Source organism: Pseudomonas sp. Pseusp3, from assembly GCF_047304225.1.
In the GTDB taxonomy this organism is placed as follows: Bacteria; Pseudomonadota; Gammaproteobacteria; order Pseudomonadales; family Pseudomonadaceae; genus Aquipseudomonas; species Aquipseudomonas fluorescens_CD.
In genome coordinates this window covers 1-57,671 of the sequence record NZ_JBGLYV010000014.1, presented here as the reverse complement: position 1 = coordinate 57,671, position 57,671 = coordinate 1, and the positions used below count along the sequence as shown (strand labels likewise).

Annotated in this window: 44 protein-coding genes and 2 pseudogenes (1 of these 46 running past the window's edge); 35 read left to right on the top strand and 11 right to left on the bottom strand. The window is 60.8% G+C overall.

Annotated features, from left to right (window positions below):
* Nucleotides 1-1,421, bottom strand: partial view of a bifunctional [glutamate--ammonia ligase]-adenylyl-L-tyrosine phosphorylase/[glutamate--ammonia-ligase] adenylyltransferase gene (gene glnE / locus ACCD00_RS07265; RefSeq protein WP_413423203.1) — the start only. The gene continues 1,519 nt to the left of window position 1, outside the view; the window shows 1,421 of its 2,940 coding nt (coding positions 1-1,421); it begins with the start codon at nt 1,419-1,421; its stop codon lies beyond the left edge, outside the window.
* Nucleotides 1,422-1,804: 383 nt separating this feature from the next.
* Between glnE and aceE the strand changes: the two genes are divergently transcribed.
* From aceE to msrA, 6 genes are all read left to right on the top strand, one after another.
* Complete coding sequence (aceE, locus tag ACCD00_RS07260) at nt 1,805-4,450, top strand: pyruvate dehydrogenase (acetyl-transferring), homodimeric type (RefSeq protein WP_413423201.1); 2,646 nt, start codon at nt 1,805-1,807, stop codon at nt 4,448-4,450.
* Between the two features lie 11 nt (nt 4,451-4,461).
* Entirely contained in the window at nt 4,462-6,414 is a 1,953-nt protein-coding gene (gene aceF, locus ACCD00_RS07255; protein ID WP_413423199.1) for a dihydrolipoyllysine-residue acetyltransferase, read from the top strand.
* 272 nt (nt 6,415-6,686) lie between these two features.
* Nucleotides 6,687-8,120, top strand: a complete 1,434-nt coding sequence (locus ACCD00_RS07250; RefSeq protein ID WP_413423197.1) for an alkaline phosphatase D family protein — start codon at nt 6,687-6,689, stop codon at nt 8,118-8,120.
* A gap of 77 nt (nt 8,121-8,197) precedes the next feature.
* Nucleotides 8,198-9,592 (top strand): alkaline phosphatase D family protein, encoded by a 1,395-nt coding sequence (locus ACCD00_RS07245; protein ID WP_413423195.1) that lies wholly within the window; start codon nt 8,198-8,200, stop codon nt 9,590-9,592.
* Nucleotides 9,593-9,812: 220 nt separating this feature from the next.
* Entirely contained in the window at nt 9,813-12,506 is a 2,694-nt protein-coding gene (locus ACCD00_RS07240; RefSeq protein ID WP_413423193.1) for a putative bifunctional diguanylate cyclase/phosphodiesterase, read from the top strand.
* Nucleotides 12,507-12,569: 63 nt separating this feature from the next.
* The gene (gene msrA / locus ACCD00_RS07235; protein WP_413423191.1) at nt 12,570-13,220 is read left to right on the top strand and encodes a peptide-methionine (S)-S-oxide reductase MsrA; all 651 of its coding nucleotides are present in this window, start codon (nt 12,570-12,572) and stop codon (nt 13,218-13,220) included.
* A 146-nt stretch (nt 13,221-13,366) separates the two neighbouring features.
* Here the strand turns inward: msrA and ACCD00_RS07230 are convergent, their stop codons facing one another.
* Nucleotides 13,367-14,206, bottom strand: a complete 840-nt coding sequence (locus ACCD00_RS07230; protein ID WP_015093178.1) for a 23S rRNA (adenine(2030)-N(6))-methyltransferase RlmJ — start codon at nt 14,204-14,206, stop codon at nt 13,367-13,369.
* Between the two features lie 177 nt (nt 14,207-14,383).
* Nucleotides 14,384-15,868, bottom strand: a complete 1,485-nt coding sequence (gene putP / locus ACCD00_RS07225) for a sodium/proline symporter PutP (RefSeq protein WP_413423189.1) — start codon at nt 15,866-15,868, stop codon at nt 14,384-14,386.
* Between the two features lie 462 nt (nt 15,869-16,330).
* Between putP and putA the strand changes: the two genes are divergently transcribed.
* Nucleotides 16,331-20,281, top strand: a complete 3,951-nt coding sequence (gene putA, locus ACCD00_RS07220; RefSeq protein ID WP_413423187.1) for a trifunctional transcriptional regulator/proline dehydrogenase/L-glutamate gamma-semialdehyde dehydrogenase — start codon at nt 16,331-16,333, stop codon at nt 20,279-20,281.
* Nucleotides 20,282-20,552: 271 nt separating this feature from the next.
* Nucleotides 20,553-22,355, top strand: coding sequence for an acyl-CoA dehydrogenase (locus ACCD00_RS07215; RefSeq protein ID WP_413423185.1), 1,803 nt, complete (start codon nt 20,553-20,555; stop codon nt 22,353-22,355).
* A gap of 139 nt (nt 22,356-22,494) precedes the next feature.
* Here ACCD00_RS07215 and ACCD00_RS07210 read toward each other — a convergent pair whose 3' ends face one another.
* From ACCD00_RS07210 to ACCD00_RS07195, 4 genes and pseudogenes are all read right to left on the bottom strand, one after another.
* Nucleotides 22,495-23,226 carry a methyl-accepting chemotaxis protein gene (locus ACCD00_RS07210; protein WP_413423255.1) on the bottom strand — a complete coding sequence of 244 codons (732 nt, stop codon included), beginning with the start codon at nt 23,224-23,226 and terminating at the stop codon, nt 22,495-22,497.
* A gap of 132 nt (nt 23,227-23,358) precedes the next feature.
* A pseudogene (locus ACCD00_RS07205) lies at nt 23,359-24,387 on the bottom strand (cache domain-containing protein); the annotation flags it as partial.
* A 145-nt stretch (nt 24,388-24,532) separates the two neighbouring features.
* Nucleotides 24,533-24,835: a cell division protein ZapA gene (locus ACCD00_RS07200; RefSeq protein ID WP_007981180.1), complete on the bottom strand. Its 303-nt coding sequence runs from the start codon at nt 24,833-24,835 to the stop codon at nt 24,533-24,535.
* Nucleotides 24,832-25,062: a hypothetical protein gene (locus tag ACCD00_RS07195; RefSeq protein ID WP_007971835.1), complete on the bottom strand. Its 231-nt coding sequence runs from the start codon at nt 25,060-25,062 to the stop codon at nt 24,832-24,834. The genes ACCD00_RS07200 and ACCD00_RS07195 overlap by 4 nt, the downstream gene beginning before the upstream one ends.
* Before the next feature lie 386 nt (nt 25,063-25,448).
* On the opposite strand from ACCD00_RS07195, the pseudogene ACCD00_RS07190 reads away from it, so the two are divergent.
* The 6 genes and pseudogenes from ACCD00_RS07190 to trxC all read left to right on the top strand — a co-directional run.
* A pseudogene (locus ACCD00_RS07190) lies at nt 25,449-26,219 on the top strand (MCP four helix bundle domain-containing protein); the annotation flags it as partial.
* The gene (locus tag ACCD00_RS07185) at nt 26,202-27,074 is read left to right on the top strand and encodes a methyl-accepting chemotaxis protein (RefSeq protein WP_413423253.1); all 873 of its coding nucleotides are present in this window, start codon (nt 26,202-26,204) and stop codon (nt 27,072-27,074) included. The pseudogene ACCD00_RS07190 and the gene ACCD00_RS07185, both read left to right, overlap by 18 nt.
* A 218-nt stretch (nt 27,075-27,292) precedes the next feature.
* Nucleotides 27,293-29,035 carry a potassium/proton antiporter gene (locus ACCD00_RS07180; RefSeq protein WP_413423183.1) on the top strand — a complete coding sequence of 581 codons (1,743 nt, stop codon included), beginning with the start codon at nt 27,293-27,295 and terminating at the stop codon, nt 29,033-29,035.
* Between the two features lie 34 nt (nt 29,036-29,069).
* Nucleotides 29,070-32,438 (top strand): mechanosensitive channel MscK, encoded by a 3,369-nt coding sequence (gene mscK, locus ACCD00_RS07175; protein WP_413423181.1) that lies wholly within the window; start codon nt 29,070-29,072, stop codon nt 32,436-32,438.
* Nucleotides 32,439-32,486: 48 nt separating this feature from the next.
* Nucleotides 32,487-33,950 carry a protein adenylyltransferase SelO gene (selO, locus tag ACCD00_RS07170; RefSeq protein ID WP_413423179.1) on the top strand — a complete coding sequence of 488 codons (1,464 nt, stop codon included), beginning with the start codon at nt 32,487-32,489 and terminating at the stop codon, nt 33,948-33,950.
* A gap of 73 nt (nt 33,951-34,023) precedes the next feature.
* Complete coding sequence (gene trxC, locus ACCD00_RS07165) at nt 34,024-34,458, top strand: thioredoxin TrxC (RefSeq protein WP_413423177.1); 435 nt, start codon at nt 34,024-34,026, stop codon at nt 34,456-34,458.
* Nucleotides 34,459-34,586: 128 nt separating this feature from the next.
* Here trxC and ACCD00_RS07160 read toward each other — a convergent pair whose 3' ends face one another.
* On the bottom strand, nt 34,587-35,357 hold the full coding sequence (locus ACCD00_RS07160) for a ParA family protein (protein WP_008016979.1): 771 nt from the start codon (nt 35,355-35,357) through the stop codon (nt 34,587-34,589).
* A gap of 356 nt (nt 35,358-35,713) precedes the next feature.
* Between ACCD00_RS07160 and ACCD00_RS07155 the strand changes: the two genes are divergently transcribed.
* From ACCD00_RS07155 to ACCD00_RS07060, 20 genes are read left to right on the top strand one after another with little or no spacing between them, the layout of a single operon-like run.
* A complete protein-coding gene (locus ACCD00_RS07155) occupies nt 35,714-36,439 on the top strand; it encodes a beta-ketoacyl synthase chain length factor (protein ID WP_413423175.1) in 726 nt (241 codons plus the stop codon).
* Nucleotides 36,415-37,227 carry a lysophospholipid acyltransferase family protein gene (locus ACCD00_RS07150; protein ID WP_413423173.1) on the top strand — a complete coding sequence of 271 codons (813 nt, stop codon included), beginning with the start codon at nt 36,415-36,417 and terminating at the stop codon, nt 37,225-37,227. Before ACCD00_RS07155 ends, ACCD00_RS07150 begins: the two co-directional genes overlap by 25 nt.
* A complete protein-coding gene (locus ACCD00_RS07145) occupies nt 37,205-37,480 on the top strand; it encodes a phosphopantetheine-binding protein (RefSeq protein ID WP_085717348.1) in 276 nt (91 codons plus the stop codon). The genes ACCD00_RS07150 and ACCD00_RS07145 overlap by 23 nt, the downstream gene beginning before the upstream one ends.
* Nucleotides 37,481-37,489: 9 nt before the next feature.
* Entirely contained in the window at nt 37,490-37,744 is a 255-nt protein-coding gene (locus ACCD00_RS07140; RefSeq protein WP_007992314.1) for an acyl carrier protein, read from the top strand.
* Complete coding sequence (locus ACCD00_RS07135; protein ID WP_413423171.1) at nt 37,741-38,286, top strand: hypothetical protein; 546 nt, start codon at nt 37,741-37,743, stop codon at nt 38,284-38,286. Before ACCD00_RS07140 ends, ACCD00_RS07135 begins: the two co-directional genes overlap by 4 nt.
* Nucleotides 38,283-39,962: an AMP-binding protein gene (locus ACCD00_RS07130; protein WP_413423169.1), complete on the top strand. Its 1,680-nt coding sequence runs from the start codon at nt 38,283-38,285 to the stop codon at nt 39,960-39,962. The genes ACCD00_RS07135 and ACCD00_RS07130 overlap by 4 nt, the downstream gene beginning before the upstream one ends.
* Nucleotides 39,955-40,689, top strand: coding sequence for a glycosyltransferase family 2 protein (locus ACCD00_RS07125; protein WP_413423167.1), 735 nt, complete (start codon nt 39,955-39,957; stop codon nt 40,687-40,689). Before ACCD00_RS07130 ends, ACCD00_RS07125 begins: the two co-directional genes overlap by 8 nt.
* Nucleotides 40,686-41,627, top strand: a complete 942-nt coding sequence (locus ACCD00_RS07120; RefSeq protein WP_413423165.1) for a glycosyl transferase — start codon at nt 40,686-40,688, stop codon at nt 41,625-41,627. Before ACCD00_RS07125 ends, ACCD00_RS07120 begins: the two co-directional genes overlap by 4 nt.
* The gene (locus ACCD00_RS07115; protein ID WP_413423163.1) at nt 41,608-43,152 is read left to right on the top strand and encodes an HAL/PAL/TAL family ammonia-lyase; all 1,545 of its coding nucleotides are present in this window, start codon (nt 41,608-41,610) and stop codon (nt 43,150-43,152) included. Before ACCD00_RS07120 ends, ACCD00_RS07115 begins: the two co-directional genes overlap by 20 nt.
* Nucleotides 43,145-43,570 carry an acyl-CoA thioesterase gene (locus ACCD00_RS07110; protein ID WP_413423161.1) on the top strand — a complete coding sequence of 142 codons (426 nt, stop codon included), beginning with the start codon at nt 43,145-43,147 and terminating at the stop codon, nt 43,568-43,570. The genes ACCD00_RS07115 and ACCD00_RS07110 overlap by 8 nt, the downstream gene beginning before the upstream one ends.
* Nucleotides 43,567-44,271 (top strand): outer membrane lipoprotein carrier protein LolA, encoded by a 705-nt coding sequence (locus ACCD00_RS07105; RefSeq protein ID WP_413423159.1) that lies wholly within the window; start codon nt 43,567-43,569, stop codon nt 44,269-44,271. The genes ACCD00_RS07110 and ACCD00_RS07105 overlap by 4 nt, the downstream gene beginning before the upstream one ends.
* Entirely contained in the window at nt 44,255-46,594 is a 2,340-nt protein-coding gene (locus ACCD00_RS07100; protein WP_413423157.1) for an MMPL family transporter, read from the top strand. Before ACCD00_RS07105 ends, ACCD00_RS07100 begins: the two co-directional genes overlap by 17 nt.
* A complete protein-coding gene (locus tag ACCD00_RS07095) occupies nt 46,594-47,751 on the top strand; it encodes a sodium:proton antiporter (protein WP_413423251.1) in 1,158 nt (385 codons plus the stop codon). The genes ACCD00_RS07100 and ACCD00_RS07095 overlap by 1 nt, the downstream gene beginning before the upstream one ends.
* Nucleotides 47,738-48,985 (top strand): NAD(P)/FAD-dependent oxidoreductase, encoded by a 1,248-nt coding sequence (locus ACCD00_RS07090; RefSeq protein WP_413423155.1) that lies wholly within the window; start codon nt 47,738-47,740, stop codon nt 48,983-48,985. Before ACCD00_RS07095 ends, ACCD00_RS07090 begins: the two co-directional genes overlap by 14 nt.
* Nucleotides 48,982-49,707 carry a class I SAM-dependent methyltransferase gene (locus ACCD00_RS07085; RefSeq protein WP_413423153.1) on the top strand — a complete coding sequence of 242 codons (726 nt, stop codon included), beginning with the start codon at nt 48,982-48,984 and terminating at the stop codon, nt 49,705-49,707. The genes ACCD00_RS07090 and ACCD00_RS07085 overlap by 4 nt, the downstream gene beginning before the upstream one ends.
* Nucleotides 49,707-50,324: a hypothetical protein gene (locus ACCD00_RS07080; RefSeq protein WP_413423151.1), complete on the top strand. Its 618-nt coding sequence runs from the start codon at nt 49,707-49,709 to the stop codon at nt 50,322-50,324. The genes ACCD00_RS07085 and ACCD00_RS07080 overlap by 1 nt, the downstream gene beginning before the upstream one ends.
* On the top strand, nt 50,321-51,517 hold the full coding sequence (locus tag ACCD00_RS07075; RefSeq protein WP_413423149.1) for a beta-ketoacyl-[acyl-carrier-protein] synthase family protein: 1,197 nt from the start codon (nt 50,321-50,323) through the stop codon (nt 51,515-51,517). Before ACCD00_RS07080 ends, ACCD00_RS07075 begins: the two co-directional genes overlap by 4 nt.
* Entirely contained in the window at nt 51,514-51,975 is a 462-nt protein-coding gene (locus ACCD00_RS07070) for a hotdog family protein (RefSeq protein ID WP_413423147.1), read from the top strand. Before ACCD00_RS07075 ends, ACCD00_RS07070 begins: the two co-directional genes overlap by 4 nt.
* A complete protein-coding gene (gene fabG, locus ACCD00_RS07065) occupies nt 51,972-52,700 on the top strand; it encodes a 3-oxoacyl-ACP reductase FabG (protein ID WP_413423145.1) in 729 nt (242 codons plus the stop codon). The genes ACCD00_RS07070 and fabG overlap by 4 nt, the downstream gene beginning before the upstream one ends.
* Nucleotides 52,700-53,926, top strand: coding sequence for a beta-ketoacyl-ACP synthase (locus ACCD00_RS07060; protein WP_413423143.1), 1,227 nt, complete (start codon nt 52,700-52,702; stop codon nt 53,924-53,926). Before fabG ends, ACCD00_RS07060 begins: the two co-directional genes overlap by 1 nt.
* Before the next feature lie 128 nt (nt 53,927-54,054).
* Here the strand turns inward: ACCD00_RS07060 and ACCD00_RS07055 are convergent, their stop codons facing one another.
* The 3 genes from ACCD00_RS07055 to ACCD00_RS07045 form a co-directional block, all read right to left on the bottom strand.
* The gene (locus ACCD00_RS07055; RefSeq protein ID WP_413423141.1) at nt 54,055-54,318 is read right to left on the bottom strand and encodes a DUF6124 family protein; all 264 of its coding nucleotides are present in this window, start codon (nt 54,316-54,318) and stop codon (nt 54,055-54,057) included.
* A 501-nt stretch (nt 54,319-54,819) separates the two neighbouring features.
* Nucleotides 54,820-55,263, bottom strand: coding sequence for a DUF2846 domain-containing protein (locus ACCD00_RS07050; RefSeq protein WP_413423139.1), 444 nt, complete (start codon nt 55,261-55,263; stop codon nt 54,820-54,822).
* 87 nt (nt 55,264-55,350) lie between these two features.
* The gene (locus ACCD00_RS07045; RefSeq protein WP_413423137.1) at nt 55,351-56,244 is read right to left on the bottom strand and encodes a LysR substrate-binding domain-containing protein; all 894 of its coding nucleotides are present in this window, start codon (nt 56,242-56,244) and stop codon (nt 55,351-55,353) included.
* A gap of 167 nt (nt 56,245-56,411) precedes the next feature.
* Here ACCD00_RS07045 and ACCD00_RS07040 point away from each other — a divergent pair, with 167 nt between their 5' ends.
* On the top strand, nt 56,412-57,638 hold the full coding sequence (locus tag ACCD00_RS07040) for an MFS transporter (RefSeq protein WP_413423249.1): 1,227 nt from the start codon (nt 56,412-56,414) through the stop codon (nt 57,636-57,638).
* The last annotated feature ends 33 nt before the right edge of the window (nt 57,639-57,671 follow it).

The following is a 57,671-nucleotide window of genomic DNA, read 5'->3' as shown; positions in this document are numbered from 1 at the left end:
AACCATTCACCGCCGACCACCACTTCGCTTTCGGCGCCCTGCTCTTCGTCGGGATCGGCGATCACCTGCCCGAAGTGCCAGGCCACGCGGCCGCGCCAATACATCAGTTGTTCGTGGAAAGCCGTCCAGTTGGCGAAACCCAGCATAAAGGCAATACGCGCCTGATCCTGCTCGCCATCGGGCAACATTTGCGTCTGGCGATCGGCAATCGCCTGAATCGCGTGTTCGGTGTAACGCAGGAACTCGTATCCTTCACGCAGCTCGCTGATCACGGCCGGCGGCAGGTAACCCTGGCCTTCCAGTGTGCTCAGCACCTTTAACAGCGGGCGCTGCTGCAAGCTCAAATCGCGGCCGCCGTGAATCAGCTGGAACGCCTGGGCAATGAACTCGACTTCACGAATGCCGCCGGAACCCAGCTTGATGTTGTCGGCCATGCCCTTGCGCCGCACTTCCTGCTGGATCAGCTGCTTCATGGTGCGCAGCGCTTCGATGGCCGAAAAGTCCAGGTAACGCCGGTAGACGAATGGCCGCAGCATCTCTTGCAGTTGCGCGCCGGCCACCTGGTCGCCGGCCACCACCCGCGACTTGATCATGGCGTAGCGTTCCCAGTCGCGCCCCTGGTCCTGGTAATACTGCTCCAGCGCATTGAAGCTCAGCACCAGCGCACCTGCCGAACCGTAGGGACGCAAGCGCATGTCGACGCGGAACACAAAACCGTCGACGGTCATCGGGTCCAGGGCCTTGATCAGCCGCTGACCCAGACGAATGAAGAACTCCTGGTTATCCAGCGGGCGTTTCACACCGACGGTTTCGCCGCCCTCGGGGTAGGCAAAAATCAGATCGATGTCCGACGACAGGTTCAGTTCCACCGCACCGAGCTTGCCCATGCCGAGAATGACCATCTGCTGCGGCTCGCCGCTGCGCCGGCCGGTCGGCACGCCGAACTGCTGGCAATGCCGCACGTACAACCATTGATAGGCCTGATCGATGCTGGCATCGGCCATGTCCGAGAGGTCACGACAGGTCTGGATCAAATCGGCCTGGCGGGTCAGGTCGCGCCAGATGATCCGCACCTGATGGCGCGCACGCTGACGGCGCAAGGCGCGGCCAAGCTGATCTTCGGTCTCGGCCACACTCACGGCGGTGGCAATCTGCGCGCACAACTCACCGGGAGCGACGCTGCGGTCCAGTTCGCCGGACTGCACCAGCTGCAGCAACATCAAAGGGTCACGAACACACTGTTCAATCACGAAATCGCTGGCGGCGGTGACGCGGGCAAATTGCGCCCAGCGCTCTGGCGTCCAGGCAGAAAGCCCGTGGTCATCACCCAAAGCGGCGACGGCAGCCCGGAACGACTGCTCGGCACGGGTGACAAACGGCAGGAGAATGGCGGGCAGTTCAGCAAACGAAGGGAGGCTCATGGTCTATCCTTGATCGGCGTACAACCGACTGCATGTAGTGGTTTTCGAAAACCCACTACCTGAGGGACTGTCGAACAAAAGTTAGAAATAGCTGAAATTTCTTTTATTTTGGCAGCCAGCATCAAGCTTTCACCTTTTGTAGTTGGAAAAAGACCAACCTTATCGATTATTCTCACAACGCAGCCGGGGGCCACGAGCCACTCATCTGTAGTTTTACTACTCGTATATACATTAGACGGGCTGAAATGCCGGAAGATTTGTAGTAAAACTACACGCCGCCGGAACAACCTGTCGGCAATCCAAGAATTCATAACGTCTGCCCACAAGGCCAGTCGCTAACTCAGGCAACCGATTCTGGTAGCCTTTCCGCCCTGGAGCAAGCCATGCAAGACCTCGATCCCGTCGAAACCCAGGAATGGCTGGACGCCCTGGAATCGGTTCTCGACAAAGAAGGCGAAGACCGTGCTCACTATCTGATGACCCGTATGGGTGAGCTCGCGACCCGCAGCGGTTCGCAGTTGCCTTACGCCATCACCACGCCTTACCGCAACACGATCCCCGTTACCCACGAAGCACGCATGCCTGGCGACCTGTTCATGGAACGCCGCATTCGCTCGCTGGTACGCTGGAACGCGATGGCCATGGTAATGCGTACGAACCTGAAAGACTCTGACCTCGGCGGTCACATCTCCAGCTTCGCTTCCAGTGCGACCCTGTATGACATCGGCTTCAACTACTTCTTCCAGGCCCCGACCGACGAACACGGCGGCGACCTGATCTACTTCCAGGGCCACACCTCGCCAGGCGTTTACGCCCGTGCATTCATGGAAGGCCGCATCACCGAAGACCAGATGAACAACTTCCGCCAGGAAGTTGACGGTCAGGGCCTGTCGTCCTACCCACACCCTTGGCTGATGCCTGACTTCTGGCAGTTCCCGACCGTATCCATGGGTCTGGGCCCGATCCAGGCGATCTACCAGGCACGTTTCATGAAGTACCTGGAACACCGTGGCTTCATCCAGCCAGGCAAACAGAAAGTCTGGTGCTTCCTGGGCGACGGCGAGTGCGACGAGCCGGAATCCCTGGGCGCCATCTCCCTGGCCGGCCGCGAGAAGCTCGACAACCTGATCTTCGTCATCAACTGCAACCTGCAGCGCCTCGACGGCCCGGTTCGCGGCAACGGCAAGATCATCCAGGAACTCGAAGGCGTGTTCCGCGGTGCTCAGTGGAACGTGACCAAAGTCATCTGGGGCCGTTTCTGGGACCCACTGCTGGCCAAGGACGTCGACGGCATCCTGCAACGCCGCATGGACGAAGTCATCGACGGCGAGTACCAGAACTACAAAGCCAAAGACGGCGCGTTCGTGCGTGAACACTTCTTCAACACGCCGGAACTCAAGGCGATGGTTGCCGATCTGTCCGACGACGAGATCTGGAAACTCAACCGTGGCGGCCACGACCCGTACAAGGTCTACGCGGCGTACCACGAAGCGGTCAACCACAAAGAACAACCGACCGTCATCCTGGCCAAGACCATCAAGGGTTATGGCACCGGTGCCGGCGAAGCGAAAAACACTGCGCACAACACCAAGAAAGTCGACGTCGACAGCCTGAAGTTGTTCCGCGATCGTTTCGACATCCCGGTCAAGGACGAAGAGCTGGAGAACCTGCCGTTCTTCAAACCGGAAGAAGGCAGCGCCGAAGCCCGTTACCTGGCCGAGCGCCGCAATGCGCTGGGCGGTTTCGTACCACAGCGTCGCGCTCAAAGCTTCAACATCCCGACCCCTCCACTGGACACCCTCAAGGCGATCCTCGACGGCTCGGGCGACCGTGAAATCTCCACCACCATGGCCTTCGTGCGGATCCTCGCGCAACTGGTCAAGGACAAGGAAATCGGCCCGCGCATCGTGCCGATCATCCCGGACGAAGCCCGTACCTTCGGTATGGAAGGCATGTTCCGTCAGTTGGGCATCTACTCCTCCGTCGGCCAGCTCTACGAGCCAGTCGATAAAGACCAGGTGATGTTCTACAAGGAAGACCAGAAGGGCCAGATCCTCGAAGAGGGCATCAACGAAGCGGGCGCCATGAGCTCCTTCATCGCTGCCGGTACTTCGTACTCCAGCCACAACCAGCCAATGCTGCCGTTCTACATCTTCTACTCGATGTTCGGCTTCCAGCGTATCGGCGACCTGGCCTGGGCCGCTGGCGACAGCCGCACCCGTGGCTTCCTGATCGGCGGTACCGCCGGCCGTACCACCCTGAACGGTGAAGGCCTGCAACACGAAGACGGTCACAGCCACCTGCTGGCCGCGACCATCCCGAACTGCCGCACCTACGATCCAACCTACGGCTACGAGCTGGCGGTGATCATTCAGGACGGCATGAAGAAGATGACCGAAGAGCAACAGGACGTCTTCTACTACATCACCGTGATGAACGAGTCGTACCAGCAGCCAGCCATGCCGGCCGGTGCCGAAGAAGGCATCAAGAAGGGCATGTACCTGCTCGAAGAAGACACCCGCGAAGCGGCGCACCACGTTCAGCTGATGGGCTCCGGCACCATCCTGCGTGAAGTCCGTGAAGCAGCGAAGATCCTGCGCGAAGAGTTCAACGTCGGCGCCGACGTGTGGAGCGTTACCAGCTTCAACGAACTGCGTCGCGACGGCCTGGCCGTTGAACGCACCAACCGTCTGCACCCGGGCCAGAAGCCTAAGCTGAGCTACGTCGAAGAGTGCCTGAACGGCCGTAAGGGTCCGGTCATCGCGTCTACCGACTACATGAAACTGTTCGCCGAGCAGATCCGTCAGTGGGTACCGTCCAAGGAATTCAAAGTCCTGGGCACCGACGGTTTCGGCCGCAGCGACAGCCGCAAGAAACTGCGTCATTTCTTCGAAGTCGACCGTCATTTCGTGGTGTTGGCAGCCCTGGAAGCACTGGCTGACCGTGGTGACATCGAACCTAAAGTGGTGGCCGAGGCCATCGCCAAGTTCGGTATCAACCCGGAAAAACGCAACCCACTGGACTGCTGAGGAGAGATTCTGTGAGCGAACTCATTCGCGTACCTGACATCGGCAGCGGTGAAGGTGAAGTAATTGAACTGTTTGTGAAGGTCGGCGACCGTATCGAAGCCGACCAGAGCATCCTGACACTGGAATCGGACAAGGCGAGCATGGAAGTGCCTGCGCCGAAGGCCGGTATCATCAAGAGCCTGAAAGTGAAGCTGGGCGATCGCCTGAAAGAAGGCGACGAACTGCTGGAGCTGGAAGTCGAAGGTGCCGCTGCTGCGGCCCCTGCGGCTGCTGCAAAAGCCGCAGAGAAACCGGCCGTTGCTCCAGCGCCGGCCGCTCCTGCTGCCGCGCCAGCTGCCGCCAGCGTTCAGAAAGTGCACGTGCCGGACATCGGTTCGTCGGGCAAGGCCCAGATCATCGAGATCCAGGTCAAGGTCGGCGACACCGTCGCGGCTGATCAGTCGCTGATCACCCTGGAATCCGACAAGGCCAGCATGGAAATCCCGTCGCCAGCCGCTGGCGTGGTCAAGGCCATCAGCGTCAAGCTCAACGACGAAGTCGGCACCGGCGACCTGATCCTGGACCTGGAAGTGGCGGGCGCTGCTGCGCCGGCTGCGGCTCCAGCCCAGGCTGCCGCTCCGGCAGCTGCACCTGCACCTGCACCTGCGGCAGCCCCGACTGCTCCAGTAGCCGACAGCATCCAGGACATCCACGTTCCGGACATCGGTTCGGCGGGCAAGGCCAAGATCATCGAAGTCCTGGTCAAGGCCGGCGACAGCGTTGTCGCCGACCAGTCGCTGATCACCCTGGAATCCGACAAGGCCAGCATGGAAATCCCGTCGCCGGCCGCTGGCGTGGTGGAAAGTGTTTCCATCAAGCTCGATGACGAAGTCGGTACCGGCGACCTGATCCTCAAGCTGAAAGTCAAAGGCGCCGCTCCTGCTGCACCTGTTGCTGCGACCGCACCTGCCGCTGCTGCTCCGAGCGCTCCGGCTCCAGCCGCTGCTGCACCTGCCGCGGCCGCACCTGTTGCTGCCCCGGTTGCTGCTCCCGCCAAGCCAGGCGCCAAGGTTCACGCCGGCCCTGCCGTGCGTCAACTGGCCCGCGAGTTCGGCGTCGAGCTGAGCGCTGTAGGTGCCAGCGGTCCGCACGGTCGCATCCTGAAGGAAGACGTGCAGGTCTACGTCAAAGCCATGATGCAGAAGGCCAAGGAAGCGCCGGCCGCTGCGGCTGGCGCAACCGGTGGCGCGGGCATTCCGCCGATTCCGGTCGTGGACTTCAGCCGTTTCGGTGAAATCGAAGAAGTGCCGATGACCCGCCTGATGCAGGTCGGCGCCGCCAACCTGCACCGTAGCTGGCTGAACGTGCCGCACGTGACGCAATTCGACTCGGCGGATATCACCGAACTCGAAGCGTTCCGTGTTGCCCAGAAAGCCGTTGCAGAGAAGGCCGGCGTCAAGCTGACCGTCCTGCCGTTGCTGCTCAAGTCCTGCGCGCACCTGCTCAAGGAACTGCCGGACTTCAACAGCTCGCTGGCACCAAGCGGCAAAGCGATCATCCGCAAGAAATACGTGAATATCGGCTTCGCCGTCGACACTCCGGAAGGCCTGCTGGTACCGGTCATCAAGAACGTCGACCAGAAGAGCCTGCTGCAACTGGCGGCCGAAGCGGCTTCCCTGGCTGAAAAAGCCCGGACCAAGAAGCTTTCGTCGGACGAGATGCAAGGCGCCTGCTTCACCATTTCCAGCCTCGGCCACATTGGCGGCACCGGCTTCACGCCGATCGTCAACGCGCCGGAAGTGGCGATTCTCGGTGTCTCCAAGGCAACCATCCAGCCAGTCTGGGACGGCAAAGCCTTCCAGCCGAAACTGATGCTGCCACTGTCGCTGTCCTACGATCACCGTGTGATCAACGGCGCCGCGGCTGCACGCTTCACCAAGCGCCTGAGCGATCTGCTGGGCGACATCCGCACCATGCTCCTGTAACACCGACCGGCCCTCCTTCACCGGAGGGCCGATCGCGTTCCACGTTTCCGAGCGCCACGCTCGTACCTCAACCCCGCCAATTTGGCGGGGCTTTTTTTGCCTGCACGAAACGCAGGCAATGTCCTACATGCCTGGTTTGATTACCCCACACAACCCATCCCCTTTTGCCCAGTATTTTCCCGCCAGCAAACACTTAGCCTTAATACCCAAAACTACGGCGGCAACTTTTAACGCCACTGGCTTTTCAGTTATTCATTCGAATGGATTCGAACATGCTAAAACTCTCTGTCGGCCCAATAGTTGGCCACACCACAACTGATCACGCGCGTATCTTTGTGCGCGGAGTAGCGCAAAAAGATGCCGCCGTATTTGCCGGCATCCGTTATCGGCAGTCCGGGGATACGCAATGGCTTAAACGTATCTTTACAAGACTGACAAACCTGCAAGACATGTCCGATGTCATTGTTCTCGATAACCTCGCGGCCGATACCGAATACGAGTATCAAGCCGGCTGGTTCAGCACCACGAGTGCCGGGCACACCGTGGAGTCGGTGCAAGAACTGCCGCTGCAATGGCCGCAGGAACTCTATCGCTTGCGCACCCGATCGGGCACAGTCGGCACGCCGCGAGCCTATTTCGTCGGCTCATGCCGTTACTTGCGGATGACCGCCGGTATCCCGTCGGCGCCACAACTGGGCGACCGGATATTCGCCTCGATCACACAATTGGCACTGCAAGCCAACCCGCCGGTCAGCGCGATGTTGATGACTGGCGATCAGATCTATGTCGACGATTTGAATTTTTTCGCACCCGACCGCGAATATCAGCAAATACTCGCAAAATACCGTGCGGCTTTCTCCCAACCGCATATTTCCAGGTTAATGGCCAACTTATCGACTTACATGATCCTCGACGATCACGAAATTGAAGATAACTGGCCGGAAAGAAAAACATCAGGCGATGATGTTCTGTATGAAAACGCCATCACTGCTTATGAGTTATATCAAGCCAGCCACAGCCCGGTATTTGAATTACTCGACGATGGCCGGGTCAGCCGGCATCCGAAGCACTATTGGTATCAGTTCACCGATGGCGATATCGAATGGTTCGTCACCGATAGCCGCTCCCAGCGTAGTCTGTCCGCCAATGATCGACGCATTCTTGATGTTGAACAGGAATATGCCTTGTGCCAATGGCTGATCCACAGCCCCGCCAGGGTCAAGATGGTGGTCACCAGTGTGATGTTCTTCCCTGACGCCAAACGCGACGGGGATGACGCCTGGGCCGGGTTTCCCGGACAACGGCTGCGGTTGCTGGAGACCATTCGTACACATCGCATCAGGAACGTCGTGTTCATTTCCGGTGATGTTCACGGTTCACTGACCAGTCGGTTGACCCACAGCGAAGACCCGGGCTTCGAAGTCCACACCATCGTCTCGTCACCGCTGTGCAACAGCAGAATGTTGCCCTATGCCACGGCCTCCACATTCGCCCTCGATCAACCCCTGGTCCGCACCGCCTCCGGCGACTATCGACATGAGCTGACCAGCATGGTGGTGAGTGAAGACAACTTTGCCCATATTGTGGTCGAGGCCGGACAGATTATGGTCACTTACCACGACCGCGACGGAGGGGCACTGCAAACCGTTGAGATTAAATTGGATAAAACTGACAAGAACACACAAAAAAACAACTCAGCGGCATGACGATAAATATGTATCGCACAGACTGGCTACACCCGCCCTAACCTGTCCAGGATAAAAACCAATGGATGGAAAACATTATGCAATTACAAAAGCCTACCGTAGGCCCTATTCTTGGACACGTCACGCCACACGAGGCGAGAATTTTTCTGCGAGGTGGAAATCAACTCGCGAAAGACAAGAGCGTCAGAATAGCTGCAATCCGCTTTCGGGAAAACAACAACACATTATGGAAAGTGCGCACCGAAACGATACTCAGAGACAGGGACAATACCGCTGTAATCCATCTGTCAGGGCTAAGCGCCGATACAATATATACCTTTCAGATGGGCTGGTGTAACGCAAGCAAAGAGTTTCTGGCCGATCCCGACCTTACCGATTCGTTCATCTGGCCTAAGAAAAAATTCAAACTCCAGACCCAGAATGGCAAAAATGATTCATCGCGCAGCTACCTCATAGGCTCATGCAGATACCTGAATTTTACTGGCGGCTTTCCTCTACATACGGCTAATAACTCCACTATCTTTAAAGCAATGGTCAGGCAAAAAATCAAAACCGACGCACTTGTAATGGTGGGCGATCAAATCTATGCCGACGATATGAACAGGGTAGTGCCAGATACGTCGCTTAATGATTTCCTAATTAAATACAGAGGTTCCTTCTCCGAAAAAAATATTCGAAAGCTCATGGCAAAAACGCCTACCTATATGATTTTGGATGACCACGAGATAGAAGATAACTGGCCTGCCAATAAATCTGACGCAGATCTCGCTCTTTTTAATAATGCAATGCACGCTTATGAGATATACCAGTCCAGCCATAGTCCTGCGCATACACTGTCAGCCGATGGAACCTTGGCCAAACGTCCCGATCATTATTGGTACAAGTTCTCCCATGGCGCCGTGGAATGGTTTGTTCTGGATACCCGCACGCAACGCAACCTGGCACCCGAGGATCGAAGGATACTCGATGTCGAGCAAGAAACGGCACTGCTCGAATGGTTGGCCTCCAGCGTGGCGAAAGTGAAATTTGTCGTCACCAGTGTCATGTTTTACCCGGACTTGAAAGAAGATGGTGGGGACTCGTGGAAATCTTTCACCGAGCAACGCAACCGAATTCTTGAAAGCATCCGTTTGAATAAAGTCAAAAATGTGTTTTTTATCGCTGGAGATGTTCATGCCTCGATGACAAGCAAGCTTACGCACTCGAAAGACCAAGACTTCGCTGTCCATACCATTGTCTCCTCGCCATTGAACTGTATTCCAATCTACGGCCCGCCAACCGCTGAGGCATTTATGCTGGACCAAACGCTCAGCACCATCGATGACGCAACGTTTGCGCACACCCTTAGCTGCACAAAAATAATCAGTACTGATAATTTTGCCCGCGTCACCGTCGACGAAAACAACGTCTCGGTGAGCTTCTTCAACAAAAAAGGGGCGCTCCTGGAAGCGGTCAATATTCCCTTGGCCTGACGCCGCCTCGGCCGTCAGCAGAACAGGCTTTTCACTGGCAAAATCGCAATTTTGCAATTCGGCCTGCAGAAATCGCCTGTTCTGCCGACATATTCTTATAGCACTTGGCCTTCATCTCTCTTGTCAGTCGGTGCCGCAATGATGCAACCTTGCCGCAGGCAACAGTAAAGAGGGCGAGAGCCCAGCGCGTTCAGCATATTCGAAGCGAGTTTCCCTCCATATGAAAAGCCAACCCGATGCCGCCAGCCGTATGGTGGCCGAGGTAGTGACGCAGTTGCCTGTGCCCTCGCGGCTCGGCATGCTGCGTTTCGAACGGCTTAATGAACCCAGCTGGGCGCTGCTGTTTCTCGATCCCAATTGCGAACGCCAGTTCGGCATGCCAGCCGTGGAGCTGTGCGCGCTGGTGGGCTCGCCCTACGCCAGCCTGATGGAGCCGGAAGCGCGTTATCAACTGCACGACGCGGTCCAGCAACAACTGACCGAAAGCACGCATTACCTGGTCCGCTACACCCTGCACACCGCCTCGGGCTCCCTGAATCTGCTGGAACTGGGCGAAGCCTACAAACAACACAATCGCCACCTGTTGCGCGGCTATCTGCTGGTCATTGACGGCCTGTTCGAGGATGACCCGCTGCAACCGGCCCTGGATCTGGAAACCCAGAACTCGCGCCTGCAAATCGCCCTGGAACTCAATCAGCGCGCCCAGCAGGAGCAACTGCTGCATCTGGACCGGGTGCGTGCCCAGCAGGACCTGATCCTGCTGCTCACCCGCCAACGCTACAGCAGCAACGACTCCTTGCGCGAAGCCGCCGAGCTGATCACCCGCAGCGCCTGCGACATTTACGAAATCGACTGCGCCAGCCTGTGGCACCTCGAAGGCTCGATGCTGGTGCCGATCTCGGCCTATCACCGCACGAGTCAGGAATACCTGCTGCCGCAGCCGATCGACGTCAGCGTTTTCCCCGATTACCTCGACGCCTTGCACACCGGTCGCGCCATCGACGCCCATAACGCCATGCGCGACCCGCGCACCCGGGAGATGGCCGAAAGCCTGCGCCCGTGCGACGTCAACGCAATGCTTGACGCCAGTATCCGCGTCGATGGCCAGGTGGTCGGCGTTTTGTGCCTGGAGCAAACCGGTGCGACCCGTGCCTGGCAGTCGGACGAAATCGCTTTTGCCGGCGAACTGGCGGACCAGTTTGCCCAGGTCATCAGCAACCACAACCGGCGCACCGCCACCAGCGCCCTGCACCTGTTTCAGCGTGCGGTCGAACAAAGTGCCAACGCCTTTTTGCTGGTGAATTGCGATGGCGTGGTGGAATACGTCAACCCGAGCTTCACCGCAATCACCCAGTACTCCACCGAAGAAGTGCACGGTCAGCGCCTGTCGGAACTGCCAGCCCTGGAGAACCTCAGCGAACTGCTGTTCGACGCACCTTCGGCGCTGGCCAAGAGCAACAGTTGGCAGGGCGAATTCAAGAGCCGGCGCAAAAACCTCGAACCCTACTGGGGCCAGTTGTCGATCTCCAAGGTTTACGGCGACAACCGCGAGCTGACCCATTACATCGGCATTTACGAAGACATCACCCAGACCAAACTGGCCCAGCAACGCATCGAGCGCCTGGCCTACACCGACAACCTGACCAATCTCGGCAATCGCCCGGCGTTCATCCGCAACCTCGACGAACGCTTCGCCCGGGACAGCGACGCACCGATCAGCCTGTTGCTGGTGGACATCGACAACTTCAAGCGGATCAACGACAGCCTCGGCCACCAGACCGGCGACAAACTGCTCATCAGCCTGGCCCGGCGCCTGCGCAACAGCTTGATCCCGAGCGGTAGCCTGGCACGCTTCGCCAGTAACGAATTCGCCGTGTTGCTGGACAACAGCGACCTCACGGAGGGTCAGCAAGTGGCCAACCAGTTGCTGGCGACCCTCGACAAACCGATGTTCGTCGACAACCAGTTGATCAGCGTCACCGGCTCCGTGGGCCTGGCCTGCGCGCCGCTGCATGGGCGCGACCCGCAAACCCTGATGCGCAACGCCGGGCTGGCCCTGCACAAGGCCAAGGCCAATGGCAAACACCAGGTGCAAGTGTTCACCGAAGCGCTGAACGCCGAGGCCAGCTACAAGCTGTTCGTCGAAAACAACCTGCGCCGCGCCCTGACCCAGAACGAACTCGATGTGTTCTACCAGCCCAAGCTGTGCCTGCGCAGCGGGCGCCTGCTGGGGATGGAAGCACTGCTGCGCTGGGATCATCCGGAAAAGGGCATGATCCGCCCGGATCAGTTCATCAGCGTCGCCGAAGAAACCGGGCTGATTATTCCGATCGGCAAATGGATCGCCCGCCAGGCCTGCCGCATGAGCAAGGCGCTGACCGCCGCCGGCCTGGGCAACCTTCAGGTGGCGATCAACCTGTCGCCCAAGCAGTTCTCGGATCCGGACCTGGTGGCCTCCATCGCCAGCATTCTCAAGGAAGAAGACCTGCCCGCTCATTTGCTGGAGCTGGAGCTGACCGAAGGCCTGCTGCTGGAAGCCACCGAAGACACCCACTTGCAGCTCGACCAGCTCAAGCGTCTGGGCATGACCTTGGCCATGGACGACTTCGGCACCGGCTACTCGTCGCTCAGTTACTTGAAAAAATTCCCCATCGACATCATTAAGATCGATCGAAGCTTCATCCACGAAATCCCGGACAACCAGGACGACATGGAAATCACCTCCGCAGTGATCGCCATGGCCCATAACCTGAAACTCAAGGTTGTGGCTGAGGGCATCGAAACTGCCGAGCAGTTGTCGTTCCTGCGCCGTCACCGCTGCGACGTCGGCCAGGGCTACCTGTTCGACCGTCCGATCCCGGGCAACGAGCTGATCGAAAAGCTCAAGCGCTACCCGCGTGGCCCAATCGCCTGACAGCGATCCAACTCTCGGGCAAACTGTTTGTCTGTCTAATTATCCTGACTGAGAGGACTGGTCATGGTTCTGCGCTCGGAAATTCTGGTGAACAAAAACGTGCTCCCTACTAAAGAACAAGCTCTGCCCGGCCGCGAAACCGCGATGACCCTGCCTGAAAAGCACTTTGTGTTTAAAGACACCCCCTTGCTCGGCCCGTTCTTCGAAGATGTCGACTTCGCGATCTTCGGCCTGGGCTGTTTCTGGGGGGCGGAACGCCGCTTCTGGCAGCGCGAAGGCGTGGTCAGCACGGTGGTGGGTTACGCCGGCGGCTTCACGCCGAACCCGACCTACGAAGAAGTCTGCTCCGGCCTGACCGGCCATGCCGAAGTGGTGCTGGTGGTGTACGACAAAGCGAAAGTCAGCTACCAGGAGCTGCTGGCGATGTTCTGGGAACTGCACAACCCGACTCAGGGCATGCGCCAGGGCAACGACATCGGCACCCAGTACCGCTCGGTGATCTACGCCACTTCGCCTGAACAACTGGAAGCCGCGCTCAAGAGCAAAGCAGCGTACCAGGCCGAACTGTCCAAGGCCGGCCTCGGTGAAATCAGCACCGAAATCGAACAGGCCCCGACCGTTTATTTTGCCGAGGCATATCACCAGCAGTATCTGGCCAAAAATCCGGAAGGGTATTGCGGGATCGGCGGCACAGGCGTGACCTGCCCGATCTGACAACTGACTGTAGGAGCGAGCTCGCTCGCGAAAAACCAAAGGACGCCGCTGGGCATCCGGCTTTACGCGTTAACGTTCACGACCTTCGCGAGCAAGCTCGCTCCTACACAGTGATGGCGTCCAATCGGACGCCATAGATGCACAAATCAACTCTCAGCAATCAACCAATCCATCCGCCACCCACCCTGGGTCTGCCCGAGCTTCTCGGACAACCACGGCAGCAGCTCACGCAACTCTTCCTCCAGCCCCCACGGCGGATTGGCAATCGCCAGGCCGGAACCGTTCAGGCTGTTCGGCGTATCCAACGGGTGCACCAACAACTCCACCCGCAACAACTTCGGCGCACCGGTGCCGGCCAGGTCCTGGTAGAAGCGACGCAGCGCGCGCTGATCCTTCACCGGGTACCAGATCGCCGCCACGGTCTGGCGCATCCGACCAATCGCTTCCTTCAACGACGCGGCACAACGCTGCATCTCATCGAGCTTCTCGAACGGCGGATCGATCAACATCACCGCACGCTTCTCCGGCACCGGCAGCAAGGCCCGCGACACATGCCAGCCCTCGCCCAAGTGAACCTTGACCCGACGATCACCGGCCATGTTGTCCTTGAGCAACACGCCGTCTTCCGGGTGCTTCTCGTTGAGCAACACACGGTCCTGAGGGCGGGTCAGACGCCGCGCCAGTTCCGGCGAGCCCGGGTAATAGCGCAACTGGCCGTCCGGGTTCATCTCGTGCAGCACCTGCATGTAATCAGCGGTCAGGATCGGCAGATCCGGCTGATCCCACAAACGCGCAATGCCTTCCAGGTACTCGCCGGTACGGCTGGCCTGGTCACCCTGAAGGTCATACAGACCGATGCCGGCGTGGGTGTCGAGATAGGCAAACGGCTGCTCCTTGCGCGACATCAGGGCGATGAGGCGGGTCAAGGTCAGGTGTTTGAACACATCGGCGTGATTGCCGGCATGGAAGGCGTGACGATAATTCATGGCTGCTCCTGCGAAGGCCGGGAAGTTTACCTTTTACCGGCCGGCAAGTCAGGGGTTGGTGGCTGAGCGGATGACCCTGGGGGAACACGGCAGTGAAAACGCAAAAAAATGGCCCGCGTCCAAGAGGAAGCGGGCCATTTTTTCAAGTCATCGGGTCAGCGCATGCGCTAATCCCGGCTACTTGTTCAAGCGATAATCAGCCTCAGCCGCAGCAAAACGCTGGAACATACCGGCAGTCGGCGAGCCCATCTTGCTGACGAGGTAGATCGCCAGGCTGGCGAAGATGAAACCAGGGATGATTTCGTACAGGCCCAGCAGTTCGAAGTGTTTCCACACGATCACAGTGATCGCGCCGACCAGGATGCCGGCCAGTGCGCCGTTGCGGGTCATGTCTTTCCAGATCACGGAGATCAGTACCACCGGACCGAATGCAGCACCGAAACCGGCCCAGGCGTAGCTGACCAGACCCAGTACGCGGTTTTCCGGGTTGGCGGCCAGCGCGATGGCGATCAGGGCAACCAGCAGCACCATGGCGCGACCGACCCAGACCAGTTCCAGTTGGGAAGCCGATTTACGCAGGAAGGTTTTGTAGAAGTCTTCGGTCAGTGCGCTCGAGCACACCAGCAGTTGGCAGCTCAGGGTGCTCATGACGGCAGCCAGGATGGCCGACAGCAGGACACCGGCAATCCATGGGTTGAACAGGATCTTCGCCAGTTCGATGAACACGCGTTCGTGGTTCTCGCTCACTGGCATGGCCACGGCCGGGTTGGCCGAGAAGTAGGCGATACCGAAGAAACCTACAGCGACGGTGCCGCCCAGGCACAGGATCATCCAGGTCATGGAGATGCGACGGGCATTGGCAATCGATTTGACCGAATCCGCCGCCATGAAACGCGCCAGGATGTGCGGTTGGCCGAAGTAGCCCAGACCCCAGCCCATCAGCGAGATGATGCCGATGAAGGTGGTGCCTTTGAGCATGTCGAAGTTGGCCGGATCTTGCGCTTCGATCGCCAGGAACGTGGTATCGACACCGCCGGTGGCCAGCAGCACGATGATTGGCGTCAGGATCAGGGCGAAAATCATCAGGGTGGCTTGTACGGTGTCAGTCCAGCTCACGGCCAGGAAACCGCCGACGAAGGTGTAGGCAATCGTCGCCGCAGCACCGGCCCACAGTGCTGTCTCGTAGGACATGCCGAAGGTGCTTTCGAACAGACGGGCACCGGCCACGATGCCGGAGGCGCAGTAGATGGTGAAGAACACCAGGATCACGACGGCGGAGATGATCCGCAGCAGGCCGCTTTTGTCTTCGAAACGGCTGGCGAAGTAATCCGGCAGCGTCAGGGCGTCACCGTTGTGCTCGGTCTGCACGCGCAGACGGCCGGCGACGAACAGCCAGTTCAGGTAGGCGCCGACGATCAGGCCGATGGCGATCCAGCTTTCGGAAAGACCGGACATGTAGATAGCGCCCGGCAGGCCCATCAACAACCAGCCGCTCATGTCGGACGCACCGGCAGACAGCGCGGTAACGACGCTGCCCAGGCTACGACCGCCAAGAATGTAGTCGGAAAGGTTATTGGTGGAGCGATAGGCCATGAAACCGATCAGCACCATTGCCGCGATGTAGATCACGAATGTGATCAGGGTTGGATTCGTTACGCTCATTAAGTGACGCCCTGGCTTTGTTTTTATGTAGCAGCAGCTGTTGAACCGCCCGCAAACGCTGACGTTTGACAGACGATTCGGGACGCCGCGCATTTATGACTGATGTTTCCCCAGGAAAGCCATCAGCCGGCACACCTGCCTTTTCGACGGGTTGCACCTTGGGGCGCGAATGCTATGCAACAAAGCAAATAAGGTGCAACCCATTTTTCGAGAATCAGTTGCACCTACGTGCTTTACCCGTATCCAAATGTTTTTTTGCTCCCTTTTAGCGTAGTCAAGACGTTTTGCTAGAAGCAAAAGCACCAAGCAGGAGCAGCACGCCCGTACCAGAATTTAATTCCCGACGAGGCGCCGATTTTTCCTGCAAAAAAAGGGTTGCACCCGGTTGCACCTCAACAGTTGCACGGCTAATCTTGCCGCCAGCTGATGCCACGCAGTCGTGGCAAACATGAGGATAAAAACATGGCTACCACCACCCTTGGGGTCAAACTCGACGACCCGACCCGCGAACGCCTCAAGGCCGCCGCGACTTCGATTGATCGCACGCCGCACTGGCTGATCAAGCAGGCAATCTTCAATTACCTGGAAAAACTCGAGGGTGGTGCAACCCTGACCGAGCTGAGCGGTTTGACCAAGGATTCCGACGACAGCGTCGACGCGCCTCTGGATCACGCCCACCAGTGCTTCCTCGAATTCGCCGAAAGCATCCTGCCGCAATCGGTGCTGCGCGCTTCGATCACCGCCGCCTACCGTCGCCCGGAACCGGAAGTGGTGCCGATGCTGATCGAGCAGGCGCGCCTGCCGGCCCCTATGGCTGAAGCCACCAACAAGCTCGCCGCTTCGATTGCCGAAAAACTGCGTAACCAGAAGAGCGCTGGCGGTCGTGCCGGCATCGTTCAGGGCTTGCTGCAGGAGTTCTCCCTGTCGTCCCAGGAAGGCGTGGCACTGATGTGCCTGGCCGAAGCGCTGCTGCGCATCCCGGACAAAGGCACCCGCGACGCGCTGATCCGCGACAAGATCAGCACCGGCAACTGGCAGCCGCACCTGGGCAACAGCCCGTCGCTGTTCGTCAACGCTGCCACGTGGGGCCTGCTGCTTACCGGCAAGCTTGTGTCTACGCACAATGAGGCAGGCCTGACCTCGTCCCTGAGCCGCATCATCGGCAAGAGCGGCGAGCCGATGATCCGCAAGGGCGTCGACATGGCCATGCGCCTGATGGGCGAGCAGTTCGTGACCGGCGAAACCATCGCCGAAGCCTTGGCCAACGCCAGCAAGTTCGAAGCCAAGGGCTTCCGCTATTCCTACGACATGCTGGGTGAAGCCGCACTCACCGAGCACGACGCGCAGAAGTACCTGGCCTCGTACGAACAAGCCATCCACTCGATCGGCAAGGCTTCCCACGGTCGCGGGATTTATGAAGGCCCGGGCATTTCGATCAAGCTGTCCGCCCTGCACCCACGCTACAGCCGTGCCCAGTACGAGCGCGTGATGGATGAGCTGTACCCGCGCCTGCTGTCGCTGACCCTGCTGGCCAAGCAATACGACATCGGCCTGAACATCGACGCCGAAGAAGCCGACCGCCTCGAGCTGTCGCTGGATCTGCTGGAGCGCCTGTGCTTCGAGCCGCAACTGACCGGCTGGAACGGCATCGGTTTCGTGATCCAGGCTTACCAGAAGCGTTGCCCGTACGTGATCGACTACGTAATCGACCTGGCTCGCCGCAGCCGTCATCGCCTGATGATCCGCCTGGTGAAAGGCGCGTACTGGGACAGCGAAATCAAGCGCGCCCAGATCGAAGGCCTGGAAGGCTACCCGGTCTACACCCGCAAGGTGTACACCGACGTTTCCTACATCGCTTGCGCCCGCAAGCTGCTGTCGGTGCCGGAAGTCATCTACCCGCAGTTCGCCACGCACAACGCCCACACCCTGTCGGCCATTTATCACATCGCCGGTCAGAACTATTACCCGGGCCAGTACGAGTTCCAGTGCCTGCACGGCATGGGTGAACCACTGTACGAACAAGTTGTAGGCAAGGTTTCCGAAGGCAAGCTGAACCGTCCGTGCCGCGTGTACGCACCAGTCGGCACCCACGAAACCCTGCTCGCCTACCTGGTGCGTCGCCTGCTGGAAAACGGCGCGAACACCTCGTTCGTCAACCGTATCGCCGACCAGTCGATTTCGATTCAGGAACTGGTGGCCGACCCGGTGGCGAGCATCGAACAGATGGCGACCGTGGAAGGTGGTTTCGGCCTGCCGCACCCGCGCATTCCGCTGCCGCGTGACCTGTATGGCTCCGAGCGCGCCAACTCCAGCGGCATCGACATGGCCAACGAACATCGTCTGGCATCCCTGTCCTGCGCCCTTCTCGCTACCGCACACAACCACTGGAAAGCCGCGCCGATCCTCGGCTGCGCGTCCAGCAACGAAGCCCCGGCGCCAGTGCTGAACCCGTCCGACCTGCGTGACGTGGTCGGCCATGTACAGGAAGCCACCGTCGAAGACGTCGACAACGCAATCCAGTGCGCCCTGAACGCTGCACCGATCTGGCAGGCCACGCCGCCGGCCGAGCGCGCCGCGATCCTGGAACGTGCCGCCGACCTGATGGAAGCCGAGATCCAGCCGCTGATGGGCCTGCTGGCTCGCGAAGCCGGCAAGACCTTCGCCAACGCCATCGCTGAAGTGCGCGAGGCCGTGGACTTCCTGCGTTACTACGCGGTGCAGGCACGCAACGATTTCACCAATGACGCCCACCGCCCGCTGGGCCCGGTGGTGTGCATCAGCCCATGGAACTTCCCGCTGGCGATCTTCAGTGGCCAGGTGGCTGCCGCACTGGCTGCCGGTAACCCGGTATTGGCCAAGCCTGCGGAACAAACGCCGCTGGTGGCCGCTCAAGCCGTGCGCCTGCTGCTCGAAGCCGGGATTCCGCAAGGCGTGCTGCAACTGCTGCCGGGCCGTGGCGAAACCGTCGGTGCCGGCCTGGTCGGCGACGAACGTGTCAAAGGCGTGATGTTCACCGGTTCCACCGAAGTCGCGCGCTTGCTGCAACGCAACATCGCCGGCCGCCTCGACAGCCAGGGGCGTCCAATCCCGCTGATCGCCGAAACCGGCGGCCAGAACGCGATGATCGTCGACTCTTCGGCACTGACCGAACAGGTGGTGATCGACGTGGTGTCCTCGGCGTTCGACAGCGCCGGCCAACGTTGCTCGGCCCTACGCGTCTTGTGCCTGCAGGAAGATTCCGCCGACCGCGTCATCGAAATGCTCAAGGGCGCCATGGCCGAAAGCCGCCTCGGCAACCCGGAGCGCCTGTCCGTGGACATCGGTCCGGTGATCGACGCTGAAGCGAAAGCCGGCATCGAGAAACACATCCAGGCCATGCGTGACAAAGGTCGCAGCGTATACCAGGTGGCCATCGCCGATGCCGAAGAAGTCAAACGCGGCACCTTCGTGATGCCGACGCTGATCGAACTGGAAAGCTTCGACGAGTTGCAGCGGGAGATCTTCGGCCCGGTGCTGCACGTGGTTCGTTACAAGCGCAAAGACATCGATCAACTGATCGGCCAGATCAACGCTTCCGGCTACGGCCTGACCCTGGGCGTGCACACCCGCATCGACGAAACCATCGCCAAGGTGATCGACACCGTCAACGCCGGTAACGTCTACGTCAACCGCAACATCGTCGGTGCCGTGGTCGGCGTGCAGCCATTTGGCGGCGAAGGCCTGTCGGGGACCGGCCCGAAAGCCGGTGGCCCGCTGTACCTGTACCGCCTGCTGTCGACGCGCCCTGCGGATGCAATCGAGCAATCCTTCGCTCGCGGCGATGCTGCCGCAGCACCGGACGTTCGTCTGCGCGACGCCATGAGCAAGCCGTTGACTGCCCTGAAAGCCTGGGCCGACAGCAACAAGTTCGCCGACCTGAGCACCCTGTGCGTGCAGTTCGCCGCACAATCGCAAAGCGGCATCACCCGCGTTCTGGCTGGCCCGACCGGCGAACGCAACAGCTACGCGATCCTGCCACGGGAACACGTGCTGTGCCTGACGGAAGTCGAAGGCGATCTGCTGACGCAACTGGCGGCAGTACTGGCGGTTGGCGGCTCGGCGGTATGGCCGGAAACTGACCTGAGCAAGGCGCTGTTCGCACGCCTGCCGAAGGACATTCAGGCGCGCATCAAGCTGGTTTCCGACTGGAACAAGGACGAAGTGGTTTTTGATGCGGTTGTGCATCACGGCCATTCCGACCAGTTGCGTGCGGTGTGCCAGCAGGTTGCCAAGCGTGCCGGTGCGATCGTTGGCGTGCAGGGCCTGTCGCAAGGCGAAACCAACATTGCGCTGGAACGCCTGGTGATCGAGCGTGCGCTGAGCGTCAACACCGCTGCGGCGGGTGGTAATGCCAGCTTGATGACGATCGGCTAAAACCGATAAACCAGGCAGCCGCGATAGCTGCCTGGCAATCAAATCCCTGTGGGAGCGGGCTTGCTCGCGAAGAGGCCGTCACATTCAGCATTTATGTTGACTGACATACCGCCTTCGCGAGCAAGTCGGATTGCCGCACCACCGCTCCCACATTTGTTTTGTGGTGCCTGCCAAGTCGTCGCTCTGGTCCACTATCACGATCATCAATCATCCTGTTCAGCCTTTATTCCCCCGCCTAGACTCGGCCCATTCCAATAAAAGGTAGGCCGCCATGTCCGAGACGTTGCTCAGTTCCCGTAATCTGGCTTTCGAGCTGTATGAAGTCCTTGATGCCGAGGGCCTGACCCAGCGTGAGCGTTTCGCCGAACACAACCGCGAAACCTTCGATGCGGCCATCAGTACCGCCCGCAGCATCGCCGAGAAGTTCTTCGCCCCGCACAACCGCAAGGGCGACGAGAACGAACCGCGCTATGAAAACGGTCAGGCGATTCTGATTCCGGAAGTGAAACCGGCGGTGGATGCCTTCCTCGAAGCCGGCTTCCTCAATGCCGCGCGCAGTTTCGACGCCGGCGGCATGCAGCTTCCTACACTGCTGTCCCAGGCCTGCTTTGCCCACTTTCAATCGGCCAACGCCGCATCGACGTCCTATCCGTTCCTGACCATGGGCGCGGCGAACCTGATCGAAAGCTTCGGCACCGATGAACAGAAACGCCGCTTCCTGCAACCGATGATCGATGGCCGTTTCTTCGGCACCATGGCCCTGACCGAACCGCACGCGGGCTCGTCGCTGTCGGATATTCGTACCCGCGCAGAGCCGGCGTCTGACGGCACTTATCGCCTCAAGGGCAACAAGATCTTCATCTCCGGCGGCGATCATCCGCTGTCGGAAAACATCGTGCACATGGTCCTGGCCAAGCTGCCGGACGCACCGGCCGGGGTGAAGGGCATTTCACTGTTCATCGTGCCCAAGTTCCTGGTCAACGACGACGGCAGCCTGGGCAAGCGCAATGACGTGCTGCTGGCCGGCCTATTCCACAAGATGGGCTGGCGTGGCACCACGTCCACCGCGCTGAATTTCGGCGATAACGGCGAGTGCGTCGGCTATCTGGTGGGCAAGCCACACCACGGCTTGAGCTACATGTTCCAGATGATGAACGAGGCGCGCATCGGCGTCGGCATGGGCGCGGTGATGCTTGGTTACGCCGGCTATCTGTACTCGCTGGAATATGCCCGCGAGCGTCCGCAGGGGCGCGTGCCCGACAGCAAGGACCCGAACACTGCGCCGGTGGCGATCATTCAGCACGCCGACGTCAAACGCATGCTGCTGACGCAAAAAGCCTATGTCGAAGGCTCATTCGACCTCGGTCTTTACGCTGCGCGGCTGTTCGATGACACCACGACGCTTGCGACCGAAGCCGAACGCAAACAGGCCCATGAACTGCTGGATTTGCTGACGCCGATCGTCAAATCCTGGCCGTCGGAGTTCTGCCTGAAAGCCAACGAACTGGCGATCCAGATCCTCGGCGGCCACGGCTACACCCGCGAATACCCGGTGGAGCAGTACTACCGCGACAACCGCCTGAACCCTATCCACGAAGGCACCCACGGCATTCAGTCGCTGGACCTGCTGGGGCGCAAACTGGCGCAGAACGGTGGCGCGGGGCTCAAGCAACTGATCCGCCTGATCGCCGCCACCGCCGAACGCGCCCAGGCATTCGAGTCGCTGACGCCACTGCGCGAACCGCTGGAGAAACTGGTGGCGCGCCTGCAAACCGTAACCATCGGCCTGCTGACCGACCTGGCCCAGGGCAAGGTCAACAGCAGCCTGGCGAACTCGGCGCTGTACCTGAAGGTGTTCGGGCACACCGTCATTGGCTGGCGCTGGCTGGAACAGGCGATTCGCGCCGAGGAAGGCCTGGCCAAGGGCAATGGGGCGGACGTAAGCTTCTATAAAGGCAAGTTGCAGGCGGCGCGCTACTTCCTGACGTGGGAAGTGCCGGGTTGCCACCACGAGCTGGCGATTCTTGAAGCTCGGGATGATGTGTGTCTGGGCATGCAGGATGAGTGGTTCTGATCCCGAATCTGTGGCGTAGCTGAAATTCGCGAGCAAGCCCGCCCCCACATTTGATCGCTGGAGTTCACAAATTATGTGTTCGCAGCAGGTCGAGTGTGGGAGCGGGCTCGCTCGCGAAGAGGCCCGCACAGATGAAACATCAGCTCAGCTTGAACCCACCCATCTGCCGCGCCAAATCATCCGCCAACCGCTGCAACGTCTGGCAATCATCCCGACAGGCCCTGACCTCCCCCGCAGTCGCCCGCGCCAGGTCGGAGATGCCCTGCACATTGCGGTTGATCTCCTCGGTCACCGCCGACTGCTCTTCGGTCGCCGTCGCGACCTGATGGTTCATGTCGCTGATGCGTTCCACCTGACCGGTAATCGCCGTCAACGACGCGCCAGTTCTCTGGCTCGACTCCACGCCGGTACCCGTGGCCGCTTGCCCGGTATGCATCGACGACACCGCGTTCTCGGCACCTTGCTTGAGGCTGCCGATCATCTGCTGGATTTCATCGGTGGACGATTGCGTACGCCGCGCCAGCGTGCGCACTTCATCGGCCACCACGGCAAACCCGCGCCCCATGTCCCCCGCCCGCGCCGCTTCGATGGCGGCATTGAGCGCCAGCAGGTTGGTCTGTTCGGAAATCCCGCGAATCACCGCCAGCACCTGATCGATGGACGCCACCTGATGGGCCAGCTCACCCACCGCCGTGGCCGCCACGCCGATCTCCAGGGACATGCTTTCAATGTGGCGAATCGAACCGCCCACCACCTCCCGCGCCTGCAGCGCTTCGTCACGGGCGGTTTGTGAAGCGAATGCCGCGTTGCCGGCGTTCTGCGCGATGTCCTGCACGGTCAGGCCCATTTCATGCACCGCGGTGGCGACCATGTCGGTCATTTCCTGTTGCCGTCCGGAACGTTCGGCGGTGTTGTCCACCACGCGCGCCACTTGCCCGACAGCAGTGCGCAGGTGCTCGCTGGTGGTCAGCACTTCACCGATCATGTCGCGCTGGCTGTCGAGAAACCGATTGAAGCCACGCGCCAGATCGCCCAGCTCATCGGCGCGACTGGAATCTAACCGGTGGGTCAAATCTCCACCACCGCTACCGATGGCAACCAGTGCCGCTGTTACCTGACGAATCGGCCGTACCAACCCACGGGCCAGCAGCACCACCAGCAACAGGCACACAATCGCCACCGCCAGGCCGATGCCGCTGCTCATCCACATGGCGCGGCGGGCTTCGGCGTAGATCTGCGATTGCGGCACTTCGGCCACCAGGGTCCAACCGAGATCACGCAATGGCAGGCTCAACGCGAGGAAGTCTTCGCCATCACGCTGGAAGCTGCTGCTGGTGGCAGTTTTTTGACCCATGACCGCTTGCGCGGCTGACTCGCCAATCTGCTCGGCCAAGGTGCGCTTGCCACTGAATTGCGCCTCGGGATGGACCTGGATCAAACCGTCGGAACGCACGAGATAGACCTTGCCGCGCTCACCGAAGCTGAAGTTGTGGATCAGCTCCGACAGCTCTTTCATGCTCAGGCCCAGCCCGGCAACGCCCACGACTTTACCGGCCTGCTCGACTTTCAGGTCGATGAACAGCGCCAATTCTCCGGTGGCCGTGTCGTTGTCGATATTGAGGGTGCGCGGCTTTTTGCTGTCGAGGAACGCATAGAACCAGGCATCCTTCGGGTTGGAACGACTGAGGGTCCGGTCCAGGCCTTTTTCGGTGAAGTAATGGTTGGACGCGGTGCCGACAATCAGCGCGGTAAAAGCCTTGTGCTCGGCGCGGATGCCTTCGAGATAGGTGGTGAAGGTGCCGGTCTGGGCACTGCCTTCACCCCCGGCCAGCCAGTCGCGCACCATGCTATTGCTGGCGATGTCCTTGGCGGCCGTGAGCGGCTGAACAAGGATGCGCTCGATGTCGTTGCGCATCGCTTCGATGCTCGACGGCAAGGCTTGCTCGACCAGATAGTTCTGCGCCAGCCGATTGACCACCAGGGTATAGATGCCAACGACGATCAGAATACTGACCAGCAAGGCGCTGCCCATACTCAGGATCAATTGCCATTGAATACTGCGTCGCCAGAACTGCATGGAGCACCCCCAAAGAATAAGAGGCTGAAACACTGCAACAGCCGTGCCGATTGTATACAAACCAACCGACAATCTATTCTTTGGTTGTGCGCAAAGCCGATCAGGCCTGATTGATCGTCTTGGAAATCACTTCAACCGTGGCGCTGACTTGCTCTTGGTAACGGTCGAGTTCGAGCTTGTGCTGCTTCTGCATTTCGATCTGCTGGGAGCACAGGTTCATCGCGGCCAGCACCAACAGTCGGTCACCGATCAGCGTCGGGTACTTCCTCTTGGTTTCGGCCAGGGCTGCCTTCAACATCATCGCGGCGTCCAGCAGGGTCTGTTCTTCCCCGGCCGGTGCCTTGATCGAATAGTCCTCTCCCAGGATCGAGACGACTTTTACCCCTGCGGCGTTGTAACTCATGCGCTGACAGGACCTGCGCTGACACGCTCAACCAGGGCCTGGATGCGAGCCGCCGTGGCGCCTTGCTTCTCTTCCTGCTCCATCAGGCTCAGTTGCAGGCTTTCGTTTTCATCCTTGGCCTGGGCCAGTTCTGCAGTCAGGGTCTGGTTGGTGCCGAGCAACGTCTGGTTCTGCTGCACCAGGTCACTGACCAGTTGTTCCAATTGGCTTAGGGATGCTTCCAACATTTTGATTTTCCGGGCTTTTTCAAAGGGCGCGTACGATAAAGAAAAGTCACCGTGGATGCCAGGGTTATACAGGCGCAAAGCCTTGATTCTGCTGACGGGCGACCTTCCTCGCGAGTTTTAAAGACTGCGGTTGGTCAATCTGGTTCCCGCATTTCGTCGCCAGCCTATGTGGGAGCGAGCTTGCTCGCGATGGACGTGAACGATATCGCGCCCTGTCTGAATGATTGCGTTGTCCATGCGTTTTTCGCGAGCGGGCTCGCTCCTACAAGGTACCCACCCGGTCGCAGTAAAAACGCGCAAGGACTCAAGACTCCAGTCGTACGACCGATAAGTCATTCATACGTCAGCCTCGGCACCGCTCAGGTGCGCTCTTTTCGGTAAATCCCATGTCCCTTCGTAATATGAATATCGCCCCTCGGGCGTTCCTCAGCTTTGCCCTGATCGGTGGCTTGATGATGATTCTGGGAGTGTTTGCCTTGAATCAGATGAGCAAGATCCGCGGCGCGGCCGAGAACATCACCAACAACAGTGTGCCGAGCATCAAGAGCCTGGACGACTTCACCCAGCTCACCTTGCGCCTGCGCGTGTTGTCCTACCGCTTGCTGGTGAACCGCGAGCCTGACGTGCAGCAAAAAACCATGGAACTGCTGGAGATGCGCAACCAGCAGATTCGCACCGCCCAGGCGACCTACGAAAAGCTGATCGCCAGCCCGCAGGAACGTGCGGCCTACGATCAATACGTGCAGTTGCTGGGTCAGTACCGCCAGATCGAAGACCGGATGAAAACCTTGTCGCGCAACAATCAGATCGATGAACTGCGCACTTTGCTCAACACCGATTTGCTCAACAACTCCGAAGCGGTCAACGCGGTGTTGAACAAACTGCTGGAGATCAACACCCAGCAGAGCCACGACACCAACCAGCAGGCGGCGGATCAATACGATTCGGCGTTCAACCTGGTGATCACCCTGTTGGTGATCGCCACCGCCCTGACGCTGCTGTTCGCCTGGTTGCTGACCAACAGCATCACCCAACCGATCGCCAATGCCCTGAGCGCCGCCGAACAAATCGCCGAAGGCAACCTGACGCGCCCGATCACGGTCGACGGCCAGGACGAGGCCGGCCGCTTGCTGCTGGCGATGTCGAAGATGCAGGACAAACTGCGCGACACCCTGCAACGGATTTCCGGCTCGGCCACTCAGCTGGCTTCTGCCGCCGAAGAACTCAACAGCGTCACCGACGAAAGCGCCCGTGGCCTGACCCGGCAGAACAACGAAATCGAACAGGCTGCCACCGCAGTCAACGAAATGACCAGCGCCGTGGAAGAAGTCGCACGCAACGCGGTCAGCACGTCCGAGGCGTCGAAGAACGCCACCAGTTCTGCCGGCGACGGCCGTGATCTGGTGCAGGAAACCGTGAGCGCCATCGAACGCATGAGCGCCGACGTGCAGAGCACCGCGACCCTGATCGGCGACCTGGCCAACGAGTCCCGCGACATCGGCAAGGTGCTGGATGTGATCCGTGGCCTGGCCGACCAGACCAACCTGCTGGCCTTGAACGCAGCCATTGAGGCCGCTCGCGCCGGTGAGGCCGGCCGTGGTTTCGCGGTAGTGGCCGACGAAGTGCGCGCCCTGGCCCATCGCACCCAGCAGTCGACCAGCGAAATCGAGCGCATGATCGGCAGTATCCAGAGCGGTACCGAGCACGCAGTGGATTCGATGCGCAACAGCACCGAACGCGCCGAATCGACTTTGAACATCGCACGCGGTGCCGGGATTTCGCTGGACACCATCAACAGCGCCATCGTCGAAATCAACGAACGCAACCTGGTGATCGCCAGCGCTGCCGAAGAACAGGCGCAGGTGGCCCGTGAAGTGGATCGCAACCTGGTGAACATTCGCGACCTGTCGGTGCAGTCGGCCACCGGGGCGAATCAGACGAGTGCGGCGAGCAGCGAGCTGTCGCGCCTGGCGGTGGACCTGAACACCCTGGTTGGGCGGTTCAGCCTGTAATCCACCAACACCGCCCCCTGTAGGAGCGAGCTTGCTCGCGATGAATTCAATGACGACGCGCTGAATCAGACAGCACGCGTTATCGTTGACGTCCATCGCGAGCGAGCTCGCTCCTGCAAAGCTTTTTGACAGCATCACATTTCAACAGGTTAGAATCGCTGGCACGCGGACTGCATGGTCAGTTTGTGCCCGCCTTTCAGTTTTCTGGAGTACTGCCTTTGAATGCGACGACCATCAACAGCCTGTTCTTGATCGGCGCGTTGCTGGTAGGTGCGAGCATTCTGGTGAGCTCACTGTCATCGCGCCTTGGTATCCCGATTCTGGTGATTATCCTGGCCGTCGGCATGGCGGCCGGCGTCGATGGCGGCGGCATTATTTTCGACAACTACCCCACGGCTTATCTGGTCGGCAACCTCGCACTGGCAGTCATCCTGCTCGACGGTGGCTTGCGCACCCGGGTGTCGAGTTTCCGTGTGGCGTTATGGCCGGCATTGTCTCTCGCCACCGTCGGGGTACTGATTACCACCGGGCTGACCGGCATGGCGGCCGCATGGCTGTTCAACCTGAACCTGATCCAGGGCCTGCTGATCGGCGCCATTGTCGGCTCCACCGACGCCGCGGCGGTGTTCTCGCTGTTGGGCGGCAAAGGCCTGAACGAACGGGTGACCGCCAGCCTTGAAATCGAATCCGGCAGCAACGACCCGATGGCGGTGTTCCTGACCGTCACCCTGATCGACATGCTCGCCAGCGGCCAGACCGGCCTGCACTGGAGCCTGCTGACCCACCTGATCCGCGAGTTCGGCATCGGTAGCGTCATCGGCCTGGGTGGCGGCTGGCTGATGCTGCAACTGGTCAACCGCATCAACCTGGCCACCGGCCTGTATCCGATTCTGGTCATCGCCGGTGGCCTGCTGGTGTTTGCCCTGACCAACGCCCTGCACGGCAGCGGCTTCCTCGCGGTTTACCTGTGTGGATTGATGATCGGCAACCGTCCGGTGCGCAGCCGCCACGGCATCCTGCACATGCTCGACGGCATGGCCTGGTTGTCGCAGATCGGCATGTTCCTGGTGCTGGGGCTGCTGGTGACGCCTCACGATCTGCTGCCTATTGCCTTGCCGGCACTGGCACTGGCGCTGTGGATGATTCTGTTTGCCCGGCCACTGTCTGTAGTGGTTGGCCTGCTGCCGTTCAAAGCGTTCCATGGTCGCGAGAAAGCGTTCATCTCCTGGGTCGGTTTGCGTGGCGCGGTCCCGATCATTCTGGCGGTGTTCCCGCTGATGGCCGGCCTGCCCAACGCCCAGCTGTACTTCAACCTCGCGTTCTTTATCGTGCTGGTGTCGCTGCTGGTTCAAGGCACGAGCCTGCCGTGGGTCGCCAAACTGTTGAAGGTAACGGTGCCCCCGGAGCCTGCACCCATCTCCCGCTCGGCCCTGGAGGTGCATGTCACCAGCGAATGGGAGCTGTTCGTTTATCGCCTGGGCGCTGAAAAATGGTGCATCGGTTCGCACCTTCGTGAGCTGAAAATGCCCGAAGGCACCCGTATCGCCGCCCTGTTTCGTGGCGAGCAACTGCTCCATCCGTCGGGTAGTACGGTGCTCGAAGTCGATGATTTGCTCTGTGTCATCGGCCATGAACACAACCTGCCGGCCCTTGGAAAACTGTTCAGCCAGGCGCCACAACGGGGCCTCGATCTACGCTTCTTCGGCGACTTCGTACTGGAAGGAGACGCCCAGCTGGCGGCGGTTGCGGCCCTGTATGGGCTGAAGGTCGAAGGCATCGATCCGGACATGTCCCTGGCCCGCTTCATTGCCCAGAAAGTCGGCGGCGCACCGGTGGTGGGTGACCAGGTGGAATGGAACAACACCATCTGGACCGTGGCGGTCATGGACGGGAACAAGATCGGCAAAGTGGGCGTCAGATTCCCCGAAGGAAGTCGCCCGGGTCCCGGCCTCTTCCTCTAAACTGCTTCCACTATCACTTGCTTGACCGGTCTCTATGCCTAACCTGCGCTCCTTTTTCGCCATTGCCCTGCTGGGCTTGAGTCTCTCTGTCGGCCCCCTTGGTTTACCGCAAGCGGTGCAAGCGGCCGAACCGCCCTCCAGCGAAGCCGTGCAGGCGAACCTGGACAAGATCGCCGACCGCAAATTGCCGGAAGCCGACCAGAAGGCCCTGCAAACCGTCCTGCAAAGCACGCTGACCCAGCTCAACAACAAGCGTGACTACGAGCAGAAGCTGGCCGATCTCAAGCAAACGTTGAGTTCTGCACCCAAGCAGACGCTCGAGAACCAGCGTGAACTGACCCGTCTCAAGGCCAGCACCGTGGTACCGGTGGCACAGCGTTTCGCCAAGGAACCGATCCAGCAGCTGGAGCAAATGCTCACCGAGCGCTCCACCCAGCAAAGCGACCTGCAAAAAGCCCTGGGCGATGCCAACAGCCTGATCATCACCGCCCAGACCCGCCCCGAGCGCGCCCAGGCGGAGATATCCAGCAGCCAGACGCGCATTCAGCAGATCAACAACATCCTCAAGAACGGCAAGGACGGCGGCAAGGCCTTGAGCGCCGAGCAGCGCGACCAGCTCAATGCCGAGCTGGCAGCGCTGAACGCCCTGATCCCGCTGCGCCGCCAGGAACTGGCCGGCAATACCCAACTGCAAGACCTCGGCAGCAGCCAGCATGACCTGCTGTCGGAGCGATCCGATCGTCTGGATCGGGAAATCCAGGAACTGCAAACCCTGATCAACCAGAAGCGTCTGGCGTTGTCCCAGGAAACGGTCACCCAGCAATCCATCGAAGCGCAGAAAGCTGGCGGCAGCAGCCTGCTGGCCACCGAAAGCGCGGCCAACCTGAAGCTCTCGGACTACCTGCTCAAGAGCACCGACCGCCTCAACGAAGTCACCCAGCAAAACCTGCAGACCAAGCAACAACTGGACAGCCTGACCCAGAGCGACTCGGCCCTGGACGAGCAAATCAATGTGCTCAAAGGCAGCCTGCTGCTCTCGAAGATTCTCTACAAACAGAAACAAGCGTTGCCGCGCCTGCGGCTCGACCGCAACCTGGCCGACCAGATCGCCGACATTCGCCTGTATCAGTTCGAAGTCAGCCAGCAACGGGAGTTGCTGAGCAATCCGACCACCTACGTCGATAACCTGCTGTCGACCCAGCCGCCCGAGCAAGTCACACCGCAGCTGCGCAAAAGCCTGATGGAACTGGCCACCACCCGCGCCGACCTGCTGGAGCGCCTCAATCGCGAACTGAGCGCGGTGCTCAATGAATCCATCACCCTGCAACTGAACCAGAAGCAACTGCTCAGCACGGCGCAAAGCCTGCGGGCGACACTCGAAGAGCAGATGTTCTGGATTCCCAGCAACAAGCCGCTGGACCCGGAGTGGATTCGCAGTGTGCCCGATCGCCTCCAGCATCAACTCGATTCACTGCCGGTACTTTCAAGCCTGAGCGAACTGGCTGATGGCCTGACCCAGCGCCCGTTGCTGTTCCTGCCACTGGCACTGCTGATCGGTGCGTTGCTGTGGCGCCGCAAGAGTCTGTACGCGCGCCTGAACAAGGTTCACCAGGACATCGGCCATTTCAAGCGCGACAGCCAGTTGCACACGCCGCAGGCCATCCTGATCAACATCCTGCTGGCAATGCCTGTGTCCCTGGGCCTGGCGCTGTGCGGGCTGGCCTTGCAAATCGACGCCCGTGGGCAAAACGCCAATATGGGCGCGGCGTTACTGCAGATGGCCGGGGCCTGGCTGGTGTTCTACACCGCCTACCGGATCCTCGCGCCGGGTGGCGTGGCGGAACTGCATTTCCGTTGGGAAAAGCCCCAGGTGGAATTCCTGCGCAGGTGGGTCCGTCGCCTGGGCATGGTGGTCATGGCGCTGGTGACCGTGGTGGCGGTTGCCGAACTGCAACCGGCGGCGCTGGCCGATGACGTGATCGGCATGCCGGTGGTGCTCACCTGCTACGCCTTGATGACCCTGCTGCTCAGTCGTTTGCTCATCAGCAGCCCGACCCACAAAAACGCCTCGCTGTTCCGCAAGGTCGTGGGGATCCTGTTCACCGCCCTGCCCGTCGCGCTGTTCGTGGCGGTGTGTTTCGGCTACTACTACACCGCGCTGAAACTCAGCGACCGTTTGATCAACACGCTGTACCTGCTGATGTTCTGGCTGGTGATCGAAGCCACGTTCGTGCGCGGCCTCAGCGTGGCGGCCCGCCGCCTGGCTTACCAGCGCGCCCTGACCAAGCGGCTGGCCGCGAAGGAGGCCGGCGACGGCGAAGCGGTGATAGAAGAGCCGACCATGGACATCGAGAAGGTCAACGAACAGTCCCTGCGCCTGATCCGCCTGGCGCTGCTCGGCGGCTTCATGGCAGCGCTGTATTGGGTCTGGGCCGACCTGATCTCGGTGTTTTCGTACCTGGACAACATCACCCTCTACGAATACACCAGCGGCACCGGCGCCAACATGAGCATGGTGCCGATCAGCATCGGCGACATGCTCGGCGCGCTGATCATCATCGGCATCACCTTTGCCCTGGCGCGCAACTTGCCGGGCCTGCTGGAAGTGTTCGTGCTGTCGAAACTCAACCTGGCCCAGGGCAGCGCCTACGCGACCACCACGCTGCTCTCGTATGTGATTGCCGGCGTCGGTTTCGTCTCGACGCTGTCGACCCTCGGCGTCAGCTGGGACAAGTTGCAATGGCTGGTGGCGGCGCTGTCGGTCGGCCTCGGATTCGGCATGCAGGAGATTTTCGCGAATTTCATCTCCGGCATCATGATCCTGTTCGAACGTCCGGTGCGGATCGGCGACACCATCACCATCGGCAACCTGTCGGGCACCGTGAGCAAGATTCGCATCCGCGCCACGACCATCACCGACTTCGACCGCAAGGACATCATCGTCCCGAACAAGACGTTCATTACCGGGCAACTGATCAACTGGTCGCTGACCGACACCATCACCCGGGTGACCCTCAAGCTCGGTGTCGACTATGGCTCGGACCTGGACCTGGTGAAAGAACTGCTGCTCAAGGCGGCCCGCGATAACCCGCGCGTCCTGAAAGACCCGGAGCCGCATGTGTACTTCCTGAATTTCGGCGAAAGCACCCTGGACCACGAGTTGCGCATGCACGTGCGCGACCTCGGTGACCGCAACCCGGTGCTCGACGAGGTCAACCGCTTCATCAACCGCGAGTTCAAGAAGCAGCACATCAATATCTCGTTCCGGCAGATGGAGGTTTACCTCAAGAACCTGCACGGCCAGGAGTACAAGATGGTGCCAATCGAGCCGGAAGCGAAAACCATCGTGCCTCTGGTCGACGGCAAGCCGGCGCAAGAACCGCCCGCCGCCAAACTCGACTAACCGGCCTTTCCCCAGCAGAATGCTCGGACATTCTGCTGGAGCCGGCCCTTGAAAGCCCTCGACGAACTGACCTTCGATAATCGCTACGACCGCCTGGGCGACGCGTTTTCCGCCCATGTGCTGCCCGAGCCCATCGACAATCCGCGCCTGGTGGTGGCCAGCCCCGCCGCCATGGCGCTGCTGGACCTCGACCCGGCCGTGGCCGAAACCCCGGAGTTCGCCGAACTGTTCAGCGGCCACAAGCTCTGGGCCGACGCGATCCCGAGGGCGATGGTCTATTCCGGGCATCAGTTCGGTTTCTACAACCCGCAACTGGGTGACGGTCGCGGCCTGCTGCTGGGCGAGGTGTACAACGAGGCCGGTGAACATTGGGACCTGCATCTCAAGGGCGCCGGCCAGACGCCGTTTTCACGCATGGGCGATGGCCGGGCGGTACTGCGTTCGTCGATCCGCGAATTCCTCGCGTCCGAAGCCCTGAACGCCCTGAACATCCCGACCACCCGCGCCCTGTGCGTGATCGGCTCGGACACCCCGGTGTGGCGCGAAAAACAGGAGCGCGCAGCCATGGTCCTGCGTCTGGCGCCGAGCCACGTGCGCTTCGGCCACTTCGAATATTTCTACTACACCAAGCGCCCCGAGCAGCAGAAAGTACTGGGTGATCACGTACTGGCCATGCACTTCCCGGAGTGCCTGGAACAACCGGAGCCGTACCTGGCGATGTTCCGCGAAGTGGTCGAGCGCAATGCCGAACTGATCGCCAAGTGGCAGGCCTATGGCTTCTGCCACGGGGTGATGAACACCGACAACATGTCGATCCTCGGCATCACCTTCGACTTCGGCCCTTTTGCCTTCCTCGACGACTTCGACGCCAACTTCATCTGCAATCACTCCGACGACCAGGGCCGTTACTCCTTCAGTAACCAGGTGCCGATTGGCCAGTGGAACCTCAGCGCGTTGGCGCAGGCCCTGACGCCGTTCATCAGCGTCGAGGCCCTGCGCGAAACCCTCGGCCTGTACCTGCCGCTGTTCCAGGCCCATTACCTGGACCTGATGCGCCGCCGCCTCGGCCTGACCACCGCGCAGGATGATGACCAGAAGCTGCTGGAGAGCCTGCTGCAACTCATGCAAAACAGCGGCGTCGACTACAGCCTGTTTTTCCGTCGCCTGGGTGATGAAGCTCCGGAACAGGCCATCACCCGCCTGCGTGATGACTTCGTCGACCTCAAGGGCTTTGATGCCTGGGGCGAACTCTATATCGCCCGGGTAGCCCGTGAAGGCGCACTTGATCAAGAGCAGCGTCGCCAACGAATGCACGCCGTCAACCCGCTGTACATCCTGCGCAACTACCTGGCACAAAAGGCCATCACAGCGGCAGAAAGCGGCGACTACTCGGAAGTCCGCCGACTGCACGCGGTGCTGAGCAATCCGTTCGAGGAACAACCCGGGATGGAAAGCTACGCAGAGAGGCCGCCGGAATGGGGCAAGCATCTGGAGATCAGTTGTTCGTCGTGAGGCACTGCACAATTGAAAATCTGGAGATATGGCTCCAGATAGGGATCATTCGCTTTCGACTGGACGATTTGACATGACCGACCCACTCCACATCCCCTGCCCCCACTGCAACGGCCTCAACCGCATTCCCGCCGAACGCCTCAACGATCACCCCAAATGCGGACGCTGCAAGGCCGAAGTCCTGCTGAGCAAACCGTTTGAATTGAAGCAGGGCGACTACGCCAGCCAGATCAAGGGTGATCTACCGCTGCTGGTGGATGTGTGGGCGGACTGGTGTGGGCCGTGCAAGTCGTTTGCACCGGTGTTCGAGCAGGCAGCCGGGCAACTGGAGGGCAAGTGTCGGCTGGCCAAACTGGACAGCGAGGCGAACCAGCAGTTGTCAGCGCAGTTGGGGATTCGCTCGATTCCGAGCCTGATCCTGTTCAAGAACGGCCGGGAAGTCGCCCGGCAGAGCGGGGCCTTCCCGTTACCGCAACTGATGAGCTGGTTGCGTAGCCAGGGCATCTGAAGCAACACGAACCCATGTGGGAGCGGGCTTGCTCGCGAAGGCGTCGTGTCAGTCAACATAGATGTTGAATGTAACGGCCTCTTCGCGAGCAAGCCCGCTCCCACAAGGGGGCTGTGTTACCAGCCAGATCAGGCGTTTTCCAGCAGGTTGTGCAACTCCACAAACTGCTGGGTCAGCTTGTGCCGCGGGTCGAGATGGATCAGCGGCGTATTGGCCTGATGGGATTCGCGCATGCGTACCGAGCTGGCCAGGTACACAGGCAACACCGGCAGGCCTTCGGCGATCAGTTCGTCGAGAATCTGCTGGGGCAGGCTGGCGCGGGCCTGGAACTGGTTGACGACGATGCCTTCGACTTCCAGGCCTTCGTTATGGTCATCCTTCAACTCTTCGATTTCCGCCATCAGACCGTACAGTGCCTGGCGTGAGAAACTGTCGCAATCGAAGGGAATCAACACCCGATCGGCGGCGATCAATGCAGAAACCGCATAAAAATTCAGCGCCGGCGGGGTATCGAGGTAAATCCGGTCGTAGTCTTCGCTCAGCTCTTCAAGCAACTTACGCAGCTTGTTGATCTTGTGCTTGGCTTCAAGTTTTGGCTGCAAGTCCGCCAGCTCGGCGGTAGCGGTAATGACGTGGAGGTTATCGAACGGAGTTTCGTAGATGTCGACCTGATTCTTCTTGGAGAAGGGCCCGGAAGACAGCGTCTGCTTGAAGAAATCGGCGATGCCCATCGGGATGTCGTTACCGGTGAGCCCCGTCAGGTACTGAGTGGAGTTGGCCTGGGCATCGAGGTCCACCAGCAAGGTGCGAAAACCCTCGCTGGCACTGACCGCCGCCAGATTGCAGGCAATGCTGGACTTGCCAACGCCACCTTTCTGATTGAACACCACGCGCCGCATGTCAAAACCTCCGTGTACCAAAGAATGACCGAGTGTAGTGGTCAGCCGCGCTGCTTCGCTACCTTCTCGGTAAAGGGACTACACAGTCAGTTGCCTTCTCTTGCATGAAAAGCTCTGAACGGCCCGATAGCTCGGCGCAGGAACCGACAGACGGAGCAATAACTTTGTGAATAATTACCAATCGTTCAATTTTTGCGAGCCCGCCGCTTCATCTTGTTGAGCAAAATGTAACCAGCATTTGCTACACGTTCCCGGCACCGGGATAATGCGCGCCACTCGGCGCCAAACGCCACGCAGGGTGAGTCTTGGCTCCTGGCCACTCCCCCGCGTCAAGTAAGCCCGTGAGGGTGGGATGAATGTCTGTGATCAACTTCAACATCGCCCAATGGCGCGCCTGGGCCCCGGGGCTTGAAAGCGTGGACGACTGGCAGGCCTGGTGCCGACAACCGGTCGCTCTGCCGCACAGCGATGCCGTTCCCGACGTTTCCTTTCTGCCAGCCATGCAGCGCCGTCGGCTCAGCCGCCTGGCGCGGATGGCCTTCAGTGTCGGCTGGCCATTGGCCGAAGGCCGGCAGGATCTGCCATTGGTCTTTGTTTCCCGTCACGGCGAAACGCCCCGCACCGTCGACATTCTCAGTGATCTGGCCGCCGACCAGCCGCTGTCGCCGACCCAGTTCAGCTTGTCCGTGCATAACGCGATTATTGGCTTGTGGTCGATCATGCGGGGTGAAACCAGCGAAATGACAGCCCTGGCTGCCGCAGGCGATGGCCTGGAGCACGGCATGCTGGAAGCTGCCGCACTACTGGCGGAAGGCGCGCGCGCGGTACTGCTGGTGGTCACCGAAGAGCAGCCGCCCGAGGCTTATTCGACCTGGATCGACGACGTGCCGTTCCCTTATGCCGTCGGCCTGCTGATCACACCAGGTACCGACTGGCAGTTGTCCTTGAACAGCCCACCGGATGCGTTGTCCAACCCCCGCTGGCCACACGCACTGAATCTGTTGCGTATGCTGCTCGGCCAGCAAACCACCTGCCAACATGCCTGGAAAAATCGTGTATGGACCTGGCAACGCAACCCGTGACCAAGAAAAACCGCGACGCCTATTACTGGCGCTTGCTGGCCACCGCCGCGAGCTTTGCCCTGTTCGGGTTGGGCGGGCTGTGCCTGCGCCTGGTGATTTTCCCGTTGCTGAACTGCCTGCCGGGCGATGCCCGGACCCATCGGCTGCGGGCCCGGCAAACGGTCAGTCGCTGTTTCTGGATTTTTGTGCGTTTCATGGCCCGCACCGGGGTGCTGACCTACAACATTGAAGGCGCGGAAAAACTCGGTCGTCCCGGGCAAATGATCGTTGCCAATCACCCATCGCTGATCGACGTGGTGTTTCTGATCGGCCTGGTGCGTCACGCCAACTGCGTGGTCAAGCAAAGCCTCTGGAAAAACCCTTTCACCCGCGGACCGCTGCGCTGCACCGAATACATCAGCAACGACGGCAGCATGGACATGCTCGACGCGGCTGCCGACGCGCTGAAAGACGGCCAGACCCTGATCATTTTCCCCGAAGGGACGCGCACCCGCCCCGGCCAGGCACCAGCCTTTCATCGGGGCGGTGCGGCAATCGCCGTGCGTGGTGCGAAAATCCTCACCCCGGTCATTATCAAGGTCAACCCGACCACATTGACCAAGGCCGAACCCTGGTATCGCATCCCAAAGCGGCGTGTGCACTTCAGTTTCCGGGTTGGGGCCGATATAGACCCACAGACTTTCGCCAAGCAGGGGCCGCCTCCGCAAGCCTCGCGCAAGCTCAACGATTATTTGCATTCTTACTTCATCAAGGAGCTCGCCGAAGATGAGCGATCTGAACACCCATAGCCTGGTGCTGGAAATCAAAGAGCTGATCATCGAAGCCCTGGGGCTCGAAGACATCAGCGCCGAAGACATCGGCAACGAACAGACGCTGTTCGGCGAGGGCTTGGGCCTGGACTCGGTGGATGCTCTGGAACTGGGCCTGGCCATCCAGAAAAAGTACGGCATCAAAATCGACGCCGATGCCAAAGACACACGTAACCACTTCAGTAACGTGGCGAGCCTTGCGGCGTTCGTCACCGCAAAACAGGCAGCTTGAGACCGGACCATGCAAACTCGTGACGACATTTTCAACACCCTGCGCGATGCCCTGGTCGAGCTGTTCGAACTGGACCCCGAGCGTGTGAGCCTGGAATCCAACCTGTACCAGGACCTGGAAATCGACAGCATCGACGCGGTCGACCTGATTGATCACATCAAACGTCAGACCGGCAAGAAAATCGCCGCCGAAGAATTCAAATCGGTGCGTACCGTCAGTGACGTGGTCGAGGCGGTCTACCGTCTGGTTCAACCGGCCGCATGAGTCGACTGATTGGCCTCGGCCTGCTGCTGGCAGGCCTCTTGTATCCCTTTGCGGTGTATTTCGGCATGGAGCATTTCGCCCCCTGGCAGTTCGGCCTGCTGCTGGGCGGACTGTGGCTGGCCCGGGCGCTGACCGGCAAACGACGGCCTGGCAGCCTGTGGATGGCGACGGTGGCCATTGTGTTCTGCCTGTTGCTGGCACTGTTCGACAGCCCGGCGCTATTGCGCTGGTATCCAGTGTTGATCAGCAGCTTCATGTTGGTGCTGTTCGGCTCGAGCCTGACATTCGGCCCGCCGATCGTCGAGCGCCTGGCCAGGGTACGCGAGCCGCAATTGCCGGCCGAGGGCATTCGCTATACCCGTCAGGTGACCATCGCCTGGAGCGTTTTTTTTCTTTGCAACGGTTTGTGTGCCGCCGCCCTGACCCTCTGGGCGCCGCTGAGCTGGTGGACGTTGTACACCGGCCTGATTTCCTACGGATTGATAGGCCTGATGTTTGCCATTGAATGGCTCATACGAATAAGGGTACGAGGCCACCCATGAATTGGATAAAACTTGAGCACCTGCTGCTCAAGGCCCAGCCGGACCGTGCCGTAACGACCGGTCCGGCGCTGGATCACGCCCGACTGTGCGAACAGGCGCTGCGCCTGGCTGCCGGCCTGCAAGCCCGGGGCGTGCGACAGATGGCCGTACACCTTGAGGATGCGGCCGACCTGGCGATCGCATTGCTTGGCGCCTGGCGTGCCGGGGTCAGCGTGCTGCTGCCGTCTGACCTGCAACCGCAGACCCGCCAACGCTGGTCAGGCGAAGTTGATCTGTGGCTGAGCGATCACCCCGACGATGCACACCTGAGCGACTTTCGTCATCCCCCGCTGAGTGCGGTGGCGCTGGACCTCGATCACTGCCAACTCAGCCTGTGCACATCAGGCTCCAGTGGCGAACCCAAGCGCATCGAAAAACACCTGCGCCAACTGGCCAATGAGGTCGAAGCCCTTGAACAGCTGTGGGGCTCTGGCCTGGGCCCGGCGTGCATCATTGGCAGCGTCGCCACCCAGCACATCTACGGATTGTTGTTCCGGGTGCTGTGGCCGCTGTGCGCCGGGCGCCCGTTCGTACGTCGGCAATTGGCCTTTCCGGAAGACCTGCAACGCGCCAGCCGCGAGTACCCGGCCTTCGCCTGGGTGGCCAGCCCGGCGCTGCTCAAGCGCATGGGCGACAACCTCGACTGGCCGGCCTTGGGCGCCGTGCGCCGGGTGTTTTCCTCCGGCGGCGCATTGCCGGTCGAGGCCGCAAAGGGCCTGCATGAGCGTTTGGGGCAATGGCCAACGGAAATTTTCGGCAGTTCGGAAACCGGTGGCATCGCCTGGCGTCAGGGCGCTGAACTCTGGCGGCCGTTTGCCGATGTCACGCTGACTCAAGACAGCGATGGCGCGCTGTTGATCGCTTCGCCCTACTTGCCTGGCGGCCATGTCGAACAGACTGCCGATTCAGCGCGCATCGCCGCCGATGGTCGCTTCGAATTGCTCGGGCGACTGGACCGGATCGTCAAACTGGAAGAAAAACGCATCTCGCTGCCGATGCTGGAACAGGCGCTGATGGCCCATGAATGGGTTGTCGAAGCGCGGCTCGGCGTCGTTCAGGAAAACCGTGCCTCCCTGGGAGCGCTGTTGGTGCTGAGCGAGGCCGGATTGCATGTGCTGCGCAATCAGGGCCGACGCAGCCTCACCGAACCATTGCGCCAACACCTGAGCCAACACTGCGAAGCCCTGGCCCTGCCAAGACGCTGGCGCCTGCTGCGACAACTGCCGCTGAACGCTCAGGGCAAACTGCCCCAGGCCGACGTCAACGCCCTGCTGCTGGCGCCGCGCCCCAAAGCCCCGGAGGTGCTGGAGCAAGTCGAAAGCAATGGCGAGTGGAGCCTGCAACTGGCCGTACCACCGGACCTGGCCTACTTCAGCGGCCATTTCCCCAAGGCGCCGGTATTGCCTGGCGTGGTGCAGGTGGAGTGGGCGATGAGCCTGGGTCAGCAATTGATGAACCTGCCGAAAAAATTCGCCGGCATGGAAGTCTTGAAGTTCCAGCAACTGGTGCGCCCTGGAGATGAAATCCAGCTGCACCTGCGCTTCGACCCGGCGCGCGGCAAATTGTATTTCGCCTACCGCAACGAAACCGCTACCTGCTCAAGCGGGCGGATCTTGCTGGAGGCAGCGCATGCATAGTCCCTGCGCCATCGTCCCCGTGTACAACCACGAAAGCGCCATCACCACGGTGGTCGATGCCCTGATCGCCAGCAACCTGCCATGCATTCTGGTGGACGATGCCAGCAGCCCGCGCTGCGCCCGGGTGCTGGATCGCCTGGCCCAGCGGGAAATGGTTTACCTGATCCGACTCGCGGAAAACCAGGGCAAGGGCGGCGCAGTCATGACCGGCTTGCGCGAAGCGTCGCGCCTGGGTTTCAGCCATGCCTTGCAAGTGGATGCCGATGGCCAGCACGATTTGCAGGACGTCAAACGCTTCATCGAACAATCACGCCGCCATCCACAGGCGGTGATTTGCGGTTATCCGCAATATGACGCCAGCGTGCCGAAAGGCCGTTTATATGCTCGCTACCTGACTCACGTCATGGTCTGGATCAACACCCTGTCGTTGCAGATTCGCGACTCCATGTGCGGTTTCCGGGTTTACCCGTTGCCACCGGTTCTGGCGTTGATCGAGTCAGCGAAAATCGGTAAGCGCATGGACTTTGACTCGGACATCCTGGTGCGCCTGGCCTGGCGCAATCAGCCGATGCAATGGCTGCAAACCAGAGTCCATTACCCGCTGGACGGCGTTTCACATTTTCGTATGTTCCACGACAACGTGCTGATTTCCAGCATGCATACGCGGCTGTTCTTCGGCATGTTGCTGCGTGCGCCAGTGATCCTCTGGCGACGGTGGCGGGCATGAGCGCAGACAAGCAACACTGGGCCGACCGCGAGGAGCGCGGCAGTTTCTGGCTGATGAAGCTCACCGCGTTCGGCGCCAAAGTGCTGGGCCGTCGGCTGCTGAGCCCGTTGCTGTATGGCATCGTTCTGTACTTTTTCCTGTTCGGCCGCAGCGCACGCCACAGTGCCTGGCAATACCAGCAACGCCTGGCCGACTGGAGCGGTCGTAGCGAGCTGCGCCCGAGCCATTGGCGTGTGTTTGGCCAGTTCATGGCCTTCGCCGACTCCATGCTCGACAAACTCGACGTCTGGAACGGCCGGCTGAGCATCGAGCAAATCGAAATCGTCGACCCGGCGCTGCTGCGCGACCAGTTGCGCGGTGCCCGCGGGCAGATGCTGGTGGGCGCGCACCTGGGCAACCTGGAAGTCTGCCGCGCACTGGCGGAGCTCGGCGAGAAAGTCACGATGAACGTGCTGGTGCACACCAAGCACGCCGAACAATTCAACCGTTTGCTGGGTGAAGCCGGGGCAACCAATTTGCGCCTGATTCAGGTCAGCGAACTGGATCCCGGGATCATGCTGCAACTGAGTGAACGCCTGGAGCGCGGCGAGTGGCTGGCGATTGCCGGCGACCGCGTGCCGCTGCATGGCGGGCGCAGCGTGACCGTGGATTTCCTCGGCCATCCGGCCAGGTTCCCCCAGGGTCCATGGCTGCTGGCCGGCCTGCTGAAATGCCCGATCAACCTGCTGCTGTGCCTGAAAAAGCCCGACGGCGACTATCGACTGACCATTGAACCGCTCGCTGACGCAATCACCTGGAAGCGCAGCGACCGCGAGCAGGTCATTCATCAGTGGGCCTCCCGCTATGCCGAGCGCCTGAGTCACTATTGCCTCGAAGCGCCCCGACAATGGTTCAACTTTTACCCTTTCTGGAAGACCGATGACGACGCCAACGCTTGAGCCGGTAACCTTCGGCGAACGCCCCTTGCGCATTGAAGATGTGCTGGCCCTGGCCAACCGCCAGGCGCCGACGCAGTTGCAGAGCGACCCTGAGTACCGTGAACGCATCGCCAAGGGCGCGCGCTTTCTGGACTCCCTGCTGGACAAGGAAGGCGTGATCTACGGCGTGACCACCGGTTATGGCGATTCCTGCGTGGTCGCGGTACCGCTGCATCACGTCGAGGCGCTGCCCCGTCATCTGTTTACCTTCCACGGCTGCGGGCTGGGCAAACTGCTCGACGCCCAGGCTACCCGTGCGGTATTGGCCGCGCGTTTGCAGTCGTTGTGCCACGGTGTTTCCGGGGTACGCGTGGAACTGCTGGAGCGCCTGCAGGCGTTCCTTGAACACGACATCCTGCCGCTGATCCCGGAAGAAGGCTCGGTAGGCGCCAGCGGTGATCTGACGCCGCTTTCGTACGTTGCCGCCACGCTGTCCGGCGAACGCGAAGTGATGTTCCGCGGCGAACGCCGACAGGCTGCCGATGTGCACCGCGAACTCGGCTGGCAGCCACTGGTGTTGCGTCCGAAAGAAGCCCTGGCATTGATGAACGGCACCGCCGTGATGACCGGTCTGGCGTGCCTGGCTTATGCCCGCGCCGATTACCTGCTGCAACTGGCCACGCGCATCACTGCGCTCAATGTTGTCGCCCTGCAAGGCAACCCCGAGCACTTCGACGAGCGCCTGTTCGCCGCCAAGCCACATCCGGGGCAGATGCAGGTCGCCGCGTGGTTGCGCAAGGATCTGGCCATCGACGCACCAACCGCGCCCTTGCATCGCCTGCAAGACCGTTATTCCCTGCGCTGCGCGCCCCATGTGCTGGGCGTGCTGGCCGACAGCCTGAACTGGCTGCGCTCGTTCATCGAGATCGAGCTCAACAGCGCCAACGACAACCCGATCATCGACGCCGAAGCCGAGCGCGTGCTGCACGGCGGGCACTTCTACGGCGGGCACATCGCCTTCGCCATGGACAGCCTGAAAAACCTCGTGGCCAACGTCGCCGACCTGCTGGATCGGCAACTCGCGCTGCTGGTGGATGAGCGCTATAACCATGGCTTGCCGAGCAACCTGTCCGGCGCCACGGCTGACCGCGCCATGCTCAACCATGGTTTCAAGGCAGTGCAGATCGGCACCAGTGCCTGGACCGCCGAAGCACTGAAGAACACCATGCCGGCCAGCGTCTTTTCGCGCTCCACCGAATGCCACAACCAGGACAAAGTGAGCATGGGCACCATCGCCGCCCGGGATGCGATCCGCGTGCTGGAGCTCACCGAACAGGTAGCGGCCGCCACGTTGCTGGCGGCTAACCAGGGTGTCTGGCTGCGCGGCCAGGCCGAAGATGCACGACCACTGCCACCCGCCTTGGCCGCCATGCACGAAGCGCTGGCCAGGGATTTCCCGCCGGTCATCGAAGACCGCGCGCTGGAAGGCGAATTGCGCCTGTGCCTGCAACGCATCGCCGAACAACACTGGAGGCTGCATGCGTAGCAAGGGATTTCTGCACACCGACACGGAAATCGTCGTACCGTTCTTTGACGTCGACAGCATGCACGTGGTCTGGCACGGCCATTACGTCAAGTACCTGGAAGTCGCCCGCTGTGCGCTGCTGGACAAGATCGGCCACAACTACACCGCAATGAACGAGTCAGGCTACGCGTGGCCGGTGATCGACCTGCAATTGCGCTATGTGCGCGGCGCGGTGTTCGGCCAGAAACTGAACGTGCGCGCCAACCTGGTGGAGTGGGAGAACCGTTTGAAGATCAACTACCTGATCAGCGATCTGCAAACCGGTGAACGCTTGACCCGGGCCATGTCGATACAGGTCGCCGTCGACCTCGCCAGCCGCGAGATGCAACTGGCCTCGCCGAAGGTCTTTACCGATGCTGTCGAGAGAGCCCTGCCATGATTTTCTGCCACCCCCGTTCTCCTGTAGGAGCGAGCTTGCTCGCGATGGTCGTCAACGATGACGCTGGGCATCTGACACCCCGTGGCGCTCTCAGGTTTTTCGCGAGCAAGCTCGCTCCTACAGTGTTCTGCGTGTTACTGGGCATTCCAGGGCTGGCCAACGCCTTCGATCTGCAACAACTCAGCGATCAACTGGCCAGGCCCGACGTCATCCACGGCAATTTCATCCAGGAAAAACACCTGCGCGCCCTGCCCCAGCCGCTGGTCAGCAAGGGCACGTTCGTCCTGGCAAAAAACCACGGCTTGTTGTGGCTACTGAAAACGCCACTGCAACAGGACTATCGCATCAACGCCAAAGGCATTGCCCGGCGTGACGGCATTGTCTGGCAAATGCTGCCGGGTAAAAGCGCCGGTGCCGAGCAGAACCGTTTGTTCCTGGCCGTACTGCAAGGCGACAGCAGCGGCCTGCAACGGGATTTCGAGTTGTCCCTGAGCGGCGACGCGCAGAACTGGAAGCTCACGCTGGTACCGCGCTCGATGCTGCTCAAGCAGGTGTTCAACCAGATCAACATCGCTGGCGCAGAACTGGTACACAGCATCGAACTGCTCGAAACCCAGGGCGACAGCACGTTGTTGCGCATGCAGGACAGCACTGGCACCCAACCGCTGAGCGACGCGGAGCAACATGACTTTGCCGAGTGAACGATTTCTGCCACGGCTGTTTCTGATCCTGTTGCTGGCAGTGCTCGCGCTCGCCGGTTGGCAATGGCGTGACGGCGCGCCGCTGTCGGCCAATCTGATGGAACTGGTACCCGGCACGGCGCCCGATGCCCTGGAACTGCGTGCCGAACAACGCATGCAAGATCCACTGAATCGCGAAATGCTGGTGCTGGTCGGCCACACCGATCGCCAGCAGGCCGTCGCCATGGCGCAGACCCTCGGCGAGCAATGGCTGGCCAGCGGATTGTTCGAAAAGGTCCAGTGGACCCTGCAAGCCGACTTGCCGGCGTTGCGCACGCAATTGCTGCAAGGACGCCTGGCGATGCTCTCGGCGGCGGACCGACAACTGCTGGTCGAGCACCCCGATCTCTTTGTCCAGCAACGGGTTCAGGCATTGTTCGACCCGTTCAACGGTTACAGCCTGGTACCGAGCCAGGATGACTGGCTGGGCCTGACCGGGCGCATCCAGAACAGCCAGCCGCAACGCGGTTCGGTGCAACTGGACATCGGCAGCGGCGCCTTGATTGCCGATGCCGATGGCAAGAGCTGGGTGCTGCTGCGCGCGCGCACCACCGGCAACGCCTTCGACATGAACCTGCCGCTGCAAGTGGCCGACCTGCTCGAGCACAGCCGCGAAGAAGCCGCACGGCACGACGTGCAACTGCTCGCCGCCAGCGGCTTGCTGTACGCAGCCAACGGGCAACAGCAGGCCAGCCGGGAGATGACCTGGGTCGGTGGCGGTGCCACCCTCGGGATTCTGTTGTTGCTGCTGCTGGCCTTCCGGCGCTGGCGCGTCTTGCTGGCGTTCGTGCCGGTGCTGGTGGGCATGCTCTTCGGTGCGGTGGCCTGCGTGGCGGCGTTCGGCCATATGCACGTGATGACACTGGTGTTGGGTTCGAGCCTGATCGGTGTTGCGGTCGATTACCCGCTGCACTACCTGTCCAAGAGCTGGAGCCTGAAACCCTGGCACAGCTGGCCTGCCCTGCGCCTGACCCTGCCGGGGTTGACCCTGAGCCTGATCACCAGCGCTATCGGCTACCTGGCCCTGGCCTGGACACCCTTCCCGGCGCTGACCCAGATCGCCGTGTTCTCTGCCGCCGGTTTGCTCGGTGCCTATTTGTCTGCAGTGTGCCTGCTGCCGGCCTTGCTCAAGGGTGTAGACCTGCGCCCGGCGCAGTGGCCATTGCGCGTTTGCGAGCATTTGCTGGGCTGTCGTGAAGCGCTGCTCAGACAGGCGAAAACACCGGTACTGCTGGCACTGCTGATCGCCTTTTGCGTGGGCGGCCTGTTACAGCTGAGCAGCAAAAACGACATCCGCCAGTGGATCGGCGCACCTCAACAATTGACCGATGAAGCCCGGACCATTGCACGGATCACCGGCTATCAACCCACCAGCCAGTTCTTCCTGATACGCGCCGCCAATCAGCAGCAACTGCTAGAACGCCAGAACGCCCTGCGCGAGCGGCTGGATCAATTGATTGGCCTGGAAAAGCTCCAGGGCTATCTGTCGCTCAATCAACTGGTCAGCCCGCCGAACGAACAGCAACAGGTGCGCGAAGCGTTGAACAAACTGCCGTCGTTCTGGCAGCCGTTGCTCGACATCGGCATACCGGGTGAGGCACTGCAAGCCGAGCTGACGAAGTTACAGGCATTGCCGACCGTGGACATCGACGCCGCACTCACCGGCCCGTTGGCAGAACCCTACCGGCCCCTGTGGCTGGGGCCTACCGATGACGGCGTGGCGGCAATGGTCAGTCTGCAAGGCATCAACAACCCGGCCCTGCTGCGGCTCCAGGGTGAGGATCTGCCCGGCGTGACACTGGTGGATCGACTGGGGGAATTGAACAACGTCTTCGCGGCTACCCAAATCAGTGCCGCAGAACTGAAACTCGCCTCCTGCGTGCTGATCGTGTTGGTGTTGATCCTGCCCTTCGGCCTCGGCGGTGCGTTGCGCATCGTGTCCCTGCCGCTGCTGGCGGCGTTGTGCAGCCTGGCCAGCCTCGGCTGGCTGGGACAGCCGCTGACCCTGTTCAGCCTGTTCGGCCTGCTGCTGGTGACGGCGATCAGCGTCGATTACGCGATCCTGATGCGCGAACAAGTCGGCGGCGCGGCCGTGAGCCTGCTGGGCGCCCTGCTCGCGGCGCTGACCACCTGGCTGTCGTTCGGCCTGCTGGCGGTGTCGAGCACCCCGGCGGTGAGCAACTTCGGACTGTCGGTGAGCCTGGGCCTGTTCTTCAGCTTCCTGCTCGCGCCATGGGCCGGTCGACAGGTGCATGAACCCGCGGCCGTGGAGCGTGCAACGTGATGGTCGTGCTGTTCTGGGCGATGGCACTGGCGTTGTTCGCGGTGGCGACCCATGTCGGCCGGCATTTCGGTTTGATTCCCATCGTCAGCCAGTTGTTGCTGGCGACCCTCGGCTTGCCGCTGTTGATGTATTTCTGGATCGAGCCCCACTGGCAATTGAGCGGTGCGCAACTGGTGTCACCGGGCTGGCTGAAGAACGTCTACAGCCTGAGCTTTGCCCTGTTGCTGGGCTACATCCTCAGCGATGTGATCGACCTGCAACTGGATCGCCAAAGCCTGAAAATCGCCCTGCCCAGCTTTTGCATTCCGTTTGCCTGCGGCCTGGCCACAGCCGTCTGGTGGTTGCCGCCGCAACCGTGGATCAGCTCGCTGGCCGTCGGCCTGCTGTTCGCCATCACCGCGATTCCGGTGTTGTACCTGTATCTGCGGCACATCGATTACCCACCCGCCGCCACCCGGCGTCTGGTGCAAACCGCGATCCTCATCGACCTCGCCTGCTGGACCCTGTTCGGCATTGCCCAGGGCAGCCTGCACCTGAGCAGTCTGTTGCTGCCACTGGCCGGCGCGTGCCTGCCGGTACTGCTGCGGCTGCTGGGCCTGCGCCAGACGTGGCTCTACAGCCTGGGCTTTTTCGCCCTGCTGGTGGTCGCTGAACACTACAAGCTCAATGCGCTGATTTTCGGCATCGGTTATGTGTTGATCATGGCCGCACTGAAGGCGCCGCTGGTGCTGCCGTTGCCGGCCGTGTGGATGAGCCGTTTGCAGACGTACATCGCCATCCCGTTGATCCTCACGTTCGGCATCGTGCAGATCAACGTGCACAGCGCGATGGACAGCCTCGGCTGGATGCAATTGGCGGCCCTGCTGCTGTTGCCGATGCTCAGCAAACTGTTGGGCAACTGGCTTGGCCTCGGCTGGGCCGGGGCCTCGTTCAAAGGCGCCAGCCGCTGGCGGGAAAGTGTGCTGCTGAACATTCGCGGCTTGAGCGAGATCGTTTTTCTCAACCTGCTGCTGCAACAGCAACTCATCAGCCCGCCGCTGTACTTTGCACTGATGCTGATGGGCCTGATCGCTACACTGCTGCCAGCCCTGACCGGCATGCACCGAATCCCCCTGAAAACCGCTGTCCCGGCAAGGAGCCCCCATGCCAACCGTTGAAATGGAAATTCGCCAGGTCGTGGTCATCGGCGCCGGTCCTTCCGGTGCCATCGCCGCCGCATTGCTCAAGCGCAAGGGACACGATGTGCTGGTGATCGAGCGTCAGCATTTTCCACGGTTTTCCATCGGTGAAAGCCTGTTGGCCCATTGCCTGGATTTCGTCGAAGAAGCGGGCATGCTCGACGCCGTCAACGCAGCCGGCTTCCAGTTGAAAACCGGCGCGGCGTTTGCCTGGGGAGAACGTTACAGCGCATTCGATTTCAGTGAGACGTTCAGCCACGGCAAATCGACGACATTTCAGGTCCAGCGCGCCGATTTCGATAAGCTGCTGGCCGATCAGGCCACGCTGCAAGGCGTGGAGATCCGCTATGGCGAAACTATCGTCAGCGTCGACATTGATCCGGAAAAGCCGCAGCTCGGCGTGCGCCGCGAAGACGGCAGCGAGTACCGCATCGAGGCTGGTTTCCTGCTCGATGCGAGTGGTTACGGCCGCGTGCTGCCGCGCTTGCTCGACCTTGAGGCGCCGTCGAACTTCCCGGTGCGCCAGGCCGTGTTCACGCACGTCGAAGACCGTATCGACCACCCGGCCTTCGACCGCAGCAAGATCCTCGTAACCACTCATCCGACCCAGCGCGACGTGTGGTTCTGGACCATCCCGTTCAGCAACGGGCGCTGCTCGGTCGGCGTGGTCGCCGCAGAGGAACGTTTCGCCGGCCGCAGCGATAATCTGGACGAGTGCCTGCGCGGCTTTATCGCCGAGACGCCAAGCCTGGCCGGCGTGTTGCAAAATGCACAGTGGGACACCGCGGCCCGAACCATCGGCGGTTACTCGGCCAACGTCAAAACCCTGCACGGCCGAGGCTTCGCGCTGCTGGGCAATGCCGCGGAGTTCCTCGACCCGGTGTTTTCTTCCGGCGTGACGATCGCCATGCGTTCGGCGAGCATGGCCGCCGGGGTATTGCACCGCCAGTTGCAAGGCGAGGCCGTCGACTGGCAAACCGAGTTCGCCGAACCGCTCAAACGCGGCGTCGACACGTTCCGTTGCTATGTCGAAGGCTGGTACGCCGGAACCTTCCAGGATGTGATTTTCCATGAGAGCAGTTCGCCGGAAATCCGCGGGATGATCAGTTCCATTCTTGCCGGATATGCCTGGGACCCGCGCAACCCGTTCGTCAGCGAAGCCCGGCGCCGGTTGAAGGTGATATCGGAATTCTGTGCAAGGGATGGGTCATGAACGACTTGAGCGACACCTACGTCGAAGAAACCCGTTTCGGTTTGTGGTTCCTGCGCAGCCGGATCTGGCAACACTATGTGCTGCGGGCGGCCATCAACGACTTGTGCAACCTGTTCAGCGAAGCGCTACCCGTCAACCCGGTGCTGCTGGATGCCGGTTGTGGCCAGGGCAAGTCATTCCCGCTGCTGCGCCAGGCCTTTGCGCCCGGTCGTCTGATTGGCGTCGACGCCGACCTGCTGAGCCTGACCCAGAGCGCCGAAGAAGCAGCGCGCCAGGGCATGGAAGTGGAGTTGATCGGCAGTGACTGCGCCAGCCTCAAGCTGCCGGACGCCAGTATCGACCTGCTGTTCTGTCACCAGACCTTCCATCATCTGGTGGAGCAGGAACAGGCACTGGCCGAGTTCTACCGCGTGCTCAAGCCCGGCGGTTATCTGCTGTTCGCCGAATCCACCGAGGCATACATTGATACCTGGGTGATCCGCTGGTTGTTCCGCCACCCCATGCATGTGCAGAAAAGCGCTGAGCAGTATCTGCAAATGATTCGCCGGCAGGGTTTCGAATTTACCGCGCAAAACGTGTCTTATCCGTACCTGTGGTGGAGTCGCGCCAAGGATTTCGGCCTGCTGGAACATTTGGGTGTGTGCAAGCCAAAACCCTTTGGCCAACGGGAAGAAACCCTGGTGAATGTGGTGGCGCGCAAACCTTTTGAAGGAATTGTGTGATGCTTGATGCCTATCGCCTGGAATACCCGACCTGTGGGAGCGGGATTGCTCGCGAAAGCGGTGGGTCAGCCAACATGGGTGCCGGATCTGTCGCCGCCATCGCGAGCAAGCTCGCTCCTACAGGGGTAGTGGGCATGCTGCGATTTCTGCTACTCGCCGCGGCCCTGCTGCTCAGCGCCTGCACCAGCCGTGCGCCATTGCCCGAGAAAACCCCGGATCTGCCGTTGCCGCTGCAACTGCACATCCAGCTCTTGCAGCCCGACGACCGCCTGGACTGGGTGCTGGTGGTCCAGCGTGAAGAGGCTGGTATTCGCTGGTCGATGATGGATCTGCTGGGCATTCCCCAGGCCCGCCAGAAATTGATCGATAAAACCTGGGAGTCCGATGGCTTCCTGCCGCCCAATCCGCAAGCCCGCGAACTGTTCGCGGCGCTGCTGTTTGCCCTTACGCCGAAAGATGAACTGGCAGCCAACTATCCCGCCGCATGGCAGCACGGCAGACAACGGTCCCTGCCCGAGCGCTGGGACATACGCTACGCACAACCGCAGAATTTTGAATTGAAGCTTGCGAATGGTTCGACCTATCAAGTCACGCCCCTGAGCGGTGAAACGCCATGACGGCTTACCTCAATGCCCTCGGATTGGTCTGCGCGCTGGGCCGCGACAGACAGGAGGTTGCCCGCAACCTGTTTGCCGGCGACTGTGGCGGCATGCGCGAACAAGCCGGGTGGGTGCCGCAACGCACGCTGCCAGTCGCAGCGGTCCAGGGCAAACTGGCAACCCTTCCAGCCGACATGTCGCACCATCACAGTCGCAACAATCAGCTGCTGCTGGAAGCCACGCGGCAAATCCGCCCGGACATCGACAGCGCGATCCGGACTTACGGGCGCGATCGCGTCGGTGTCGTGCTGGGCACCAGCACCTCGGGTATCGACGAGGCCAGCCAGGGCCTGGCGCATTACCTGCGCGAAAAGCGGTTCCCAGCGGAGTACGACTACCAGCAACAGGAACTCGGGGCGCCGGCAAACTTCCTCGCCGAGTGGCTGCAATTGAGCGGCCCGGCCTATGTCATTTCCACGGCATGCACCTCCAGTGCCCGAGCCCTGATGAGCGCCCAGCGCCTGTTGGACCTGGGCATCTGCGACGCGGTGCTGTGTGGCGGTGTAGACACCTTGTGCAAGCTGACCCTCAACGGCTTCTCGGCGCTGGAAGCGGTCTCGCAACAGCGTTGCAATCCGTTTTCGGTGAACCGCAATGGCATCAACATTGGCGAAGCGGCAGTACTGTTCCTGATGACCAGACGTGCAGGCGACAATCAACCGATTGCCTTGCTCGGCAGCGGCGCCAGCTCGGATGCGCATCACATTTCCGCCCCGGAGCCGACGGGGCGGGGCGCCCTGCAGGCCATGCGCAAGGCCCTGGGCCGCGCCAACCTGCAACCGGAGCAGATCGCTTATCTGAACCTGCACGGTACTGCCACCCCACACAACGACGCCATGGAAAGCCAGGCCGTGGCAACGCTGTTCCCGGCCGGCGTACCCTGTTCGTCGAGCAAACCCATGACCGGCCACACCCTCGGCGCAGCCGGGGCGCTGGAAGCGGCGTTCTGCTGGTTGAGCCTGAGCCCGGACAATCGCGAGCATGCCCTGCCACCGCACGTCTGGGACGGGCAGCCCGACCCCGAACTGCCACCGCTGCAATGGGTGACCCCGGCCACTCGCCTGACGTCCATTGCACCCCGCTACCTGATGAGCAACTCCTTTGCCTTCGGTGGCAACAACGTCAGCCTGATTATCGGAGACGCCCCATGATTGACTGGCCGCTCGCCGAACTGCTGCCCCACGCTGGCGACATGATCCTTATCGATCAGATCCTGGCGTTCGATGAAGAGCAGATTCACACCCGCCTGACCGTCAAGCCCGATGGCCTGTTCAGTCTCACCGACGGCAGCCTGCCAGCCTGGGTCGGCATCGAGCTGATGGCCCAGAGCGTGGCCGCCTTCGCCGGTTGTCAAGCACGTCAGCGCGGTGATGCGGTGGAATTGGGCTTCCTGCTCGGCAGCCGCAAATTCGAATGCAACGTTGAAAGCTTCCCGGCCGGCACCGAGTTGACCATCCACGGGATTCGCTCCCTGGAAGACGACAACGGCATGGGCGTGTTCGAGTGCCACATCAACGCCCAGGGGATCCACGCCACCGCCCGTCTGAACGTGTATCGCCCACCCCAGGCCGCTCAATATCTCCATGAACCCGAAGGAGTCCAGTCATGACTGAATCCGTACTGGTCACCGGTTCCAGCCGTGGCATCGGCCGCGCCATCGCCTTGCGCCTGGCCCAGGCCGGGCACGACATCGTGCTGCATTGCCGCAGCGGCCTGGCCGACGCCGAAACCGTCAAGACCGAAATCGAGGCCTTGGGCCGTCGTGCGCGTATCCTGCAATTCGACGTGGCCGACCGCGCCCGTTGTAAGGAAATCCTCGAAGCAGACGTGGAAACCCACGGCGCCTATTACGGCGTGGTGCTCAATGCCGGCCTGACTCGCGACGGAGCTTTTCCGGCCTTGAGCGAGGAAGACTGGGACGTGGTGATGCGCACCAACCTCGACGGTTTCTATAACGTGCTGCACCCGGTGATGATGCCGATGATTCGTCGTCGCGCCGCCGGGCGGATTGTCTGCATCACCTCGGTGTCAGGGTTGATCGGCAACCGTGGCCAGGTCAACTACAGCGCCTCCAAGGCCGGGTTGATCGGCGCGGCCAAGGCATTGGCGATTGAATTGGGCAAGCGCAAAATCACCGTCAACTGTGTCGCACCCGGCCTGATCGACACGGCCATGCTCGACGAAAACGTGCCGCTGGAAGAGCTGATGAAAATGATCCCCGCACAACGCATGGGCACCCCTGAAGAGGTGGCCGGTGCGGTGAATTTCCTGATGTCGGCGGAAGCCTCGTACATCACCCGGCAGGTTCTGGCCGTCAACGGAGGCCTGTGCTGATGAAGCGCGTCGTCGTCACCGGCATGGCCGGCATCACCTCACTGGGCAGCGATTGGGAGACCATCGCCGGCAACTTCGCGGCCAACCGCAGCGGCATCCGCCGGATGGACGAGTGGGATCGTTTCACCGAACTCAACACGCGCCTGGCCGGCCCCATCGATGACTTCAAGGTGCCCAGCCACTGGACCCGCAAACAACTGCGCAGCATGGGCCGGGTCTCGCGGCTTGCCGTGGGCGCGGCAGAGATGGCGCTGGCCGACGCCGGCCTGCTGGGTGACGAGTCGATCAAGGACGGGCGCATGGGCGTCGCCTGCGGTTCCTCGACCGGCAGCACCGACGAGATCAAGGCGTTCGGCAACATGCTGCTCAACTCGGTGGCCGAAGGCCTGAACGCCAACTCCTACGTGCGCATGATGCCGCACACCACCGCGGCGAACATCAGCATCTTCTTCGGCCTCACCGGTCGCCTGATTCCCACCTCCAGCGCCTGCACCAGCGGCAGCCAGGGCATTGGCTATGCCTACGAAGCCATCAAGTTCGGGCGCCTGCCGTTGATGCTCGCCGGCGGCGCCGAAGAACTGTGCCCGACCGAAGCCATGGTCTTCGACGCGCTCTACGCCACCAGCCTGAAGAACGACACCCCGCAACGCAGCCCGCGCCCTTACGACACCGCACGCGACGGCCTGGTGATCGGTGAAGGTGGCGGCATGCTTGTGCTCGAAGAACTGGAACACGCCCTGGCCCGTGGCGCACACATCCATGCCGAGATCGTCGGTTTCGGCAGCAACGCCGACGGCCAGCACACCACCCGCCCCGAACAAATCACCATGCGCCGTGCCATGGAACTGGCCCTGGAAGATGCCGGGCTGAAACCTTCGGACATCGGCTACGTCAACGGCCACGGCACCGCCACCGAACAGGGCGACATCGCCGAAACCCTGGCCACCAGCAGCCTGTTCGGCGAACACATGCCAATCAGCTCGCAGAAAAGCTTCCTCGGCCACACCCTCGGCGCCTGCGGTGCGCTGGAATCCTGGTTCAGCATCGAAATGATGAACCGCGACCTCTACGTGCACACCTTCAACCTCGACGAAGTCGACCCGCACTGCGGCAAACTCGACTACCTGCGCGGCGAGTTTCGGCAGATGAGCAACCGGTACGTGATGAACAACAACTTTGCGTTTGGCGGGGTGAATACGTCGCTGATTTTCAAGCGCTGGCCATAAACCTCTGTAGGAGCGAGCCTGCTCGCGATGGACGTCAACGATAACGCGGGCAGCCTGAATGAACGCGTTGCCTGGACGTTTTTCGCGAGCAGGCTCGCTCCTACAAGGGTTCTCGCCGCCCCGGACGATCACGGTGGATCAAGGTTATCCAGCACCCGATTCACCGCCATTTCCCCCAACATGATCGACTGCTGAATCCCCAACAGTGTGTGGCCCTGCGAGCCCTTCAGGTTTCTGGCGAAGTCACTGGCCATGACATTGGCTGATGCCAGCGACACACAGGCGTATTCCAGCAGGGTGTGGTTGTCGATATCGGGGGCGATGAGAAAAATTGGGCTGGGCCGATGTGGCGCGTCCGGATCGATATCCGGTGGCTTTGGCGTATGGGTCATGATTCAGCGTCCTGAAAGTGGCGGCCACACCGAATCGCTACTGATCAAAAGGGTGGCAGCTGTACGCAGGTTAGTAGACCGGGTAAACCGAAAACCGGCGCGCCCGAAGGCGCCCTGCGCACAGCCACCGTCAAGGGCAGGTATGGACATACCTGCCTAATCAGGAGCGCATATGCGCTTCGGTTTACTACGGGCTACTAAACCCGATCACTGACCATCAGTGACCCGATTCAAGTTAGCGATGGCCCTCAAAGCGCACAAGCCGGCGGATTCTGGAGTAGTTGTAGGCAGCGCCGCAAGGCGCTGTAGCCTGTCCGGGACAGTTCAGAAATGTCCCACAAACAGTGGTAAAGCTTCTGATCTTCTGTAGGAGCGAGCTCGCTCGCGATGGTCGTTAACGATGACGCGTGTTTCCTGGATACACGCGGCGTTCTTTAGCCCATCGTCGGAACGCCGCGCGGAGAGTTTCGGCAGCAAGGAGAGTTCTGCTCGAAATGGAGCTTACTGAGCCTGAATCAGCTTGCTTTCGGCAACGCCAGCGCGACCGGTCTTGTCGTCGACGACTTGCAGGCTGTTACGCGCCTTGATGAAACCCATTTTTACTTCCTGCCAGACAAAGTAGTTTTTGCCAGCTTCAGCGGTGAGTTTCAGTTCCGAATCGTTTTCCGCGGAAGACACCAAAGTCTGCTGACCGGCCGGGACTGACAGCATCAGATAAGACTTGGCGACGGTCTCTCCTACAGGCTTGCCGTTCAGCGCCACAGGCATTTTCACGCCAGCACCCATGCTTTCGTTGCGATAAACGTAGATGTGAGCTTTATCCGGGGCCACTTGGAATGTTTTGGCCTGAGCGTCCTGGCTTTCATCCGCCATTTTTACCGAAGCACAACCACCAGTCAGAGCGGTCAATGCCAGCAAAGCGGTGAAGGTTAATTGCTTGAACATCCTGTTTCTCCATAGTTTGATGAATACAGAAATGGTTATCGTCCGATCTGGAAAAGGCTAAAGGCCACTATTCAATAATATTGAGTATCAAGGCGTCAGCTTACGCGTCAACAACTCCACAAACGCCTTGGCCATCGCCGACTTCTGATCCTTGCGCTGCACCAGCCAAACCGCTGACACCGCTGCCGGATCCAGCAGCGGTCGATAAACCACGCCATCAATGCGCATCCGCTGGTAAGAAGCCGGCAGCACCGACACACCGAGCCCCGCCGCTACCAACCCGATGATGGTCATCGCCTCACCGGCCTCCTGGGCGAAGTGCGGGTTGAAACCGGCATCCCGCGCCAGGCTGAGCAACTGGGCGTACAAGCCGCTGCCATAGCTGCGAGGGAAAAACACAAAGGGCTCAAGCGCCAGGGCTGACAGGAACAAGCCCTCCTCGCTGCCCTCTACCAACGGATGCTTGGAGCTGAGCACCGCGACCAGCGGTTCGCGCATCAGCTCGACCACGCTGAGGCAGTCCGGCAACCCGAGCGGGCGCATGATCCCGACTTCAATCGACTCGTCCACCAGCGCATCGGCCACCTGGGTGCTGCTCATTTCCCGCAGGTTCAGGTGTACCGCCGGGAAGCGCTGGCGGAATGAGAAGATCGCTTGAGGAATGGTCGAGTTGAAAGGTGCCGACGAGGTGAAGCCGATTTTCAGCTCACCCAACTCACCCAGTTGCGCCCGTCGCGCGACATCCGCCGCTTTGTCGACCTGCGCCAACACCAGTCGCGCCTCCTCCAGAAACAGCCGACCGGCCTCGCTCAGCTCGACCCGACGATTGGTACGCTCGAACAGCCGGGCGCCGACTTCCTGTTCCAGCGCCTGAATCTGCTGGCTCAGCGGTGGTTGGGAGATGCCCAGCACCTGTGCGGCGCGGCCGAAGTGCAGTTCTTCGGCGACGGCGATGAAGTAGCGCAGATGACGCAATTCCATGAAAACCTCATTAGGTCGTAGAAGCTATCAAACAGGTCGAACAATATATTGGATTGAATCATTAGCCAGCTATATGCTTTTTTCATTGCCTGACCGGCTGCGCTCCTCCGAGGTCCACCGTGAAAACCGCTTCCGCCCCGCTTGTTCAAGTAGCTCCTCCCGCCGCACTGGACGATGCCGTCGTCGAACTGAAAGAGATCTACATCGAAAAAGGCACGCCGGCGTTCATGCGCACCGTGCTGGCACTGTTCTGCGGCGGCTTCGCGACCTTCGCCCTGCTCTACTGCGTACAACCGATGATGCCGCTGTTGTCCCACGAATATTCCATCAACGCGGCGCAAAGCAGCCTGATCCTTTCCGTGGCCACCGGCATGCTCGCTTTCGGCCTGCTGATCACCGGGCCGATCTCCGACCGCGTCGGGCGCAAGCCGGTGATGGTCGCCGCGCTGTTCGCCGCCGCCCTGTGCACCGTTGCCAGTGCGATGCTGCCGAGCTGGCACGCGGTGCTGGCGATGCGGGCATTGGTGGGGCTGTCATTGAGCGGCCTGGCGGCGGTCGCCATGACCTACCTGAGCGAAGAGATCCACCCGCAACACATCGGTCTGGCGATGGGGCTGTACATCGGCGGTAACGCGATTGGCGGGATGTGTGGGCGCCTGATTACCGGAGTGCTGATCGACTTCGTCAGTTGGCACACGGCAATGCTGGTGATCGGCGGCCTGGCCCTGATTGCGGCGGCGGTGTTCTGGAAAATCCTCCCCGAGTCGCGCAACTTCCGCGCCCGCTCGCTGCACCCGCGCAGCCTGCTCGACGGTTTCACCATGCACTTTCGCGACGCCGGCCTGCCGCTGCTGTTCCTCGAAGCCTTTGTGCTGATGGGTGCGTTCGTCACACTGTTCAACTACATCGGCTATCGCCTGCTGGCCGAGCCGTATCACATGGAACAGGCGTTCGTCGGGATGCTCTCGGTGGTGTACCTGTCAGGCATCTACAGCTCGGCGAAAATCGGCGCCCTGGCCGACAAGCTCGGTCGACGCAAAGTGCTCTGGAGCACCATTGCACTGATGATCGCCGGCCTGGCCCTGACCATGTTCACGCCGCTACCGCTGGTGATCATCGGCATGCTGGTGTTCACCTTCGGCTTCTTCGGCGCCCATTCGGTAGCCAGCAGCTGGATCGGCCGCCGCGCCACCAAGGCCAAGGGGCAGGCTTCGTCGCTGTACCTGTTCAGCTACTACGCCGGGTCGAGTATTGCAGGCACGGCGGGTGGGGTGTTCTGGCATCTGGGTGGCTGGAACGGCATCGGGCTGTTTATCGGCACGCTGCTGGTGATTGCGCTGCTGATCGCATTGAAGCTGGCAAAACTGCCGCCTTTAAGTGGTGTAACGGTATAGACAGAACCCTGTGGGAGCGGGCTTGCTCGCGAA

Excerpts from the sequence above, each read along its gene's own strand:
- ACCD00_RS07140 (WP_007992314.1), top strand. The coding sequence starts at position 37,490 with ATGCAAACTCGTGACGACATTTTCAACACCCTGCGCGATGCCCTGGTC.
- ACCD00_RS07070 (WP_413423147.1), top strand. The coding sequence starts at position 51,514 with ATGATTGACTGGCCGCTCGCCGAACTGCTGCCCCACGCTGGCGACATG.
- ACCD00_RS07240 (WP_413423193.1), top strand. The coding sequence starts at position 9,813 with ATGAAAAGCCAACCCGATGCCGCCAGCCGTATGGTGGCCGAGGTAGTG.
- ACCD00_RS07045 (WP_413423137.1), bottom strand. The coding sequence starts at position 56,244 with ATGGAATTGCGTCATCTGCGCTACTTCATCGCCGTCGCCGAAGAACTG.
- ACCD00_RS07105 (WP_413423159.1), top strand. The coding sequence starts at position 43,567 with ATGATTTTCTGCCACCCCCGTTCTCCTGTAGGAGCGAGCTTGCTCGCG.
- ACCD00_RS07250 (WP_413423197.1), top strand. The coding sequence starts at position 6,687 with ATGCTAAAACTCTCTGTCGGCCCAATAGTTGGCCACACCACAACTGAT.
- ACCD00_RS07195 (WP_007971835.1), bottom strand. The coding sequence starts at position 25,062 with ATGTTGGAAGCATCCCTAAGCCAATTGGAACAACTGGTCAGTGACCTG.
- ACCD00_RS07125 (WP_413423167.1), top strand. The coding sequence starts at position 39,955 with ATGCATAGTCCCTGCGCCATCGTCCCCGTGTACAACCACGAAAGCGCC.
- ACCD00_RS07060 (WP_413423143.1), top strand. The coding sequence starts at position 52,700 with ATGAAGCGCGTCGTCGTCACCGGCATGGCCGGCATCACCTCACTGGGC.
- ACCD00_RS07130 (WP_413423169.1), top strand. The coding sequence starts at position 38,283 with ATGAATTGGATAAAACTTGAGCACCTGCTGCTCAAGGCCCAGCCGGAC.
- ACCD00_RS07050 (WP_413423139.1), bottom strand. The coding sequence starts at position 55,263 with ATGTTCAAGCAATTAACCTTCACCGCTTTGCTGGCATTGACCGCTCTG.
- ACCD00_RS07230 (WP_015093178.1), bottom strand. The coding sequence starts at position 14,206 with ATGAATTATCGTCACGCCTTCCATGCCGGCAATCACGCCGATGTGTTC.
- ACCD00_RS07080 (WP_413423151.1), top strand. The coding sequence starts at position 49,707 with ATGCTTGATGCCTATCGCCTGGAATACCCGACCTGTGGGAGCGGGATT.
- ACCD00_RS07095 (WP_413423251.1), top strand. The coding sequence starts at position 46,594 with ATGGTCGTGCTGTTCTGGGCGATGGCACTGGCGTTGTTCGCGGTGGCG.
- msrA (WP_413423191.1), top strand. The coding sequence starts at position 12,570 with ATGGTTCTGCGCTCGGAAATTCTGGTGAACAAAAACGTGCTCCCTACT.
- trxC (WP_413423177.1), top strand. The coding sequence starts at position 34,024 with ATGACCGACCCACTCCACATCCCCTGCCCCCACTGCAACGGCCTCAAC.
- ACCD00_RS07090 (WP_413423155.1), top strand. The coding sequence starts at position 47,738 with ATGCCAACCGTTGAAATGGAAATTCGCCAGGTCGTGGTCATCGGCGCC.
- ACCD00_RS07110 (WP_413423161.1), top strand. The coding sequence starts at position 43,145 with ATGCGTAGCAAGGGATTTCTGCACACCGACACGGAAATCGTCGTACCG.
- ACCD00_RS07200 (WP_007981180.1), bottom strand. The coding sequence starts at position 24,835 with ATGAGTTACAACGCCGCAGGGGTAAAAGTCGTCTCGATCCTGGGAGAG.
- ACCD00_RS07185 (WP_413423253.1), top strand. The coding sequence starts at position 26,202 with ATGTCGAAGATGCAGGACAAACTGCGCGACACCCTGCAACGGATTTCC.
- ACCD00_RS07055 (WP_413423141.1), bottom strand. The coding sequence starts at position 54,318 with ATGACCCATACGCCAAAGCCACCGGATATCGATCCGGACGCGCCACAT.
- ACCD00_RS07120 (WP_413423165.1), top strand. The coding sequence starts at position 40,686 with ATGAGCGCAGACAAGCAACACTGGGCCGACCGCGAGGAGCGCGGCAGT.
- putA (WP_413423187.1), top strand. The coding sequence starts at position 16,331 with ATGGCTACCACCACCCTTGGGGTCAAACTCGACGACCCGACCCGCGAA.
- fabG (WP_413423145.1), top strand. The coding sequence starts at position 51,972 with ATGACTGAATCCGTACTGGTCACCGGTTCCAGCCGTGGCATCGGCCGC.
- ACCD00_RS07215 (WP_413423185.1), top strand. The coding sequence starts at position 20,553 with ATGTCCGAGACGTTGCTCAGTTCCCGTAATCTGGCTTTCGAGCTGTAT.
- ACCD00_RS07085 (WP_413423153.1), top strand. The coding sequence starts at position 48,982 with ATGAACGACTTGAGCGACACCTACGTCGAAGAAACCCGTTTCGGTTTG.
- putP (WP_413423189.1), bottom strand. The coding sequence starts at position 15,868 with ATGAGCGTAACGAATCCAACCCTGATCACATTCGTGATCTACATCGCG.
- ACCD00_RS07160 (WP_008016979.1), bottom strand. The coding sequence starts at position 35,357 with ATGCGGCGCGTGGTGTTCAATCAGAAAGGTGGCGTTGGCAAGTCCAGC.
- ACCD00_RS07075 (WP_413423149.1), top strand. The coding sequence starts at position 50,321 with ATGACGGCTTACCTCAATGCCCTCGGATTGGTCTGCGCGCTGGGCCGC.
- ACCD00_RS07100 (WP_413423157.1), top strand. The coding sequence starts at position 44,255 with ATGACTTTGCCGAGTGAACGATTTCTGCCACGGCTGTTTCTGATCCTG.
- mscK (WP_413423181.1), top strand. The coding sequence starts at position 29,070 with ATGCCTAACCTGCGCTCCTTTTTCGCCATTGCCCTGCTGGGCTTGAGT.
- ACCD00_RS07145 (WP_085717348.1), top strand. The coding sequence starts at position 37,205 with ATGAGCGATCTGAACACCCATAGCCTGGTGCTGGAAATCAAAGAGCTG.
- aceE (WP_413423201.1), top strand. The coding sequence starts at position 1,805 with ATGCAAGACCTCGATCCCGTCGAAACCCAGGAATGGCTGGACGCCCTG.
- ACCD00_RS07135 (WP_413423171.1), top strand. The coding sequence starts at position 37,741 with ATGAGTCGACTGATTGGCCTCGGCCTGCTGCTGGCAGGCCTCTTGTAT.
- ACCD00_RS07245 (WP_413423195.1), top strand. The coding sequence starts at position 8,198 with ATGCAATTACAAAAGCCTACCGTAGGCCCTATTCTTGGACACGTCACG.
- ACCD00_RS07210 (WP_413423255.1), bottom strand. The coding sequence starts at position 23,226 with ATGGTCGCCACCGCGGTGCATGAAATGGGCCTGACCGTGCAGGACATC.
- ACCD00_RS07115 (WP_413423163.1), top strand. The coding sequence starts at position 41,608 with ATGACGACGCCAACGCTTGAGCCGGTAACCTTCGGCGAACGCCCCTTG.
- ACCD00_RS07150 (WP_413423173.1), top strand. The coding sequence starts at position 36,415 with ATGGACCTGGCAACGCAACCCGTGACCAAGAAAAACCGCGACGCCTAT.
- ACCD00_RS07155 (WP_413423175.1), top strand. The coding sequence starts at position 35,714 with ATGTCTGTGATCAACTTCAACATCGCCCAATGGCGCGCCTGGGCCCCG.